Origin of the sequence: Mycobacterium sp. E802, assembly GCF_001666875.1 — a bacterium.
Classification (GTDB): Bacteria; Actinomycetota; Actinomycetes; order Mycobacteriales; family Mycobacteriaceae; genus Mycobacterium.
The window spans coordinates 1-55791 of the sequence record NZ_LZJD01000023.1; the positions used below are offsets into that span (position 1 = coordinate 1).

46 protein-coding genes, 1 tRNA gene, 1 pseudogene and 1 riboswitch are annotated in these 55791 nt (G+C 65.8%); of the genes and pseudogenes, 27 read left to right on the plus strand and 21 right to left on the minus strand.

Annotation, left to right across the window (positions count from 1 at the left end; genetic code table 11):
* The 6 genes and pseudogenes from A5699_RS03525 to A5699_RS03550 form a co-directional block, all read right to left on the minus strand.
* A pseudogene (locus A5699_RS03525) lies at window positions 1–222 on the minus strand (IS1634 family transposase); the annotation flags it as partial.
* A 240-nt stretch (window positions 223–462) separates the two neighbouring features.
* Window positions 463–1341, minus strand: a complete 879-nt coding sequence (locus tag A5699_RS03530) for an alpha/beta fold hydrolase (protein ID WP_067765453.1) — start codon at window positions 1339–1341, stop codon at window positions 463–465.
* Between the two features lies 1 nt (window position 1342).
* Complete coding sequence (locus tag A5699_RS03535; protein ID WP_067765456.1) at window positions 1343–3013, minus strand: acyl-CoA synthetase; 1671 nt, start codon at window positions 3011–3013, stop codon at window positions 1343–1345.
* A complete protein-coding gene (locus A5699_RS03540; protein WP_067765459.1) occupies window positions 3010–4218 on the minus strand; it encodes a cytochrome P450 in 1209 nt (402 codons plus the stop codon). The genes A5699_RS03535 and A5699_RS03540 overlap by 4 nt, the downstream gene beginning before the upstream one ends.
* A 19-nt stretch (window positions 4219–4237) precedes the next feature.
* Window positions 4238–5383, minus strand: coding sequence for a thiolase family protein (locus A5699_RS03545; protein ID WP_067765462.1), 1146 nt, complete (start codon window positions 5381–5383; stop codon window positions 4238–4240).
* 32 nt (window positions 5384–5415) lie between these two features.
* The gene (locus A5699_RS03550) at window positions 5416–6120 is read right to left on the minus strand and encodes an NIPSNAP family protein (protein WP_067765465.1); all 705 of its coding nucleotides are present in this window, start codon (window positions 6118–6120) and stop codon (window positions 5416–5418) included.
* On the opposite strand from A5699_RS03550, the gene A5699_RS28920 reads away from it, so the two are divergent.
* The 7 genes from A5699_RS28920 to A5699_RS03575 all read left to right on the plus strand — a co-directional run bounded on the left by A5699_RS28920 (window position 6119) and on the right by A5699_RS03575 (window position 12059).
* Entirely contained in the window at window positions 6119–6274 is a 156-nt protein-coding gene (locus tag A5699_RS28920; RefSeq protein WP_157561064.1) for a hypothetical protein, read from the plus strand. The two genes, A5699_RS03550 and A5699_RS28920, sit on opposite strands and share 2 nt — an antisense overlap.
* Window positions 6275–6415: 141 nt before the next feature.
* The gene (locus tag A5699_RS03555; RefSeq protein WP_082957553.1) at window positions 6416–7069 is read left to right on the plus strand and encodes a TetR/AcrR family transcriptional regulator; all 654 of its coding nucleotides are present in this window, start codon (window positions 6416–6418) and stop codon (window positions 7067–7069) included.
* Window positions 7070–7158: 89 nt separating this feature from the next.
* Window positions 7159–7803, plus strand: coding sequence for a nitroreductase family protein (locus A5699_RS03560; protein WP_067765472.1), 645 nt, complete (start codon window positions 7159–7161; stop codon window positions 7801–7803).
* On the plus strand, window positions 7797–8237 hold the full coding sequence (locus A5699_RS03565; RefSeq protein WP_067765475.1) for a limonene-1,2-epoxide hydrolase family protein: 441 nt from the start codon (window positions 7797–7799) through the stop codon (window positions 8235–8237). The genes A5699_RS03560 and A5699_RS03565 overlap by 7 nt, the downstream gene beginning before the upstream one ends.
* Window positions 8234–8410: a hypothetical protein gene (locus tag A5699_RS28925; RefSeq protein ID WP_157561065.1), complete on the plus strand. Its 177-nt coding sequence runs from the start codon at window positions 8234–8236 to the stop codon at window positions 8408–8410. The genes A5699_RS03565 and A5699_RS28925 overlap by 4 nt, the downstream gene beginning before the upstream one ends.
* 8 nt (window positions 8411–8418) lie before the next feature.
* Window positions 8419–10623 (plus strand): molybdopterin-dependent oxidoreductase, encoded by a 2205-nt coding sequence (locus A5699_RS03570; RefSeq protein ID WP_067765478.1) that lies wholly within the window; start codon window positions 8419–8421, stop codon window positions 10621–10623.
* Window positions 10620–12059: an aldehyde dehydrogenase gene (locus tag A5699_RS03575; RefSeq protein WP_067765481.1), complete on the plus strand. Its 1440-nt coding sequence runs from the start codon at window positions 10620–10622 to the stop codon at window positions 12057–12059. Before A5699_RS03570 ends, A5699_RS03575 begins: the two co-directional genes overlap by 4 nt.
* A 56-nt stretch (window positions 12060–12115) precedes the next feature.
* Here the strand turns inward: A5699_RS03575 and A5699_RS03580 are convergent, their stop codons facing one another.
* Window positions 12116–13147 (minus strand): LLM class F420-dependent oxidoreductase, encoded by a 1032-nt coding sequence (locus A5699_RS03580; protein ID WP_067765484.1) that lies wholly within the window; start codon window positions 13145–13147, stop codon window positions 12116–12118.
* 114 nt (window positions 13148–13261) lie between these two features.
* On the opposite strand from A5699_RS03580, the gene A5699_RS03585 reads away from it, so the two are divergent.
* The gene (locus A5699_RS03585; protein ID WP_067765486.1) at window positions 13262–14047 is read left to right on the plus strand and encodes a coniferyl-alcohol dehydrogenase; all 786 of its coding nucleotides are present in this window, start codon (window positions 13262–13264) and stop codon (window positions 14045–14047) included.
* Between the two features lie 111 nt (window positions 14048–14158).
* On the opposite strand, the gene A5699_RS03590 is transcribed toward A5699_RS03585, so the two are convergent.
* The 5 genes from A5699_RS03590 to A5699_RS03605 form a co-directional block, all read right to left on the minus strand.
* The gene (locus A5699_RS03590) at window positions 14159–15394 is read right to left on the minus strand and encodes a cytochrome P450 (protein ID WP_067765489.1); all 1236 of its coding nucleotides are present in this window, start codon (window positions 15392–15394) and stop codon (window positions 14159–14161) included.
* Window positions 15395–15412: 18 nt separating this feature from the next.
* Complete coding sequence (locus A5699_RS03595) at window positions 15413–16198, minus strand: PaaI family thioesterase (RefSeq protein ID WP_067765492.1); 786 nt, start codon at window positions 16196–16198, stop codon at window positions 15413–15415.
* Window positions 16195–16350, minus strand: coding sequence for a hypothetical protein (locus A5699_RS28930; RefSeq protein WP_157561066.1), 156 nt, complete (start codon window positions 16348–16350; stop codon window positions 16195–16197). The genes A5699_RS03595 and A5699_RS28930 overlap by 4 nt, the downstream gene beginning before the upstream one ends.
* A 266-nt stretch (window positions 16351–16616) precedes the next feature.
* The gene (locus tag A5699_RS03600) at window positions 16617–17762 is read right to left on the minus strand and encodes a thiolase family protein (RefSeq protein WP_067765495.1); all 1146 of its coding nucleotides are present in this window, start codon (window positions 17760–17762) and stop codon (window positions 16617–16619) included.
* Window positions 17763–17777: 15 nt separating this feature from the next.
* A complete protein-coding gene (locus A5699_RS03605) occupies window positions 17778–18209 on the minus strand; it encodes an OB-fold domain-containing protein (protein WP_157561067.1) in 432 nt (143 codons plus the stop codon).
* Window positions 18210–18275: 66 nt separating this feature from the next.
* Here A5699_RS03605 and A5699_RS03610 point away from each other — a divergent pair, with 66 nt between their 5' ends.
* Window positions 18276–18794, plus strand: a complete 519-nt coding sequence (locus A5699_RS03610; protein WP_067765501.1) for a VOC family protein — start codon at window positions 18276–18278, stop codon at window positions 18792–18794.
* A 3-nt stretch (window positions 18795–18797) separates the two neighbouring features.
* Here A5699_RS03610 and A5699_RS03615 read toward each other — a convergent pair whose 3' ends face one another.
* Window positions 18798–19514, minus strand: a complete 717-nt coding sequence (locus tag A5699_RS03615; RefSeq protein ID WP_067765561.1) for an enoyl-CoA hydratase/isomerase family protein — start codon at window positions 19512–19514, stop codon at window positions 18798–18800.
* Between the two features lie 58 nt (window positions 19515–19572).
* Between A5699_RS03615 and A5699_RS03620 the strand changes: the two genes are divergently transcribed.
* The 5 genes from A5699_RS03620 (at window position 19573) to A5699_RS03640 (ending at window position 25665) form a co-directional block, all read left to right on the plus strand.
* Window positions 19573–21144: an AMP-binding protein gene (locus A5699_RS03620; protein WP_067765505.1), complete on the plus strand. Its 1572-nt coding sequence runs from the start codon at window positions 19573–19575 to the stop codon at window positions 21142–21144.
* 80 nt (window positions 21145–21224) lie between these two features.
* On the plus strand, window positions 21225–22415 hold the full coding sequence (locus tag A5699_RS03625) for an amidohydrolase family protein (RefSeq protein WP_067765508.1): 1191 nt from the start codon (window positions 21225–21227) through the stop codon (window positions 22413–22415).
* A gap of 30 nt (window positions 22416–22445) precedes the next feature.
* Window positions 22446–23978 carry a FadD3 family acyl-CoA ligase gene (locus A5699_RS03630; RefSeq protein WP_369806651.1) on the plus strand — a complete coding sequence of 511 codons (1533 nt, stop codon included), beginning with the start codon at window positions 22446–22448 and terminating at the stop codon, window positions 23976–23978.
* A gap of 143 nt (window positions 23979–24121) precedes the next feature.
* Complete coding sequence (locus A5699_RS03635) at window positions 24122–25006, plus strand: hypothetical protein (RefSeq protein WP_067765511.1); 885 nt, start codon at window positions 24122–24124, stop codon at window positions 25004–25006.
* A gap of 2 nt (window positions 25007–25008) precedes the next feature.
* Entirely contained in the window at window positions 25009–25665 is a 657-nt protein-coding gene (locus A5699_RS03640) for a twin-arginine translocation pathway signal (RefSeq protein ID WP_369806652.1), read from the plus strand.
* Window positions 25666–25783: 118 nt separating this feature from the next.
* Here the strand turns inward: A5699_RS03640 and A5699_RS03645 are convergent, their stop codons facing one another.
* The gene (locus A5699_RS03645) at window positions 25784–26344 is read right to left on the minus strand and encodes a transcriptional regulator (RefSeq protein WP_067765514.1); all 561 of its coding nucleotides are present in this window, start codon (window positions 26342–26344) and stop codon (window positions 25784–25786) included.
* 167 nt (window positions 26345–26511) lie between these two features.
* On the opposite strand from A5699_RS03645, the gene A5699_RS03650 reads away from it, so the two are divergent.
* Complete coding sequence (locus A5699_RS03650; RefSeq protein WP_082957556.1) at window positions 26512–27732, plus strand: low temperature requirement protein A; 1221 nt, start codon at window positions 26512–26514, stop codon at window positions 27730–27732.
* Here A5699_RS03650 and A5699_RS03655 read toward each other — a convergent pair.
* Window positions 27717–28985, minus strand: a complete 1269-nt coding sequence (locus A5699_RS03655) for a nitrate/nitrite transporter (RefSeq protein WP_067765520.1) — start codon at window positions 28983–28985, stop codon at window positions 27717–27719. The genes A5699_RS03650 and A5699_RS03655 overlap by 16 nt on opposite strands.
* Window positions 28986–29302: 317 nt before the next feature.
* Between A5699_RS03655 and A5699_RS03660 the strand changes: the two genes are divergently transcribed.
* The 4 genes from A5699_RS03660 (at window position 29303) to A5699_RS03675 (ending at window position 41586) form a co-directional block, all read left to right on the plus strand.
* Entirely contained in the window at window positions 29303–29914 is a 612-nt protein-coding gene (locus tag A5699_RS03660; protein ID WP_082957555.1) for a MerR family transcriptional regulator, read from the plus strand.
* Between the two features lie 571 nt (window positions 29915–30485).
* Window positions 30486–39740, plus strand: a complete 9255-nt coding sequence (locus A5699_RS03665) for a type I polyketide synthase (RefSeq protein WP_067765527.1) — start codon at window positions 30486–30488, stop codon at window positions 39738–39740.
* Window positions 39741–39749: 9 nt separating this feature from the next.
* Entirely contained in the window at window positions 39750–40142 is a 393-nt protein-coding gene (locus tag A5699_RS03670) for a holo-ACP synthase (protein ID WP_067765530.1), read from the plus strand.
* A gap of 106 nt (window positions 40143–40248) precedes the next feature.
* Window positions 40249–41586: a dipeptidase gene (locus tag A5699_RS03675; RefSeq protein ID WP_067765533.1), complete on the plus strand. Its 1338-nt coding sequence runs from the start codon at window positions 40249–40251 to the stop codon at window positions 41584–41586.
* On the opposite strand, the gene bcp is transcribed toward A5699_RS03675, so the two are convergent.
* Window positions 41575–42048 carry a thioredoxin-dependent thiol peroxidase gene (bcp, locus tag A5699_RS03680; protein WP_067765570.1) on the minus strand — a complete coding sequence of 158 codons (474 nt, stop codon included), beginning with the start codon at window positions 42046–42048 and terminating at the stop codon, window positions 41575–41577. The two genes, A5699_RS03675 and bcp, sit on opposite strands and share 12 nt — an antisense overlap.
* Window positions 42049–42153: 105 nt before the next feature.
* Between bcp and A5699_RS03685 the strand changes: the two genes are divergently transcribed.
* Both A5699_RS03685 and A5699_RS03690 read left to right on the plus strand, forming a co-directional pair.
* A complete protein-coding gene (locus A5699_RS03685; RefSeq protein WP_067765572.1) occupies window positions 42154–42381 on the plus strand; it encodes a DUF3618 domain-containing protein in 228 nt (75 codons plus the stop codon).
* 1087 nt (window positions 42382–43468) lie between these two features.
* Window positions 43469–43651, plus strand: coding sequence for a hypothetical protein (locus A5699_RS03690; protein ID WP_067765536.1), 183 nt, complete (start codon window positions 43469–43471; stop codon window positions 43649–43651).
* 92 nt (window positions 43652–43743) lie between these two features.
* On the opposite strand, the gene A5699_RS03695 is transcribed toward A5699_RS03690, so the two are convergent.
* Window positions 43744–43819, minus strand: a tRNA-Lys gene (locus tag A5699_RS03695).
* A 147-nt stretch (window positions 43820–43966) separates the two neighbouring features.
* Between A5699_RS03695 and A5699_RS03700 the strand changes: the two genes are divergently transcribed.
* Entirely contained in the window at window positions 43967–45187 is a 1221-nt protein-coding gene (locus A5699_RS03700; RefSeq protein ID WP_067765539.1) for an Ig-like domain-containing protein, read from the plus strand.
* A 6-nt stretch (window positions 45188–45193) separates the two neighbouring features.
* Here A5699_RS03700 and A5699_RS03705 read toward each other — a convergent pair whose 3' ends face one another.
* Together A5699_RS03705 and A5699_RS03710 are read right to left on the minus strand one after the other, a co-directional pair.
* Window positions 45194–45676, minus strand: a complete 483-nt coding sequence (locus tag A5699_RS03705) for an ATPase (protein ID WP_067765543.1) — start codon at window positions 45674–45676, stop codon at window positions 45194–45196.
* Window positions 45673–46371 carry a DUF899 family protein gene (locus A5699_RS03710; protein WP_067765546.1) on the minus strand — a complete coding sequence of 233 codons (699 nt, stop codon included), beginning with the start codon at window positions 46369–46371 and terminating at the stop codon, window positions 45673–45675. Before A5699_RS03710 ends, A5699_RS03705 begins: the two co-directional genes overlap by 4 nt.
* A 153-nt stretch (window positions 46372–46524) precedes the next feature.
* Between A5699_RS03710 and A5699_RS03715 the strand changes: the two genes are divergently transcribed.
* Both A5699_RS03715 and A5699_RS03720 read left to right on the plus strand, forming a co-directional pair.
* A complete protein-coding gene (locus A5699_RS03715; RefSeq protein WP_067765549.1) occupies window positions 46525–47298 on the plus strand; it encodes an SDR family oxidoreductase in 774 nt (257 codons plus the stop codon).
* Window positions 47299–47302: 4 nt separating this feature from the next.
* Window positions 47303–47491, plus strand: a riboswitch (cobalamin riboswitch).
* 65 nt (window positions 47492–47556) lie between these two features.
* Window positions 47557–49221 (plus strand): PPE family protein, encoded by a 1665-nt coding sequence (locus A5699_RS03720; protein ID WP_067765552.1) that lies wholly within the window; start codon window positions 47557–47559, stop codon window positions 49219–49221.
* Here A5699_RS03720 and A5699_RS03725 read toward each other — a convergent pair.
* Window positions 49172–52246, minus strand: a complete 3075-nt coding sequence (locus A5699_RS03725; protein WP_082957558.1) for an RND family transporter — start codon at window positions 52244–52246, stop codon at window positions 49172–49174. The two genes, A5699_RS03720 and A5699_RS03725, sit on opposite strands and share 50 nt — an antisense overlap.
* Window positions 52247–52394: 148 nt before the next feature.
* On the opposite strand from A5699_RS03725, the gene A5699_RS03730 reads away from it, so the two are divergent.
* The gene (locus A5699_RS03730; RefSeq protein ID WP_067765575.1) at window positions 52395–53663 is read left to right on the plus strand and encodes a glycosyltransferase; all 1269 of its coding nucleotides are present in this window, start codon (window positions 52395–52397) and stop codon (window positions 53661–53663) included.
* Between the two features lie 58 nt (window positions 53664–53721).
* Complete coding sequence (locus A5699_RS03735) at window positions 53722–54402, plus strand: O-methyltransferase (protein ID WP_067765578.1); 681 nt, start codon at window positions 53722–53724, stop codon at window positions 54400–54402.
* 10 nt (window positions 54403–54412) lie between these two features.
* Here the strand turns inward: A5699_RS03735 and A5699_RS03740 are convergent, their stop codons facing one another.
* Window positions 54413–54988 (minus strand): class I SAM-dependent methyltransferase, encoded by a 576-nt coding sequence (locus A5699_RS03740; RefSeq protein WP_067765558.1) that lies wholly within the window; start codon window positions 54986–54988, stop codon window positions 54413–54415.
* A 243-nt stretch (window positions 54989–55231) separates the two neighbouring features.
* Here A5699_RS03740 and A5699_RS03745 point away from each other — a divergent pair.
* Window positions 55232–55791 (plus strand): polysaccharide pyruvyl transferase family protein (locus tag A5699_RS03745; RefSeq protein WP_231965557.1); only part of this gene is annotated, 560 nt, incomplete at its 3' end.

The following is a 55791-nucleotide window of genomic DNA, read 5'->3' on the forward strand; positions in this document are numbered from 1 at the left end:
AACCATATGGGCCCGAACGGCTTTCGGGGTGATCCCCAGATCTAACTCACCCTGGGTGTCATCGGCCAGCAGCCGGCGGGCCTCCTCGATGAGCAGACCCAACTCGGCGTCATCACGCGCAGAGCCCACATGACGAACAATCCGGCGGCGCCCGTCCACGGATTCGGCGATCTGGACCGCCGTCGCGCCCGAGGCCGTGCGCACTCGCCGAATCCAGACCATCCAGGCAGCCTACTGATCCAAATTAGTGCCTAGCAGGTGCACTAAGCTAAGGCATCACCGCAGGTCAACGCGCCGCCGCTCTCGAAAACAGGCCAAAGTGACCCAACTCGGGTCGGAACCGGACAAACGGGTGCCACCTGTCGCCTGCAGGTAACCTACGATTCGGGTAGCACGGAGTTGCCCGCGGGTTGTCGCTCAAACTGCCCTTGCAGGATTCCGAGGTGCGTCAACGAGCGCCGATCAGCTGTTCCTGGTCGAATCGAGAAAGTCCACAATGGGTGGGGCTGCCAGGTGCCACGGTTCGAACAGCGTGAATTCCGTGCTGCCCGAGGCCAGCATCTTCTCAACGCCGCGTTCCCATGCATCCTCGGGCCACGGGGGCTCGATCAGCACCGAACCCTCGATCAGGCAGTTGACCTCCAGAGACGTGCGCTTGGGGTGATCGTGATCGCCCTTGCCGCCCCGGATGATCAGGGTGGGCACTCGAACAGCGGCGAACATGGTGTCGGGGATTCCGGGCAGTGTTTGGCCGGGCTTGGGAACGAAAGCATTCAGCCAGGTCAGCATCAGCTGAACGAATTCGTCTGCATCCCAAGACAACAGGCGCTGCTCGTTGGCGGGATTGTCGCGCACTCGCTCCTGCCACTCAGGTACCGTGAGGAGTCCCTTGGTGCCGAGTCCGCGTACAGCGTGCAGGCTGGGCAGCACATAGACGGCGGCCAGGTTGATGGTGCCATAGACCCCGCCGACGATGTTCCAGACGGCCAGCTTGCTCACCATCTCGGGATGCAGCATCGCCATCAGGATGGAATCCCGCGCCCCGCCCGATCCACCGGCCAGCACACATGGCCCGATGCCCAGGTGTGACAGGAGATCGTGCAGGGTGGCCACGCGCATGTGTGATTCCGATTCGCCAAAGAACTGGACGTCGGAGGCTCCGCAGTTGGGGCGGTCCCACAGCAGCACCCGGTGCCCGCCGGCCACCAGCTGTTCGGCCAGCGGTCTCAGCCCATATACATCTTTGCCGAACCGGCCACCGGGCGTGAGAACAATGAGTTCGCCTGCGGTTCCCAGTATTTCGTAGACAACGATGCCACCATTGATGACGGCGTGCGGCATGTCAGTTCCCCTCGGCGCTGGCGCTCACCTGTAAACGTGCCCAGCGATAGTCGGGCTTGCCGGCCGGGCTGCGCACGATGGTAGGCACGAAGACGATGGCCTTCGGCAGTTTGTACCGCGCGATGGTCGTCGCGCCGTGCGCGGTCAGCTCCTCGGGGGTGGCCGCAGCGCCGTCGGTCACCGCGACAACCGCAACCACCTCCTGGCCCCATGTGGGACTCGGCCGGCCGACCACCAGCACATCGGACACCGCTGGGTGCGAGGCGATCGCCATCTCGACCTCCTCGGCGAAGATCTTCTCGCCCCCGGAGTTGATGGTCACCGAGTCGCGGCCCAGCAGCTCGATGGTGCCGTCGGCCAGGTGGCGGGCACGGTCGCCGGACACCGAGCACCGTTCGCCCTCGATCACGGGATACACCGCAGCCGTCTTCTCGGCGTCACCCTTGTAACCCAGTGGGACACTGCCCCGTTGGGCCAGCCAGCCGATGCCGTCATGACCGGCGGTGACGAATGCGGTCTTGTCTTCCGCGACCACGCAGGTGCCGGTCCCGGGGACGAAGATGCCCGTGCTGACCGCGCCCAAGGTGGACAGGTGCTGCATCTGCATACCCGTCTCCGAGGAGCCGACGCCGTCAGCAACCAACAACCCGGGATGGGAGTCGATCAACCGTTGTTTGATTGCCGGGGACAGCGGGGCGCCGCCGTTGGCCCAAATCTTCAGTGCCGACAGGTCGTGTTTGCCGGATTGCATGGCGGCCAGGAACGGGCGGGCCATCGCATCACCGACACCGGCGACGACCGGGATCCGCTCGCGTTCGATGGTGGCGGCCACCTCGTCGCCGTCGAGGCCTTCGACCTGCGCGGGAAAGACGAGGGTCTGACCGGTGATCAAAGACAGCATCGAGGCCCATTGGGCGGCGCCGTGCATCAGCGGTGGCAGCACAAGCATCTTGTTCTCCGGCTGCGCCGCGGCATTTTCGGCGATCTGTCGGTACGGCTGCGACGGGTCGTTGTCGGCGAACTGGCGGCCGCCGAAGCCCGCGATGAAAATGTCGTGCTGGCGCCACAGCACGCCCTTCGGCGCACCTGTGGTGCCGCCGGTATAGAGCACGTACAGATCGTCGGGAGAGTGCTCGACGTCGGGGCCCTCGGCGGCGCCGTCGGTCACGATCGACTCATAGTCGACGGCGCCGTCCAAAAGTTCATTGCCCGAGCCGTCGGCGATCTGGATGAGCACCCGCAGCGTGGGCAGATCACCCCGGATCTCGGCCACCCGGGGTGCGAACGCCGCATGGTAAAGCAGCGCCGTGGCGCCAGAATCGTTGAGCAGATAGGTCAATTCGGTATTGACGTACCGATAGTTGACGTTGAACGGGGCAACCCGGGCACGGAACGCGCCGAGCAGGCCCTCCAGGTACTCATTGCCGTTATAGGCGTAAATGCCCATCAGATCCTGACCGGCCTCGTGGCCGGGCAGGTCGCCGCGGTCGGTGTGCATACCGAGGCCCTGCCCGTGCAGGAATCGGGCCAGCCGCCGGGACCGTTCGGACATCTGGCGATGAGTGAACCGGCGCTCGCCCTGGACCACCAGGGTGCGATCTCCGATCGCGTCGGCGACGGCATCCACCACCCCGGTCATATGGAACTGGGCAGTGGCGATGGTACTGCTCATGCGGTCTCCAAGACCCGAACAGGGACACTTTCGTAGCCGGCGACGCTGGTCATCGCGACCCGCCGCAGGCTGTCGTGATCGACTTCGTAGCGCGGCATGAAGTCGAGCAGTCGGTCGATGGCGATCCGGCCTTCCATTCTCGCCAGCGCCGCACCGAGGCAGCTGTGAATGCCGTACCCGAAGCCGAGATTCTGGGCCTGGGACCGGTCACGGGTGATGTCGAAGCGGTCCGGCTCGGTGAAGGCCCGGTCGTCCCGGTTGGCCGAGGCCTCGATGAGCATCACCGCGCTGTCGGCGGGGATGGTGACCCCGTGTAGTTCCACATCGCGAGTGGCCGAACGCACCGCGTACTGTGCAGGGGCGTCATAGCGCAGCAGTTCCTCGACCGCCGCCGGGATCAGTTCGCGGTTGGCCCGCAGGGCTTGCCACTGGTCTGCGTGGCGGGAGAACATCACCGCCGCATTGCCGATCAGCTTGGTCACTGTCTCGGCCCCGGCGCCACCCAAAAGCACGGCGAATCCGGTGATCTCGACATCGTCGAGTTTCGTCTTACTGCCGTCCTCGCGATCGACCTCCACGGTGGTCAGCGCGGTGATCATGTCGTCCTGCGGCTGGGCGCGGCGCTGCTGGATCAGCTCGAAATACAGCATCCCGGTGTCCATCAGGGCTTGGCGACCCGCGTCGCTGATGCCCACCTGGCCGCGTTCCCGCCGCAAGGCGATGTCCTGCCAGATCCGGATCTGCTGGCGCTGTTCCACGGGCACCCCGAGCATGGCAGTGATGACCTCGACCGGGAACAGGGCGGAGAAGTCGCCGACGATGTCAAAGCTGTTCTTGTCGATCCCGGACAGGTAGCCGTCGATCAACTCACGGATGGTCGGCTCCATGGCGCCGATGGCCCGGGGCGTGAAGACCTTGTTCACCAGACTGCGCATCCGGCGGTGTTCCGGGGGATCCATCCAGATCATCGACTGTTCATGGGCGACGTTGCCCTGTTGAACCTCTTCGAGCGTCACACCTCTGGCCGACGAGAATGTTGCGTGATCTTTCAGCGCGGCGGCGACGTCGGCGTGCCGGGTCAGCGCGTAGAAGTCGTATTTTTCGCTGTAGTAGACGGGCGCTTCATCCCGCATGCGTTTGTAGGTCGCGTACGGGTTGTTGAAGTACTCGTCGGAGAACGGGTCGAAGATCAGGGCTGTTGTCATGTTCGGCCACTCCCTTGGTTCAGATCAGTTCCACGATCGTGGCATTCGCCTGGCCGCCGCCTTCGCACATGGTCTGCAGGCCGTATCGAATTCCGTTGTCCCGCATGTGATGGAGCATCGTGGTCATCAGGCGTGCACCCGAGCCGCCCAGCGGGTGGCCCAGTGCGATGGCGCCCCCGTTGGGGTTGAGGCGCTTCTCGTCGGCACCGATGTCCTTCAGCCAGGCCATCGGCACCGGGGCGAAGGCCTCGTTGACCTCGAAGACGCCGATGGCCTCGGGGCGTAGCCCGGCCTTCTTGAGAGCCTTTTCGGTGGCCGGGATCGGACCGGTCAGCATGATGATCGGGTCGACGCCGGCCAGCGTCGCGGTGTGGACGCGGGCCATCGGTTTCAGGCCGAGCGCGGCCGCCTTCTCCGCCGACATCACCAGTAGCGCGGCGGCGCCGTCGGAAATCTGCGACGAGTTCCCGGCGTGGATCACGCCGTCCTCTTTGAAAGCGGGTTTGAGCGATCCCATCTTCTCGATGGTGGTTCCGCGGCGGACTCCCTCATCGGTGGTGACAGCGTGCCCATCCTGGTCCACGATGGGCACGATCTGGTCGTCGAAGGCGCCGGAATCTTGTGCAGCCGAGGCCTTTTCGTGGGAGTTCAAGGAGAACTCGTCGACCATCGTGCGGTTGAACCCCCACTTCTCGGCGATCATCTCCGCGCCGATGCCCTGATTGGGATGGGTGCCGTAGCGGCCCATGAAGCCGGCGAAGAAAGGATTGCCGCCACCGGCCAGCGATGCGCCCATAGGCACCCGCGACATCGCCTCGACACCGCCTGCCACCACCACATCGCAGTGTCCCGCAGCGACACTGGCGGCAGCGAAATGCACCGACTGCTGACTCGACCCGCACTGCCGGTCGATGGTCACCCCGGCCACCGTGTCGGGCCAGCCCGCGCCCAGCAGTGCGGTGCGGGCGATGTCGAGGGCCTGATCGCCGGCCTGCATGACGCAACCCCAGATGACATCGTCGACGATGCCGGGATCCACCCCGGCGCGTTGCACCAGGCCGTTGAGTACCTGCGCGGAGAGTTCGGCCGGGTGGATCCCGGCGAGGGCGCCATTGCGCTTGCCAATGGGCGAGCGGACGGCTTCGACAATTACCGCTTCGGGCATCGGGTTCTCCTCAGTGATCGGACGGTGTGGCGCTAGGGCAGGGGGTGTGGCGGGAGGGCCTGCAGGATGGAGTCCTCCCAGCCGTCACGGAGTGCGGGCGCCACGCTCATCCAGGTGACGATCTCGGCCGGTGGGCTGTCCTTCCAGGACGGGTAGTGGTTCTCGAAGACGCGCCAGTCGCCGTCGAGGGCCCAGTAATGGATCACCTCGTTGAAACGGAATGTTGTGATGAACGAACCCAGCCACCGTTTGCCGGTGGATTCTGACCACGGCACGTAAAGGCGCTCCAGCTCGCGGATGTAGTCGTCCTGGCGGCCCGGCTTGGTCTCCATGATCTCCTGGATCACCATGCCCGCGCCGAAGCTTGCGTCTTTGAGCTGGGCCAGCGTCTTGTTGTACTTGCCGGCGTACATGATTCGGCCCTCGCCGGAGGCGCCTGTGCCAGCCAGGTACCGCTTCCACTGCCCAGCGACCTCTTCGTGGCTGCCGCCGCGTCCTTGCGCTCGCCCGATGCGGGCGTAGTCGGCGAAGGCGTCGATTTCCCAGATCATCGTGACCTGCGGCCAGTGTCCGTTGTAGGTGGTGGTCTCCCACAGCGAGAACAGTCGAGCCCCGAGCTGCTCCATCATCGGCTGGTACACCTCGGCGAACACCTCGGAGAATTCTCCGGCGCTACCGGAGCCCAACGAGATCGTCTCGTGGAGGTAGAGCAGTGTGTGGCCGTAGTACTTCTTCATGCTCATCGAGCAGTCAACTCCTGTGGTGGACGGCGATCTTTGCGGTGCAGGTCAGCCGGAACTCGCGATGAGCGTGACATTTCTTGCGAAAAATGTAAAGTGTCGATCGCGGCTGTCGGACGCCGGTCCCGCGGTCGGCAAACCGCGCAAGTGAACGGTCGAGATCGCTTGTCGCGCTGCACATCACCTCGGCGCGGTTCTCGACGTCGAGGGGCTTGCCGCAGGCTGGATGCGTCGACGGTCTGCCACATGACTCATTGCGGCTTGTTCGCGATTTCGCCGCTACCCTGGCCTGATGGTTGCCAGCCCAGCACGTCGTCGTGGGCCCCGCAGCGATGTCGATGCGCGTGGTCTGATTCTCGACACCGCGGAGCGAATGTTTGCGGAGATGTCGATCGGCGCGGTGTCGCTACGCGGCGTTGCCCGAGAAGCCGGCGTGGCGAACCGGGCGGTGGCCTACCACTTCACGAGCAAGCGCGATCTGGTTGCGGCTGTGGCGCATCGGCGTTCGCGCGAGATTTTCCCGGATACCGCCGAACGGTTACACGTTCTCGCGAAGGAGACGGATATCACGGTGCGCGATGTGGTGGAGGCGTTGGTCGCACCGCATGTCAGGCTCCTTGAGCTGGATCCGGTCGGCGGTCTGCGCTGGCTGAAAGTGATGACCCAACTGGCGCTGGACGACGATCCGATCTGGATACAAGAAATGGCGATGGAGCCGAGCCTGGCTGAGTTGTTCGTCGTTGCGGCACGCCGGGCGGTTCCGGATCTGAAGACGGCGAAGGTACGCCAGCGCACGACTCTGGCGATCTTTTCCATGATTTCGGCGCTCGCGGGATCCGATCTCGCCGCCTACGGGCGCCCGCTGACAGGCGAAGGGCTTGACCCGCAGTGGCTCGACCAGCTGATCGAGTTCACCTGCGGCGGCTTGCGCGGCAACAGTGCGTGAACGCGGTCTCGTACTTGACGCGAGTTTATGCAGCTGCATAATTTGTGATCAGCGACACTGTCGCACCCCCTCGCACGGAGAGATCAGAGATGACGCTGATGCTGTCGGCCGACGAATTGCTGACCACCACGCGGTCGGTGCGTAAACGCCTCGACCCGGATAAACCGGTACCCCGCGAAGTGCTGGTGGAATGCCTGGAACTGGCAGTACAGGCGCCCAGTGGGTCCAACCTGCAGGGCTGGCAGTGGATGTTCGTTGAGGACACGGCCAAGAAGAAGGCTTTGGCCGACATCTACCGCGCCGCATTCGACAACTACCTGCAGTTGCCGCGCCTGGAGTTCGAGCAGGGGGACAACCGTGGCGACCGAATGGATCGGATTGTCGATTCCTCGACCTATCTGGCCGACCACTTCCACGAGGTGCCGGTGATCATGGTCCCCTGTATCCAGGGCCGCGTCGAGACGGCACCCGAGATGGGCGCGTCGTTCTGGGGATCGTTGCTTCCCGCGGTGTGGAGCTATCAGCTGGCTTTGCGGTCTCGCGGCCTGGGCTCGGCATACACCACCATGCACTTATTCGGTGACGGTGAGCGTCAGGCGGCCGAGGTGCTCGGCATCCCGTTTGCCGAGTACAGCCAGGCCGGGATGTTCCCGATCGCCTACACCACCGGCACCGAGTTCCGGCCGGCCAAGCGGCTACCCTTCGAGCAGATCATGCATTGGGACCAATGGTGAACCGGTCCCCCCGCGAGACGGTCGAGCAGTTCCTCACTGCCTGCGAGGCAGAGGATTTCGAGACGATGTCGACCTACCTGGCCGACGACATCGTCTATCAGAACGTCGGGCTGCCAACGATCAATGGAGTCGACCGCACCATGAACTTCATGCGGCTGCTGTTCGGCAAACCCAATTCGCATTTCGGTGTGCGTATTCATCGCATCGCCGCCGACGGGGCCACCGTGCTGACCGAACGCACCGACGCCAGCATCGTCGGCCGCTTCACGTTCATCTTCTGGGTGTGTGGCGTGTTCGAGGTCCATGACGGTCGAATCACCCTGTGGCGGGACTACTTCGACTTCTTCGACATCACCAAGGGATTGGTTCGCGCGGTGATCGGCGCGGTCATCCCGGTGCGCCGTCCAGCGCTTGCCGACCGGGACAACGCATGACGACCGAAGATCGATCGCCACCGGCGGACCTCACCTTGGGTTTCGGCACCCACATCTGCCTGGGCAATCAGCCGGCCCGCCTCGAGCTCGCAGCGACGACCCGCAAGCTCATGGAGCGGTTGCCCGAACTGGCGATCGCCACCGATGACCCGCTGCCGTTGAGCCGGACATAGGAGTTGTCATGACGATCGAACAGCACGTCACGTACTGCCGGATCTGCGAACCGATGTGCGGGATCATCGCCACCGTCGAGAATGGCCGGCTCGAATCGATCCGGCCTGATCCCGACAACCCGCTGTCCCGGGGGCGGGCGTGCCCGCGAGGTATCGCCTTCAGCGAGGTGCAGAACGATCCCGATCGGGTGCTCTATCCCCTGCGCCGGCGGTCGGACGGGGCATTCGAGCAGGTCGACTGGGACACCGCGCTCGACGACATCGCAGCGCGACTTCAGCGCGTGCTCGGACAGCACGGTGGTGGCGCGATCGGTCAGTATTTCGGCAATCCGACCGCGTTCGGGTACGCCACCGGGCTGTGGTCGGGCCTGTTCCTGGCGAGGCTGGGATCGCACCACCAGTACTCGTCGTCCTCGCAGGACATCAACAGCAGGCTGGTGGCCAGCAAGTTCCTCTACGGCGCGGCGAGTCAGATCCCGTTCCCGGATCTGCTGCGCACCGACTTCCTGTTCATGCTCGGCGCCAATCCGCTGGTGTCTCACGGCAGCCTGCTAAGGGCCCCCCGGATCAAGGACGACCTCTCGGCCATCAAGAAGCGCGGCGGCCGAGTGGTCGTGGTCGATCCGCGGCGCACCGAGACCGCCCGCGCCCATGAGCATCTCGCGGTCCGGCCGGACTCGGATTCCTGGCTGCTGCTGTCCATGCTGCACGTGATCTTCGGTGAGAATCTGGCCGACGAGAGTGCACTGGCCGCCCAGACCGACGGATGTGACGACCTGCGCCGGATCGCCGAGAGGTTTCCCCCCGAGGCCACCCAAGAGCGCACCGGCGTGGACCCGACGGTATTGCGAAGCCTGGCGCGTGATTTCGCCGCGGCGCCAACGGCCGCGACGTACGGGCGGACCGGGGCGTGTCTGGGGCGGCACGGCACGCTGGTGTCCTTCCTCCTCGACGCGCTGGCCATCGTCACCGGAAACCTGGACCGCCCAGGCGGATTGCTGTTCGCCAAGGGTGTGGTTCCGCTTGAGGAGCTCGGCGAGCGGACCGGCAAACTCACCTATAACCAGGCCCGCTCCCGGATCGGAGACATGCCCGAGGTGATCAGCACCTTCCCGGCCGCGGTGATGGCGGATGAGATCCGCACCCCGGGCGAGGGGCAGCTGCGGGCGCTGTTCGTCACGGCGGGCAACCCGGTGCTGACCGTCCCGAACGGTCCAGACCTCGAAGCGGCGTTCGCTGAGTTGGATCTGTTTGTCGCACTGGATCTTTACGTCAACGAGACCAACAAGCATGCCGACTACATCCTGCCCAGTACCACGTTCCTGGAACGTGAAGACGTGCCCTTTGGCTTCGCAGCGTGTGCCCCCACCGTATTCATGCAGACCACCGCGGCGGTGCTGGAGCCCTATGGCGAGGCTCGCAACGAGTGGGAGGTCTTCGCCGACCTGGCCCGCCGGATGAAGCTGGCGATCTTTGCCACCGGCCCGCTGGAACGGCTGAACGGCGTGATGTCGTGGCTGGACCGGCGCGGGATCATGCGCCTCACGCCCCGGAAGATGATCGACCTGCTGATCCGCGTCGGGCCGTACGGTGATCGGTTCGGGTTGCGCCGGGGCGGGCTGAATCCGCGTAAGCTGCGCGAGAATCCGCACGGCATCGTTCTGGCTGAACATGCACCGACCGGAATCCTGGCAGAGACTGTCTGCCATCCCGGTGGCCGGGTCATGCTCGACGTGCCGGAGATCAACCAGGAGATCGGCCGGCTCGGTGCCAACCACCCGGATGACCCGAACTACCCGTTGATGGCGATCGGGATGCGCGAAATGCGTTCGCAGAACTCGTGGATGCACAACAGTCCCACGCTGATGAAGGGCGACCGGCGGCATCAGGCACGGATCAATCCCGAGGACGCCGCTGCCGCCGGAGTCACCGACGGCGGCCGGGTGCGGATCAGTTCCAGTGACGGCTCGATCGAGACCGACGTGGTGCTCACTGAAGATGTCAATGCGGGCACGCTGGCGATCCCGCACGGTTGGGGACACCGGGGCGGCTGGCAGTTGGCCAACCGCCTGTCCGGCGCCAATGTCAACGAACTGGCCTCGAGTAGGAGCGCCGACCTGGAGCGGCTTGCCGGTATGTCCGTGCTCAACGGTATCGCCGTGCGCATCGACGCAGTAACCAACGAAGCCACCAGAGGGGGGCGAGAAACTTGACGCGAGCAGACAATGAGATCTTCATCGATGGAGCCTGGCGGGCAGCCGAGGGTTCCGGGCGATTCGAGATCATCTCCGCTTCGACCGAGGAGGTCGTGGGTGCCGCGCCGGAGTGCTCACGCGCCGACGTCGATGCCGCGGTCGGTGCCGCGAAGCGTGCCTTCGACGACCCGACGGGCTGGGCCTACTGGGGTGCCGCTCGGCGGGCCGACGCGCTGGATCGATTCGCCGAAGTGATGGAGCGGCGCGGCGCCGAGATCGCCAACCTGGTCACCATGCAGAACGGCATGCCCACCACGGTGGCGGCCGGCAGCGAAGCTGTCGCACCGGCCGGGCTGCTGCGCTACTACGCCAAACTGATCCGCGAGCAGCCTGAGGTGCAAGAGCGCCAATCGAGCACCGGCGGAACGACTGTCGTGCGCCAGATCCCCCTCGGGGTGGTCGCCGCGATCGTGCCGTGGAACTTCCCGCAGACGCTGATCTTCTTCAAACTGGCCGCCGCACTGGCTGCGGGGAACACTGTTGTACTCAAACCCGCACCTGAGACAGTCCTGGATGCGTTGGCGGTCGCAGAGGCGGTCGACGAGGCAGGTTTGCCGCCGGGCGTGGTGAACGTGGTCACCGGTGGTCCCGCGGTAGGGGAGTACCTGGTCGGCCATCCCGGTGTCGACAAGGTTGCCTTCACCGGCTCGACGCGCGCCGGCCGCGCGATAGGCGAGGTCTGCGGCCGGCTGCTGCGGCCGGTCACCCTCGAACTCGGTGGCAAGTCGGCGACTCTGATCCTCGACGACGCCGATCTGCAGAGCCAGATTTTCGGGATGTTCCCCGCCACGCTGGTCAACAGTGGGCAGACCTGCATGCTCGGGACCAGGGTGCTGGCACCGCTTTCGCGGTACGACGAGGTGATCGATGCCTTCAAGGGCCTGATTTCAGCTCTGCCCCTGGGTGATCCGTACGATCCGTCGACGTTGCTGGGCCCGTTGGTCAGCGAGCGTCAGCGGGAACGGGTGGAGGGCTTCATCGCGAAAGGTAAGGACGAGGCGCGGCTGGTCTGCGGTGGCGACCGTCCCGTCGGCCTGGACAAGGGCTGGTATGTGTCGCCGACCATCTTCGCCGATGTCTCCAACGATGCGACGATCGCCCGCGAGGAGATCTTCGGTCCGGTGCTGTCGGTGATCCCGTACGACCATGAGAACGAGGCGATTCGGATCGCCAACGACTCTGACTACGGGCTCGGTGGCACCGTGTGGAGCGCAGATGCCGAGCGTGCCAAGGACGTGGCGTTCAAGATCCGGACGGGCACGGTCGGAGTGAACTTCTACAACATCGACTACGGCAGCCCGTTCGGAGGCATCAAAAGCAGTGGAATCGGACGGGAACTGGGGCCGGAGGGCCTCGCCGCCTTCCAGGCCCCGCAGTCCGTGTACCTGGGCTGAGTACGGCTGGAGGTGAAACGTCTGTGTGGTGCGGAGTTTCACCCCCAGCAGGTCGGCTAGAACAGCGCGGCGATCTCGCGGATCTGGTCAGCGGTGCGGCAGCCGACCACCATTGTGGTGACCCCGGAGGCCTCCCACATTCCGATCTGCTTGCGCACGTAGTCGGCGTCGCCGACGATGGCAGCTTCGTCGGCGAGCTCGTCGGGAATGATCTCGGCAGCCCTGTCCTTTTCGCCGCTGCGGAACAGCCGGCTCACATCGTCGATAACCTCGCCGTACCCCATCCGGCGGAACACATTGGCGTGAAAGTTGCTGTCTTCGGCGCCCATCCCGCCCAGGTACAGCGCCAGGTGCGGCTTCATCGCGGACAGCACCGCGGTGCGGTAATCGGTGATGACGACGTTGGCGCTGGCGCAGACCTCGAAGTCGGTACGGTTGCGGCGGGCTCCCGGCCGGGCGAACCCCTCATCAAGCCATTCGTTGTAGGTGTCGGAAAGCTTGGGGCTGTAGAAGATCGGCAGCCAGCCGTCACAGATCTCGGCGGCGAGTGCCACATTCTTGGGCCCCTCGGCGCCTAGCAGGATCGGCAGGTCTGCGCGCAGTGGATGGGTGATCGATTTGAGCGTCTTTCCCTTACCGGTGGTGTTCTCCCCGGTGAGCGGCAACGGGTAATGCGGCCCGGAGTTGCTGACCTTGCTTTGGCGTTCGAGCACCTGGCGGACGATGCCGATGTATTCACGGGTGCGAGCCAACGGTTTTGCGAACGGCTGCCCGTACCAGCCCTCGACCACCTGCGGACCGGAGACGCCCAGGCCCAGTACGTGCCGACCGCCGGACAGATGGTCCAGGGTCAGTGCGGCCATCGCGCACGCGGTCGGGGTACGTGCGGACATCTGCACCACCGATGTTCCCAGCCGAACTCGACGTGTCGCCGCACCCCACCAAGCAAGTGGGGTGTAAGCATCCGATCCCCACGCCTCTGCGGTGAAAACCGAATCGTATCCGGCGTTTTCCGCTGCCTGGATGAGCTCGGGAGCATTGGCCAACGGCTCAGCACCCCAGTACCCCAACTGCAGACCGAGTTTCATTTCTTGCCTCCGTGGTCGGTCCCGATTTCGTACGGGCGCAGTTTACAATTTTGCCGAAAAGTGTCACGCTGTGTCTGCTGCTTCGAGCGGTGAAATTCGAGAGGATCTCAAGCAATGGCAACGAAGTTGAAGGTTGTCGTCGTCGGTGCCGGCTCAGGCATCGGTGCGGCGACCGCCGAACTCCTGCACGACCGCGGTCATCATGTGGTGGCGGTCGACCTTCGGCAGGGGGAGGCCAGGGCGGCGGAGCGCCGGGTGTGTGATTTGCGTGATCCGGCCTCGATCCAGGATCTCGTCGAAAGCCTCGGCGATGGGTGGGATGTGCTCGCGCACGTCGCCGGCTTGCCTGGTACGGCACCGGCTTTGGACGTGCTGACGGTGAACTATCTGGGCTTCCGGCTGATGGCCGAGGGTCTGCTGCCCCGGATGTCGCGTGGTGGCGCGATCGTCGGCGTGGCGTCGACCGCGGGGATCGCCTGGCCCAACCGGATCGCTGCGCTCAGCGGGCTGCTCAGCGCCACCGATGCTGACGCCATTGCGGAATGGCAGGCGACCCAGGATCCGGCCTACCCGGTGTACAGCACCTCGAAAGAGGCCGCCATCATCTATGCCCGTCAGCTCGCGGCGACGGCATGGGAAGAGTACGGAGTCCGGGTCAACACCGTCAGTCCCGGCCCGGTGCACACGCCAATCCTCGAAGATTTCGAAGCGACCATGGGCAAGGACACTCTCGACTACGTCCGCAGCACGGTCGGGCGGCACGGCGATGTCAACGACATCGCCCCGGTGATCGCGTTCCTGAGCTCCCCGGAAGCGCGATGGGTCAATGGGCAGGACATCCAGGTGGACGGCGGATTCATCACCGGCGTCGCCGTGCAGATGGCCGCCGCGGGCGCATAGCGGAGCCCGCCGAACCGGCCGGAGAAGCGCAATGCCTGCGGCACTGTGATGATGCGCGAATCATGTTTGTCTCGGCGTGAACTCGGGGTTCAGTTTTCCTGTCCCGTACTACTAGCCCGAACTTCCTCGGGCGCTGAAACGCGCCGGCATGCGCTCGTGCCCGTACATCAATCCGACGTCGGGGTACGTCGGCGCCGCGGTCCTGTCGACCCGATAGTCCGGCATCCGGCGCAGCACCTCCCCGACCACGACGATGAATTCCAGCCGGGCCAGTGGAGCCCCGACGCAGCGATGGATGCCATGGCCGAATGCGATGTGCCGGTTCGGTTTTCGGTCGACCACGAAATCGTCCGGTCGTTCGAACACCGCCTCGTCCCGGTTGGCTGAGGCCCAGGGCAGCAAAATTCGGTCGCCGCGGCGGAAGGTGGTACCGCCAACGGTGACGTCTCCGGAGACGGTCCGGGCCGTGGCCTGAGCTGGGCTGTAATACCGCAGGAACTCCTCGCACGCGACGCCGATCAGCTCGGGATCCTCGATCAGCCGACGCCGGTCTGCGGGGTGCGTATCCAGGTGCAGAAACGCCGCCGACAGCAGCGACGTCGCGGTGTCCACCCCGGCGGCCAGCATGGTGTAGATGAGCTCGAAGACGTCGTCGTCGCTCAGGTACGAGCCGTCCTCCGCGGGCTGCATAAGGTACGAGATCAGGTCCTCGGCACCGGGATCCACGCGCCGGGCACCGATCTCGGTCCGGATCCGATCGAAAATCCAGGCGAAATCGGCCGACAGGGCCTCGAACGCGGGATGACCCGGTGCGCGCGGTGTGTACGTGGAAGCATGGATCGGGGTGGCGTAGCGCAACCAGTCCTCGGTTGGCAGTCCCAGGTACTCCAGCGTGGCGATGGCCGGTACCGGACTGCAGATGTCGAACACCAGATCACAGTGCCCCGCGTCGATCACCCGGTCGATGCAATCGGTGGTAATGGCACGCACCCGCGCCTCGAAGGCCGCCATCGGCTCCGGTTTGAACTTGGGGTTGACCCGCTTGCGCAGTCCGCGCCACTGTGGGTTGTCGGTCTCCGCCATGGACATCCGGGTGGCAGCGGGGTTATGGGGCAACGTAATCCCACCGCCCAGCCCGTCGCCACCGGGGAGCTCCAACGCGCTGGAGAACCGGTCGTGGTCGCCGGCGACCGCGGTGATGTCGGCATGGCGGGCGAGAGCGGTGAACCCGCCGTAGAGCTCGCTGTACACCATGCCGGTGCCGGCACGGATGTCGCGATAGGCCGATACCGGGTCGGCGGCGTGCATAGCGGAATGATGATCGAACTGATTTGGGGCGGTGGCCATGAATTCTCCTGGGCGACTTCAGCGGTACGCGGTGATCCTGGCGGTGATGGCAGGCCGGGCATCGGCGCCGATCGCGGTGCTGTCGGTGCTGCCGCTGCTGCGCCCCAATCGCACCGGACGGGCAGTGTAGTGCGACTCGGCGCCGGCCAGAAACGGGTAGCGGTAGGTGACCTGCATCGTCGCAGTGCGCAGGTTCGCGCCGCCGGTGGTGTGTAGCAACGCCGAGGACGCCAGCTCCAGTCCGGTTGCGGCGACACCGCCGTGCACCACCCCGAGCGGATTGTTGATCTCCGGGTGTGGGTCCTGCCGCAGCAGCGGCGGCCCGTCCGCGGCTGCGATCACGGACAGCGACATGATGGTCGCGAGGTCGCGAGGCTCTTCGTCGCGGGAGTGCAGGTCCAGATCATGGGACAGCTCGCCGTCTGGCGTGAAATGTACAGAACGAACCGTTGCAGTTCCGATAACGTTGTCTCCGTACGTGATCCGGCATTCGCTCAGCGAGGTGGCGGCCCGTCCGCCGATCGGAACCGCAGTGGCAATGGCAGGGATGTCCGGGTTGCCGGCGACGACCGCGTGCGCATCGGGGGTGAACTCGAGATTGAGTTCGCCTGTCACGGTCCACTCGCCGGTGCTGCGGCGGTGGTAGTTGACCAGACCTGCCGCGAAGTCGGCGAGCACGGCAAGGGGGCCGAGGGCGACCGCGTCGGTCACCGGGTTGCGCAGGTGCCCAAGCGGCATGGCGGCGACCACGAGTTCGGCGCTGTCGGTGTGCAGCGCGACACCGAACCGTCCCCACGGGGTCATCCGGGCGGGATGGCGTCGGCGGTCGCACGGACAGCTTGGACGCACACCGGGACTCGGCTGGTGTGCGCGGTGCCGCTGAGTCGCTCGAGTGTTTCTGGCCGGCCCGGATCGAGCGCGTTGACGTTGGCCTCACCGTCCATGATCGCGATCATCCGCACAGTGGTTCGCAGATGCTGCAGAAACTGGCATGCTCCGTCATCGCAGACTCCTCGCGGTCAGGTCGGGGGCTGGCATGTTGAGCCTGACACTTCTTCCAACATCTGTAAAGGCAAAGTCCCTGCGGTTCATCGTCTCCCACAACGGCGACCCGCAGTCACGGGAGGGGGCCGGACCGCGTACCGTTGAAACCAGTCAAGCCGCCACATTGAGTGGCGGCTTGACTGCGCGCTATTGCTTGCGCAGAGGAATCCCCGCGAGTCTAGAGCGACAGGATGGTCGCCGAAGCGGTCCCGGGGGCGCCGTAGACCTGGGCCAGGCCGACGCGCGGGTTGCCCGGCACCTGCCGGTCGCCGGCCTCACCGCGTAGCTGGCGTACCAACTCGTGCATCTGGCGCAGACCCGAGGCTCCGATCGGTTCACCGTTGGCGATCAGTCCGCCGTCGGTATTGATCGGGATCGAGCCGCCGATCTCGGTGGCGCCGTCGGCCAGCAGCTTCTCCTGCTCGCCGTCGGCGCACAGTCCCGTCTCGGCCATATGGATCACCTCGGCCCCGGCATCGGTGTCCTGAAGCTGGGCGACGTCGACGTCCTCCGGGCCGATGCCGGCGATCTCGTAGGCGGCCTTCGCCGCGTACACGGTCGGCGCCACGTCGGCTTCCGGGGGCGCGGAGGTGGCATGCACCTCGTAGGCGCCGAACGTCCGAGTGCGAATCTCGCTGGCGCGCACGAAGACCGGCTTGTCTGCGTACTTGTGGGCGATGTCGGCGCGGCACATGATCACCGCCGCCGCGCCCTCGTCGGGTGCGCAGAACATGTACTGGGTCAACGGATAGTTCAGCGCCGGTGAATTCAGGATCTCCTCGACCGAGATCTCCTTGCGGCGGAACGCATTCGGGTTCTTCGCGCCGTTACGGAAATTCTTGTTGGCCACCCGGGCCAGGGTCTCCTGGCTGATGCCGTGATCGTGGAGGTACTTGTTCGCCTTCATGCCGAAGAACTTGGTGGTGACGAACTGCCCGTTCTGGGCGTACCACTGGGGCAGGGCCAGCTTGGCGGGGTCGTCGGTGAACGCACCACGGGGATGCTTGTCCAGACCCACGGCCACGCCGATGTCGTACTTGCCGAGGCGGATCGTGTCGGCGGTCTGCTGGATCGCGCTGGCCGAGGTGGCGCACGCGTTGAACACGTTGGTGAACGTGATCCCGGTCAGTCCCACCAGACGGGTCACCGAGTCAGGATTCGACACCTCATAGCTTCCGCCGAACCCGAACTGGATGTCCTTCCACTCCACGCCGGCGTCGGCCAGGGCCAACCGGATGGCCTCGGCGCCCATCTGCACCGCGGGCTTGTCGAAGCGGCCGAACGGATGCAGGCCGACGCCGATGATGGCTACGTCGTTGGTCATGTCGTTGGCCTCTCTCTACACCGGCTGGAAGGCGAAGGTGACAACTTGGTTGCCGTCTTCATCGGTGGTGAACGGGATCATGGTCAGCTCGACCTCCTGGCCGAATTGCAGCTTGGCCGGATCGTTTTCGGTCAGCCGGCCTTCGACGCGGATGACCGGGCCGGTTTCGTCGGCGAGTTCGACCAGGCCGACGCCGAAGGGGACGAAGTCCTTGCCCGTCGGGCCGGCATACGGCGCGCCGGGCGGGAAGCCCTGCGTGGTCCACGCGACGACGGTGCCGCGGCGGGGCAGCAGGATGTCGGCCGTATCGGCGCTGCTGCATTTGGGGCAGTGGTCCTGCACCGGGAAGACGGCGGCCCCGCAGTTGCCGCATTTGCTGCCGATCAGCTGCGGGTTCTCGTCAGGCCAGGTGGAGATCTCGGGCGCCAGAGCGATCTGTGTTGACACGTCGCTGACGATAACTGGAAATGCGATTCTCGTCTAGTGAGAACCGGCTCTCGATAGGCTTTCGGGATGGCCCCCGTATTGCCCGGTGAAATTCGTCAGATCGGATATGTCGTCACGGATCTCGACGATGCGATCTCTCGATGGCTGCAGATGGGTGTCGGTCCGTGGTTCGTCATCCGTGACCTGCCTCAGCGCGTCACCTACCGCGGCCAACCGTGCGAGGTGCGGCTGTCGCTGGCACTGTCCAACAACGGCGACCTGCAGATCGAGTTGATCCAACAGCTCGACGACAGCCCGAGCATCTTCACCGAGTTCATCGCCGCCACCGGTGGCGGCTTTCACCAACTCGCCTACTGGGCAGACGATTATGACCAGGCCATGGCCGCCCTCGCCGCGGCCGGGTGGCCGCAGGTGTGGGCTGGGGGCGAGGACGGGGTGCGCTTTTCCTACTTCGAACCACCGATCGGCGCCGCGATCGTCGAGATCATGGAACTCACCGACGCCTCGGGTGGTATGGCCGCCTTCGTGCGCCAGGCGAGCGAGGGCTGGGACGGCAGTGATCCAGTCCGTGAACTGAGCGGTTGAGCCCTACTTCCCTTTGTTCATCACCTTGTCCGCGGCGGTCCAGTGCTCCTCGGAGCACCACAGCCGGGCGAAGGCGGAGACCGCCTCGGTGGTGGACACGCCGTTGACGACCCGCTTGACCTCACCGGCCTGACGCCGCGAGAGCAGCTGTGCCGTCGAGCGCCAGGTCTCGGCGAACTCGGCGCGGGGGACCACCTGGTCGATCAAGCCGACCTGTTCGGCTTCCCGGGCACCGAGGATCCGGCCGGTTCCGGCCAGCAGCAGCGCCCGGCTGCGTCCGACCAGATTGGCGAGCCGCTCGGCACCGCCCCAGGCCGGCATGATGGCCAGCGCCACCTGGTTGAAGCCGATCTTGATGTCGTCGGCGGCGATCCGGATATCGGCGGCCACCGCGACCTCGGCCCCGCCGCCCAGGGCGTGCCCGTTGAGCGCAGCGATGACCGGACCGTCGAAACCGGCGATGCGGTCACAGATCGTGCGCATACGCCAGGCCATCTCGGAGGCCTCGAGTTCGGTGCGCAACGCGGCTAGTTCCTTCAGGTCGCCCCCGGAGACGAACGCGCGATCACCGCCACCGGTGATGGCCAACGCCGACGCGCCGACGGCCCCGTCGAGCGCCTTGTTCAGCGCGTCCATGGTGTCCAGCGAGATGGCGTTGCGCGCCTGTGGCCGGTCGATCGTGATGATCGCCAGTTCGCCGTCGATTTCGAGGTCGACCATCAAACGTTCTCCAGTTTCGGGATTGGCATTCTCGTTTGGTGAGAATAGCATCATCGGTGTGCGCGACATCCCCGTTGAGCTGACCAAACGGTACGTCGAAGAAGGCTGGTGGCGACCCGAAACCCTGGGCCAGATGCTGGCCGACGGGCTCGCGGCCAGCCCCGATGCCGGCTTCTGCGTGCACTCGGCGACCCGTCCGTACGTGGGCACGTTCGCCGAGGTTGAGCACACCGCCCGACGGCTGGCTGCCGGGCTGCACGCCCGTGGCGTCGGCCCCGGCGACGTCCTGGCCATGCAGCTGCCGAACTGGATGGAGGCGGCCGCCACGTTCTGGGCGTCGGCGTTCCTCGGCGCGGTGACCGTGCCGATCGTGCACTTCTACGGGTCACGGGAACTCGGCCACATCCTGGCCACGGCGAAGCCGAAGGTGTTCATCACCACCGAGCAGTTCGGCCGCATGAGGTTTCAGCCGGACCTGTGCGCGGATGTACCGATCGTCGGCCTGGTCGACGAGCGCTCGCGCGAGGAGCGTGACGGGGGTCAGGCTTCCTTCGACGACCTCCTGGCCGACGAGCCGATGAGCGGCACCCTGACCGCCGATCCGGCGGCGCCGGCCCTGATCGCCTTCACGTCCGGGACCACCCGTGAGCCCAAGGGCGTCATCCACAGTCACCAGACGCTGGGCTTCGAAACCCGCCAACTCCTGGAGAACTACCCGCCGGACCGGGGACGACAACTCACCGCCACGCCCGTCGGGCATTTCATCGGCATGGTCGGCGCCTTCCTCATTCCCGTGCTCGAAGGCGCTCCGATCGATCTGTGCGACGTCTGGGATCCCGGCAAGGTGCTCGAGCTGATCGAGCGGGACGAGCTCTCGATCGGCGGCGGACCGCCCTACTTCGTCACCAGCCTGATGGACCACCCGAATTTCAACGACCGGCATCTGGCCCGGTTCACCACCGTCGGTCTGGGCGGCTCGACTGTGCCTGCCGCGGTCACCCGCAGGCTCGCCGATCTGGGCCTGTTCGTGTTCCGGTCCTACGGCAGCACCGAGCATCCCTCGATCACGGGGTCGGGCGCCTCGGCGCCGGAAGCCAAGCGCCTGTTCACCGACGGCAACGTACGGCCGGGCGTCGAGATCCGGCTCGGGCCCGATGGCGAGATCTTCAGCCGCGGACCAGATCTGTGTCTCGGCTATACCGACGATGCCCTGACGGCAAAGCATTTCGACGCCGACGGCTGGTATCGCACCGGCGACATCGGCGTGCTGGACGAGGACGGGTACCTGACCATCACCGACCGCACCACCGACCTGATCATCCGCGGTGGCGAGAACATCAGCGCACTCGAGGTCGAGGAGGTACTGCTCGGCCTACCCGACGTCGTGGAGGCGATCGTGGTCGCCGCGCCGGACGCGCGGCTCGGCGAGCGGGTGGCCGCAGTTCTGCGCCTGCGTGACGGCGGCACGATGCCGACCCTCGATCAGGTGCGGGCATATTTCGAAGCCACCGGGGTGGCGCGCCAGAAGTGGCCGGAAGAGTTACATCTGGCGCAGGACTTTCCCCGAACGGCCAGCGGCAAGGTGCAGAAGTTCGTCATCAGGCAGGAGATCGCCGCGATCGCACGGTGAGCACGCGTTTTGGTGCGCCGGGGCATTGCGGCGGCCAGCAACTGAGAATATGATTCTCTCGAATTGCAAAGGAGTTTTCCATGGGACAACTGTCGCATAGGGTCGACATTCCGTTTCCGCTGTTCGACGCGGACAACCACCTGTACGAGCCGCCGGAGGCGATGACCAAGTACCTCCCCAAGGAGTACAAGGACATCGTCCAGTACGTCGAGGTCAACGGCCGCACCAAGATCGCGATCGACGGACACATCAGCAACTACATCCCGAACCCGACGTTCTCGCATGTCGCCAAGCCGGGCGCGTGGGAGGAATACTTCAAGTTCGGCAACCCGGACGGCAAGAGCAAGCGTGAGCTGTTCGGCGAGCCGATGCGCTCCATCCCGGCCTTCTTCGAGCCGGAGCCGCGCCTGGAGCTGATGAACGAACTGGGCGTCGACCGCTCTTTGATGTTCCCGACGCTGGCCAGCCTCATCGAGGAGCGGCTGCGGGACAATCCGGTCGCAATCCACGTCATCATCCACTCGCTGAACCAGTGGCTGGACGAGGTGTGGGGCTTCAACTACCAGAACCGCATCTTCACCACCCCGGTGATCACCCTGCCGATCGTCGAGAAGGCGATCGAGGAGCTGGAGTGGTGTGTGAAGCGTGGCGCCCGCGCCATCCTGATCCGCCCTGCCCCGGTGCCCGGCTTCCGCGGCCCGCGCTCGTTCGCACTGCCCGAGTTCGACCCGTTCTGGGAGCGCGTCGTGCACCACGACGTGTTCGTCGGCATGCACTCCAGTGACAGTGGCTACTCGCGCTACACCTCGGAATGGGATGGCACGGTACAGGAGATGTTGCCGTTCCAGACCAACGCGATGTCGATCCTCAACGAGTGGCGTCCGATCCAGGATGCGGTGGCCTCGTGGGTGATTCACGGCGCGCTGTTCCGGCACCCCAAGCTGAAGGTCGGCATCGTCGAGGCCGGCTCGAAGTGGATGTTCCCGCTGCTGGATTCGATGGCCGAGGTGTACAAGAAGGCGCCGGAAGCGTTCTTGGGCAATCCGATCGAGGAGATCAAGAACCGCATCTACGTCAGCCCCTTCTACGAGGAGGGCATCGACGACCTGATCAACCTGATCGGCGTCGACCAGGTGCTGTACGGCTCCGACTGGCCGCACCCGGAGGGTCTGGCCGAGCCGACTCACTACGTGACCGCGCTGGAGCACCTGTCGGTCGAGGACCAGGCCAAGATCATGGGTGGCAACCTCGGTCGGCTCGTCACCACGTAACGAGTGACATTCTGGCAGACCATCCCCGAGATGGTCTTGAGTGCAGCGGACCGGTTCGGCGACGCGGAGGCGGTCGTCGACTATGGCGACAGTCCGGTCGGGGTCGACTATGGCGACAGTCCGGTCGGGGTCGACTATGGCGACAGTCCGGTCGGGGTCGACGGTCCGCTGCGCCTCTCATTCGCCGAGCTCGGCGAACGCATCCGGAAAGCCGCGGGTGCGTTCGCCGAGTTGGGCGTCGACAGAGGGGACCGGGTCGCGGTCTGGGCCCCCAACTCGGCCGAGTGGATCATCTCCGCATTCGGGATCATGGCCGCCGGCGGCATCCTGGTCCCGGTCAACACCCGGTTCAAGGCCGATGAGGCCGCCGACGTGGTCGCGCGCAGCGGCGCCAAGGCCGTGCTGGTCCAAAAAGGTTTCCTGGGGCAGGATTTCGCGTTCTCCGGAACGGATCTCGATGTGCCCGTCATCGATCTGAAGTCGGACTTCTTGAGTAGCGGGACGCCGTTCACCCGCGACGTGGCGCCCACCGATATCGCCGATGTCATCTTCACCTCGGGCACCACCGGCCGGCCCAAGGGGGCGATGATGAACCATCGCCAGACGCTGCGGGCCTACGAGGAGTGGGCGACGCTCGCCGACCTGCGCCAGGGCGACCGCTACCTGATGATCAACCCGTACTTCCACACTTTCGGGTTGAAGGCCGGCTTGGTCGCATCGTTCCTGCGGGGTGCGACGATGCTTCCGGTTGCCGTGTTCGACGTCGACCGGGTCGTGGAACTAATTGAGCGCGAACGCATCACGATGCTGCCCGGACCTCCGACGTTGTATCACTCGCTGCTGGCGGTGACCGATCGGGACCGACTGGCGACGCTGCGAGCGGCCGTGACCGGAGCTGCCGACATCCCGGTGGAGTTGGTCCGACGCATCCGCGACGAATTGCCTTTCCAGACGTTGATGACCGGCTACGGCCTCACCGAGGCAGGCAACGTGACGTTGTCCCGGCCCGGCGACAGCGCTGAGGATGTGGCGACCACCGCCGGCGTGCCGTGTGCCGATGTCGAGGTGCGTGTCGCCGACGACCATGAGGTGCTGGTCCGGGGATACAACGTGATGCAGGGCTACCTGGACGATCCGGCCGCCACCGCCGAGGCGATCGACGCCGACGGCTGGCTGCACACCGGGGATCTCGGCGAGTTCACCGATACGGGTCGCCTGCGGATCGTCGGCCGCAAGAAGGACATGTTCATCGTCGGCGGTTTCAATGCCTACCCGGCCGAGATCGAGGGGTTCCTGCTCGAGCACCCGGCAATTGCGCAGGCCGCGGTGATCGGGGTGGCCGACGAGCGGATGGGGCAGGTCGGCAAGGCGTTTGTGGTGCTGCGCGACGAGCCGGGCACCGAGGCGCCCGATGCCGAGGAGCTGATCGCCTGGAGCCGCGAGCGCATGGCCGGCTACAAGGTGCCGCGTTACGTGGAATTCCTCGACGAGCTGCCGCTCAACGCGACCGGCAAGGTGATGAAGAACCTGCTTGAGGTGCGGATCTCAGCCGGTCCGGCTTAATTTCGGGCACAGCCCGTAAACACCATTTCCGCAGCTAAATGGACATTTAAAGGCCCGATGTCAATGATGTACTCTCGGGTCACTACCGCAAACTGATAACGTAATTCTCGTTAAGCAGGCTGCTGAACGGACAGGAGGTCGGCATGCCGTCCCGCAAGCCTTCGTCGCCGGTGATCGATACTAGCGAAGATGACGCATCGCATGGCGATGCCCTCGATCTGGTCGAGCAGGCCGAAGCCGAGGCCGCCGAGGCCGAGGCCGTGGCGGCGGCCGCACGGGCCAGGGCTCGTGCCATTCGGTTGCGCAACGAGGCCGCCGCTCAAAAGAAGGCCGCGGAGCAGAACGGTCCCGATGCCGAGCCTGACGGTAACGATTCTGACGGTAACGAGCCTGACGATGCAGAGCCCGTTGCCACCGATGTCGAGTCCGCCGGCGATGAGGTGGACTCGTCCGAACCGGAGAAGCAGACGGTCGAAGAACCTGAGACGCCGACTGCCGAAGCTTCCGGCGAGAAGGCGCGTCGAGGTGTTTCGTGGCCGAGTGGCCGCTTCTGGAAATTTCTGGCGGCCGGCGTCTCGATCGTGCTCATACTGATGCTGCTGGCGGCCAGCGGCTTCATGTTCTGGCACCATCGCAATGCCTTGGCTGATCAGCGGCGGGCAGCAGAATTCTCGGCGGCGGCCCGGCAAGGGGTGGTCACCCTCATGTCGCTGGATTTCAATCACGCCAAAGAGGATGTCCAACGCATCATCGACAGCTCCACTGGTCAGTTCAAAGAGGACTTCCAGGCGACTGCTGACGATTTCGTCAAGGTGGCCGAATCATCGAAGGCCGTCACCGAAACCACGGTGAACGCCACCGCGATCGATTCGATGACCGATGACTCTGCCGTCGTGCTGGTCGCAGCGACGTCGCGCGTCACCAATGCCGCGGGCGCAAAGCAGGATCCGCGAAACTGGCGCCTCAGCGTGACCCTGAACCGAGATGGTGACCAGATGAAGCTCTCGAAAGTTGAGTTTGTGCCGTGACGTTGGATGAAGACACCCGCGTGACCGATGAGTCGCCGACCGCCAAGTTCGAAGACGAGCGAGACACGGTCGAAGAAGCAGCTCAGTCCGCCGACGAAATCGGTGCCGACGAGGCCGAGACAAAGGGTGAACCGGCCGAGTCGGGCGGCCGGTCCGGTGGTGCACTGCAAGCCTTGAAGCGCAGGACTGTCCCACTTGCCCTCGGCGTGGCACTGATCGCCTCGGCCGCATTGGCGTTGGTTTCCTATTTCACGATGTACAAGCCGGACCAACAAACCGGCACCAAGGCTGCCGACGCAGTGGTGCAGGCCGCGTCCGACGGCACCGTGGCGCTGTTATCCTACGCACCAGACACCCTGGATCAGGACTTCACGAAGGCCAAGACGCACCTCACGGGCGATTTCCGCTCGTACTACACCGACTTCACGACGAAGATCGTCACCCCGGCTGCGCAGCAGAAGAAGGTGACGACAACCGCCAAAGTCGTGCAGGGCGCCGCGATCGAAGTGAAGCCGGAGTCTGCGGTCGTCTTGTTGTTCATCAACCAGACCACGACAAGTCAGGAACTCCCGGATGGCTCTTTCGCGGTGAGCGCCGTCAAGGTCGGGATGAACAAGATCGACGGCAACTGGCTGATCTCGTCGTTCGACCCGGTGTAGGGCTGTCAGTCCTGGGCGTGCCGCTCGTACGCCCAGCGTTCCAGCCAGATCTGCAGGTGATGCACACCCAGGGCGGTGATGATCGCGCAGACCGCGACGAGGCTGAGTAGTAAGCCGCTCATGGCCGGCACCCTGCGCTGTCGTTGTGGTGCCTCCCCCCGTAAGAGCGTCCGGTGCGGTGCGTCAGTGGCCGCGGTGCCTCGGCGCTGCTCGACAACGACCGCCGGATGGCTCGGTAACGGTCGCGTTCGGCGCTGCACCATGGTTCGCTCCAGCCTTCGAGCAGGTCCTTGCTACGCAACAACCGGTGCAGCGTCGGATGGGTGATGGCCGGTACCGGACGTCCCTCGGCCGGCGCCATCGCGTCGTGCAGTGCGATTGCCTCGTGCCAGTCCACCTTCACCTCGGGCGCCAGGCTGACGTACTGGTGTCGTACGACGAGCAGCGCGTCGGCGCCCACCGGACGTAACCGCCACAGTGCCGAGCGCAAGGAGGACACCGCCTTGTTGGGCGGGCTGCCCGGCCACAGCAGGTCGCAGACCCAGCCGCGGTGCAGTTCGCGACGCTTGACCGCGACCAGCGCCACCAACCGGCGACATGAGGGCGGTAACACCAAGGGCTCCATGTCTCGGTATACGGCGAACTCGCCGAGGAGGTTCAAGGTGAATTGCTTGGACACACACTCATGGTCGGGCGTCGCTGCGGCGGTGACATCAGTAGTGCACTACCTGTATTTCGCGGACTTCGACCGTGCTGGTGCGATGGAATGCATCGACGGCGACGAAGGGGAGACTCAGGTTGAACGACGAGAGGCCGCACCAGGTGCAAACCCACCGGTTGAGCCGGATGTCCGGACGTGACCCGCACGAGCACCACCGGGTCGCCACTCCGTTGGAATTGCTCTTCGACCTGACGTTCGTGATCGCTTTCGGGGTGGCCGCCTCACAGCTCGCGCACCTGATGGCCGACGGACACGTCTCGGCCGGGTTGGCGGGTTTCGGGTTCTCCGCGTTCGCGATCTGGTGGGCGTGGATGAACTTCACCTGGTTTGCCTCCGCCTACGACACCGACGACTGGGTCTACCGCGTGACGACCATGGTTCAGATGGTCGGCGTGCTCATCCTGGCGCTCGGAATCCCTCCGGTGTTCAGCTCCATCGAACACGGTGGGCACGTCGACAACGCGGTGATGGTGGCCGGCTATGTGGTGATGCGAATTGCCTTGGTAGGGCAGTGGTTACGCGCCGCCACGCAGGATCCGCCACGTCGACGGGCCTGCCTGACGTATGCCTGCGCGGTCGTCGTCGCCCAGATCGGGTGGGTGGTCCAGATCTTCGTGCAGACCTCGGTCACGGTCTTCTTCTGTACTGCTCTGGTTCTGATGGTCGTAGAGGTGAGTGGGCCGGTGCTGGCCGAGCGGCTGATGGGGGGCACCCCGTGGCACGCCCATCACGTGGCCGAACGGTACGGGTTGCTGGCGATCATCGCGCTGGGTGAAGGGGTTGTCGGTACGGTGGCCTCCCTGACGGCTGCGGTGGCCGAGCATGGTTGGTCCACCGACGCGATCTTGTTGGTGGCCGCGGGAATCGGGCTGACGTTCGGGATGTGGTGGGTGTACTTCCTGGTTCCGGCCGGCGATCTGCTGCATGCGCGGCGCACGCTTTCGTTCTGGTACGGCTACCTGCACCTGGCGGTGTTCGGTGCCATCGTGGCGACCGGTGCCGGATTACACGTGGCGGCCTACTACGTCGACGGCGAATCGCACCTGACTTCCACCGGGACCGTTCTGGCGGTGGCGATCCCGGTCGGCATTTACCTGGTGTCGATGTTCGTCATCTACTCGCTTCTGGTGGGACAGGTCGACATCGTCCACCTGCTGTTGCTGGTGGTGGCCTCGGCCGTGCTGGTGGCGGCGGTGGTGTTGGCCGCTCAGGGCACCTCGATGGCGGTGTGCCTGTTGGTGATCACCGCGGCGCCGGTGGTGGTCGTCGGAGGGTTCGACGCGGTCGGGCACCGGCGTGCCGCGACCCTCGTCGAGCGACGTCTCGAAACTCAGCCCCCCGGGTGAGTTTCGAAGCTTTCCAACAGCATTCGTTCCTGTTCGGCGGCCAGTAGGCGTCGCGTCTTGTGACGGGTGATCAGGATTCCGACCGTGGCCAGGATCCACACCGCGTATTGCACGGACCAGGCCAGCCGGAACGACGCGAACGAGTAGCTGTCCTCGCCCGACAGGATCAGGCCCATGGCCTGCATCACCAACAACGCCGCCAGGAAACCGCCCATGTTGACCATGCCCTGCGCGGTACCCAGGTTGTGGCTGGGATTGAAGGTTCTCGCGAAGTCGAAGCCGACCATGGAGCCGGGACCGCCCACCGAGATGACGACGATGAGCACCACCAACAACCACATCGGCGCCGGACCGGGCAGGGCCAGCACCACGGTCCAGACCAGTGCGTTACTGGCGATGATCCACAGCACCAGGCGTGACCGGCGGTGCGGGTGACGGCCCGTGACGATGCCGATCATGATCCCGGCCGTGATGGCGGCTGCCACCGAGATGGTCAGCAGTGAGCCCGCGGCGGTCGCGGAAAGGCCCTGTGCCTCCGTGAGATACGGGACACCCCACATCAACGCGAACACCGTCACGGAGAACTGGGTGCCCATGTGGGTGAAGAAGCCGAGTCGGGTGCCCGGCCGAAGCCAGACCGTTTTCGTGCGGGCCAAGGTGGCGCGCAGTGAGATCGGTTCGGGTGTCAGGGTCGATCCGTGCGGTGTGTTCCGCACCAGTGCCAGCACCAGCACGATCACCAGCAGTCCGAAGGCCGCGACCGACAGATACGCCGGCGTCCACCCGGCCCCGGTGAGAATCGCGAGGAAGGGGACGGCCGAGAGGACCTGACCGAGCTGACCGCAGATGCCGGTCAGCTGGGCCACCAACGGAACCCGCGCCGGTTCGAACCAGTAGGGCACCAGGCGCAGAACCGAGATGAAGGTGAGCGCGTCGCCCAGGCCGACGACGGCCCGAGCCCCGATGGCCGCGGGTAGTGACTCGCTGAGCGCGAGGACGAGCTGGCCGGTGGTCATCAGGGCGGCGCCGCAGACGATCAGGACGCGGGAACCGAAGCGGTCCAAGAGCAACCCGGCGGGCACTTGGGCGGCGGCATAGACGATGACTTGCAGCACGACGAACGTCGACAACACGCCGGGGCTGGCGGCAAATCTGTCCGCGGCCTGCAGTCCCGAGACACCGAGGGTAGTGCGGTCGAGTACCGCGATGATGTAAGCGAGTAGCCCGGTCGCCCACACGATCCAGGGTCGCACGCGGGCACCTTTCGTCGAATCTCTCTGTCGGGGCAGACGTCCATGCTCCCGTACCGCGAACGCCGAAGCCAACGGACTCCTTTGTCGCCGTTGTGAATTTGAAACCGGGCCCGGCATTCTGCGGTTGGAGTAGTTGGCTGAAACTGCGTGTCGGTGTCCAGTTTCGCCTGACGAGCTCGGCATAACCCCAGTTGGTGGCGTTGTAAGTGGAGTTCGTCGATACCTCGATATTCGAGTTTGAAATTCGCTCGTGATATTGCTCGCGGGGTAGGGTGTCGACATGAATCGCTCTTCGGTCCGATGCGGAGGACGTCGGCTTGGTTGAGTACCGCCTTGAAGACCTGGCCCGCGTATCCGGCGTCAGCGCCCGCAATATCCGGGCGTATCGCGAACGCGGGTTGCTGGACTCGCCGCGTCGTGTCGGGCGTTCGGCGTATTACGACGAGCGGCATCTGGCCCAGTTGACGGCGATCACCCAGCTATTGGCGAAGGGTTTCAATTCGGCCCACATCGCTGAATTTTTCGATAGCCTGCGGCGCGGCGAGGATCTGGCCGACGCACTGGGGCTGCAAGCCTCGGCGTGGCAGCGCCGCGGAATGGCCTTGAGTCTCGATCCCGACGATGACGACGTGCGCACGCTCGTCGTGGGTGGTTTGGCCCGCGTCGTCGACGGTGCCGTGGAGTTGACTGACCCGGCCTTGGCGGCGTTCGTCGGTGCGGCCGAGGATCAGCGTGGCTGTGTCCGGGTCATGGCTCACCTCGTGAGGTTGACGGCGCCGGCAATCGATCACCTCACCGAGTCGACTGCTGCGGTGCTCGCCGAATGTCAGGCCGGTCGGTCCTGTGCTGGCATGGCTGAGTTGGTGCCCGCGGTGGTCTCGGCCAGGGCGCGGCGTGCGATGCGGTCCGGGCTCGCTGTCGCGGAGTAGTCCACCGGCGTGGTCACCGTCGGTTCTCGATAGCCGGCGCAAAAAGTTACCGAGAAGTAAGATAATCCAGCAAACTTTTGGCGCGGCACACTGCGATTCGCTAGACAGAATTGGTTCGAATGTCTGCTGGTTCACAGCTCGTTCGCGGCGCCGGAAGTGGCGAGAAATTTAGATAACGATTCGATAACAATACTGCCTTGATCTGCGCAGTTGTGCCTACTCGACCGTAACCACCTGCCAACAGGACGTTTGTCCCGAATGCCTTGAGCGCCCGCTGAACACCGCGTGACGTTACCGGCGGTTACCCATGCGTAGAACTCGCCAGTAACCAATCTGGACGGAAAACGCTCGTCGGCTCTTATGCCACTCTTAGTAGGGCAGGAATGCGAGAGACGCGGTCACGAGACGACCGACGGAACCGCATTCCTCACCTGATTCGACGCTGAATCGCCGTTGGCCTGTCGCCCGGGCAGCCACACCGCCCGAGACGACACACCTGAGACACCGCACGCGACAGCCAGCCGCGAGAACTTCATTGCAGAACCGCAGCAGCACCGAGGAGATAGCGCCAGTGACGATCTACGAACACGACCGGGTTTCCGCCGGACGCAACGACGACTCCGGATCCGACGATCGGCAGGCCGACTCCACCCACGCGCTCGTCGACCGGCTCAGCGCCGGTGAGCCCTATGCGGTCGCCTTCGGTGGCCAGGGCAGCGCCTGGCTGGAGACCCTCGAAGAACTGGTGTCCTCGGCCGGTATCGAGTCGGAACTCGCCACGCTGGCCGGGGAGGCCGAGCTGCTGCTGGAGCCGGTGGCCGCCGAACTCCTCGTGGTTCGCCCCATCGGTTTCGAGCCGCTGCAGTGGGTGCGCGCGCTGGCTGCCGAAGAGCCGGTGCCGTCCGACAAGCAGCTGACCTCGGCCGCGGTGTCGGTGCCGGGTGTGCTGCTGACCCAGATTGCGGCCATCCGTGCGCTGGCCCGCCAGGGCATGGATCTCGCGGCAACCCCGCCGGTCGCCGTGGCCGGGCACTCGCAGGGCGTGCTCGCCGTCGAGGCGCTGGCCGCCAAGGGCGCCAAGGACGTGGAGCTGCTGGCCCTGGCGCAGCTGATCGGCGCGGCCGGCACGCTGGTGGCCCGTCGCCGCGGCATCACGGTGCTGGGTGACCGGCCGCCGATGGTGTCGGTGACCAACGCCGAACCCGAGCGCATCTACGAGCTGCTCCAGGAGTTCAGCCAGGACGTGCGCACGGTACTGCCCCCGGTGCTGTCGATCCGCAACGGCCGGCGTTCCGTGGTGATCACCGGCACGCCCGAGCAGCTGTCGCGCTTCGAGCTGTACTGCAACCAGATCGCTGAGAAGGAAGAAGCCGAGCGTAAGAGCAAAGTCCGCGGTGGCGCGGTCTTCGCGCCGGTCTTCGACCCGGTGCAGGTCGAGGTCGGTTTCCATACCCCGCGTCTGGCCGACGGCATCGACATTGTCGGCCGGTGGGCGGAGACCGTCGGTATCGACGTCAAGCTCGCCCGCGAGATGACCGAAGCCATCCTGGTCAGCCAGGTGGACTGGGTCGACGAGATCACCGACCTGCACGAGGCGGGTGCCCGCTGGATTCTGGACCTGGGCCCCGGCGACATCCTGACCCGTCTGACCGCTCCGGTGGTCCGTGGCCTCGGTATCGGGATCGTGCCCGCCGCCACCCGCGGTGGCCAGCGCAACCTGTTCACCATCGGCGCGGTGCCCGAGGTGGCCCGGCCCTGGTCCAGCTATGCCCCGAGCGTGGTGAGCCTGCCCGACGGCTCGGTCAAACTCTCGACCAAGTTCACCCGCCTCACCGGACGTTCCCCGATTCTGCTGGCCGGTATGACGCCCACCACAGTGGACGCCAAGATCGTCGCCGCCGCAGCAAACGCCGGCCACTGGGCCGAACTCGCCGGCGGCGGGCAGGTCACCGAGCCGATCTTCAACGATCGCATCGCCGAATTGGGCGAGCTGCTGGAGCCTGGCCGGGCAATCCAGTTCAACTCGCTGTTCCTCGATCCCTACCTGTGGAAGCTGCAGGTCGGCGGCAAGCGGCTGGTGCAGCGGGCCCGTCAGTCCGGGGCTCCCATCGACGGCCTGGTGGTTACCGCGGGCATTCCCGACCTCGAAGAGGCCGTCGAGCTGATCGAGGAACTCAACGACCTCGGCATCAGCCATGTGGTGTTCAAGCCGGGCACCGTCGAGCAGATCCGCTCCGTCATCCGGATCGCCGCCGAGGTGCCCACCAAGCCGGTCATCGCCCACATCGAGGGCGGCCGCGCCGGTGGCCACCACTCCTGGGAGGACCTCGACGACCTGCTGCTCGCGACGTACTCCGAGCTGCGTGGCCAGGCCAACATCACCATCTGCGTCGGCGGCGGCATCGGCACCCCGGAGCGGTCCGCCGAATACCTGTCCGGCCGGTGGTCGGCCGCCCATGGTTACCCGCTGATGCCGGTCGACGGCATCCTGGTCGGCACGGCCGCCATGGCCACGCTCGAGGCCACCACGAGCCCGCAGGTCAAGCAGATGCTGGTGGACACCAAGGGCACCGAGGCCTGGGTGGGCGCCGGTAAGGCCGCCGGGGGCATGGCCTCCGGGCGCAGCCAGCTGGGCGCCGACATCCACGAGATCGACAACACCGCATCGCGTTGCGGCCGGCTGCTCGACGAGGTGGCCGGTGACGCCGAGGCGGTGGCCGCCCGTCGCGACGAGATCATCGCCGCGATGGCCAACACCGCCAAGCCGTACTTCGGTGACGTGGCCGAGATGACCTACCTGCAGTGGCTGCGCCGCTACATCGAGCTGGCCATCGGTGAGGGCAACAGCACCGCCGATTCCAAGCGGGACGACTCGCCGTGGCTGGACATCACCTGGCGTGACCGCTTCGAGCAGATGCTCAAGCGTGCCGAAGCGCGTTTGCACGCAAAGGATTTCGGTCCGATCGAGACATTGTTCGATCCGGCGGGCGACGGTGAGCAGCTCCTCGAGGACCCGAAAGCCGCACTGGCCGCGCTGGTCTCGGCCTACCCGGACGCCGCGTCGGTGCAGCTGCACCCGGCCGACGTCCCGTTCTTCGTCGAGCTGTGCAAGACGCTGGGCAAGCCGGTCAACTTCGTGCCGGTGATCGACAAGGACGTGCGCCGCTGGTGGCGCAGCGACTCGCTGTGGCAGGCCCATGACGCCCGTTACGACGCCGATCAGGTGTGCATCATCCCCGGCACCGCCGCCGTCGCCGGGATCACCCGGGTCGACGAGCCCGTCGGCGAGCTGCTCGACCGGTTCGAGCAGGCCGCCGTCGACGAGGTGCTGGCCGCCGGTGCCCAGCCGCAGGCTGTGCTGTCGCGCCGGCAGGGCCGCGCTGACGTAGCCGGCCCGCTGGCTGTGCTGCTGGACGCCCCGGACGTGTTGTGGGCCGGGCGCACCTCGGTCAACCCGGTGCACCGGATCGCCGCACCGGCGGAGTGGCAGATCCGCGAAGGTTCTGAGAACCGTTCGGCCACACACCCTTCCACCGGTGCTCGGCTTGAGGTTGCCGACGATCGCCACGTGGTGCTGTCGGTGCCGCTGTCGGGAACCTGGATCGAGATCCGGTTCACGTTGACCGATGCCATCCGTAGCGGTGGCGCACCGGTTGTCGAGGTCGACGACGCTGCGACCGCCATGCGTTCGGTGCTCGCCATCGCCGCCGGTGTCGACGGTCCCGACGCGCTGCCCACCGTCGACGGTGACTCCGTGACCGTGACCGTCGATTGGGATCCCGAGCGGGTCGCCGACCACACCGGCGTCACCGCCACGTTCGGAGCCCCGTTGGCCCCGACGCTGACCGTCGTTCCCGACGCCCTGGTCGGCCGGTGCTGGCCGGCGGTGTTCTCCGCAATCGGCAGCGCCGCGACCGAGTCCGGCTTCCCGGTGGTCGAGGGCCTGCTGAGCCTGGTGCACCTGGACCACGCCGCTCATCTGTTGGCCCCGCTGCCGACCGAGCCGGCTCAATTGACCGTCACCGCAACGGCTTCCGCCGCCCACGACACCGAGGTCGGCCGGGTGGTCCCGGTTTCGGTGACCGTGCGCGCCTCGGACGGCACTGAACTCGCCAAGCTGGAGGAGCGGTTCGCGATCCGTGGCCGCACCGGAGCGGCCGAGCTGACCGACCCGGTCCGGGCGGGCGGTGCGATCTCGGACAACGCCACCGACACCCCGCGCCGTCGCCGGCGTGACGTCACGGTCGGCGCGCCCGTGGACATGCGGCCGTTCGCCGTGGTGTCCGGTGACCACAACCCGATCCACACCGATCGGGCCGCGGCGCTGCTGGCCGGTCTGGAAGGCCCGATCGTGCACGGCATGTGGCTGTCGGCTGCCGCGCAGCACGTCGTCACCGCCACCGACGGCAAGCCGATCCCACCGGCCAAGCTGGTCGGCTGGACCGCCCGCTTCCTGGGCATGGTCAAGCCGGGTGACGAGGTCGACTTCCGCGTCGACCGCGTCGGAATCGACGTCGGCGCAGAGGTTGTCGAGGTTCAGGCCCGCATCGGCTCCGAGCTGGTGATGGCGGCGACCGCACGTCTGGCCGCACCCAAGACCGTCTATGCGTTCCCCGGCCAGGGCATCCAGTCCAAGGGCATGGGCATGGAGGTCCGCGCCCGGTCCAAGGCCGCCCGCAAGGTGTGGGACACCGCCGACAAGTTCACCCGTGAGACGCTGGGCTTCTCGGTGCTGCACGTGGTCCGAGACAACCCGACGTCGTTGATCGCCTCCGGCGTGCACTATGAGCATCCCGAGGGCGTGCTGTACCTGACCCAGTTCACCCAGGTCGCGATGGCCACGACGGCAGCCGCGCAGGTCGCCGAGATGCGGGAGCAGGGCGCGTTCGTCGAAGGTGCGATCGCCTGCGGCCACTCCGTCGGTGAGTACACCGCGCTGGCATGCGTTTCCGGCGTGATCGAACTCGAGGGTCTGCTGGAGGCGGTGTTCCACCGCGGCTCCAAGATGCACGACATCGTGCCGCGCGACGAGCGGGGCCGGTCCAACTACCGGCTGGCCGCGATCCGTCCGTCGCAGATCGACCTGGCCGACGAGGATGTCGAGAACTTCGTCGCCGAGATCAGCGCTCGTACTGGAGAATTTCTTCAGATCGTGAACTTCAACCTGCGCGGTTCGCAGTACGCGATCGCCGGCACCGTGCGCGGTCTGGAGGCGCTGGAGGAAGAAGTCGAGCGTCGTCGCGAGATCAGCGGCGGCAAGCGATCGTTCATCCTGGTGCCCGGCATCGACGTGCCGTTCCACTCCAGCGTGCTGCGGGTGGGTGTGGACGACTTCCGGCGCAGCCTGGAACGCGTCCTGCCGCGCGACCGTGACCCGGAACTGGTTGTCGGACGCTACATTCCGAACCTGGTGCCTCGGCCGTTCACACTTGACCGCGATTTCATCCAGGAGATCCGCGATCTGGTGCCGGCCGAGCCGCTCGACGAGATCCTCGCCGACTACGACACTTGGCGTAACGAGCGGCCGATCGAGTTGTGCCGCAAGATCGTCATCGAGTTGCTGGCCTGGCAGTTCGCCAGCCCGGTGCGTTGGATCGAGACCCAGGACCTGCTGTTCATCGAGGAGGCCGCCGGCGGTCTCGGGGTGGAGCGGTTCGTCGAGATCGGCGTGAAGAACGCGCCGACGGTCGCCGGCCTGGCCACCAACACGCTGAAGCTGCCCGAATACGCGCACAGCACGGTCGAGGTGCTCAACGCCGAGCGCGACGCCGCGGTGCTGTTCGCCAGTGACACCGATCCCGAGCCGGAGCCCGAGGTTGAGGAAACTGCCGCTCCCGCAGCCGAAGCCGCTCCGGCCACCGAGGCCGTCCCGGCCCCGGCAGCCGTACCGGCGGCCCCGTCCGGTGGTCCTCGGCCCGACGACATCACCTTCGACGCGGCCGACGCGACGGTGGGTCTCATCGCGCTGAGCGCCAAGATGCGGATCGACCAGATCGAGGCGCTGGATTCCATCGAGTCCATCACCGACGGTGCGTCTTCGCGGCGTAACCAGCTGCTGGTCGACCTCGGTTCGGAGCTGAACCTCGGTGCCATCGACGGTGCTGCCGAGGCCGATCTCGGTGCGCTCAAGGGGCAGGTCAGCAAGCTGGCCCGTACCTACAAGCCGTTCGGCCCGGTGCTGTCGGATGCCATCAACGACCAGCTGCGCACGGTCTTCGGGCCGTCGGGCAAGCGGCCGGCCTACATCACCGAGCGGGTCACCAAGACCTGGGAGCTGGGTCCGGGCTGGGCCAAGCACGTCACCGTCGAGGTGGCGCTGGGTACCCGTGAGGGCAGCAGCGTGCGCGGTGGTGATCTGGGCAGCCTGCATCCCGGTGCCCTGGCCGATGCCGCCGGCGTGGACAAGGTCATCGACGCGGCCGTTGCCGCGGTCGCGGCCCGCCAGGGTGTGGCGGTGTCACTGCCCTCTGCCGGTGGAGCCGGTGGGGGAGTGGTGGATTCGGCCGCGCTCGGCGAGTTCGCCGAGAAGGTCACCGGTCCCGACGGTGTGCTGGCCTCGGCCGCGCGCCTGGTGCTGGGCCAGCTCGGCCTCGATGCCCCGGTCGGCGCCCCCGAGGCCGCGACCGATGCTGAGCTGATCGACCTGGTCACCACCGAACTCGGTTCGGACTGGCCGCGATTGGTCGCCCCGGCGTTCGACGCGAAGAAGGCCGTCGTGTTCGACGACCGGTGGGCCAGTGCCCGTGAAGACCTGGTCAAGCTGTGGCTGGCCGACGAGGGTGAGATCGACGCCGATTGGCCGCGGCTGTCCGAACGCTTCGAGGGCGCCGGGCATGTCGTTGCCACCCAGGCGAATTGGTGGCAAGGCAAGGCTTTGGCCGCCGGTCGCACCATCCACGCCTCGCTGTTCGGCCGCATCGCGGCCGGTGCCGAGAATCCCGGAACCGGTCGGTATTCCGACGAGGTCGCCGTGGTGACCGGCGCGTCGAAGGGCTCCATCGCCTCGTCGGTCGTCGGGCAGCTGCTCGACGGTGGCGCCACCGTCATCGCCACGACCTCGCGTCTGGACGACGACCGTTTGGCGTTCTACAAGGAGCTCTACCGCGACAACGCCCGCTTCGGCGCCACCCTGTGGGTGGTCCCGGCCAACATGGCGTCCTACTCCGACATCGACAAGCTGGTCGAGTGGGTGGGTAGCGAGCAGATCGAAAGCCTTGGGCCCCAATCGATCCACCTCAAGGACGCGCAGACCCCGACCCTGCTGTTCCCGTTCGCCGCGCCGCGCGTGGCCGGGGATCTGTCCGAGGCCGGTTCGCGTTCCGAGATGGAGATGAAGGTGCTGCTGTGGGCCGTGCAGCGGCTCATCGGCGGGTTGTCGACGATCGGTGCCGAGCGCGACATCGCCTCGCGGCTGCACGTGGTGCTGCCGGGCTCGCCCAACCGCGGCATGTTCGGCGGCGACGGCGCCTACGGCGAATCCAAGTCCGCGCTCGACGCGTTGGTGAACCGCTGGAGTGCCGAATCATCGTGGGCCGAGCGGGTCAGCCTGGCGCACGCGCTGATCGGCTGGACCAAGGGCACCGGGTTGATGGGGCACAACGACGCCATCGTCAGTGCGGTCGAAGAGGCCGGCGTCACCACCTACAGCACCGCGGAGATGGCAGCCATGCTGCTGAACCTGTGCACGGTGGAGTCCAAGGTGGCCGCGGCCAACGCGCCGATCAAGGTGGACCTGACCGGCGGTCTGGGCGACATCACGCTCGACATGGCCGAGCTGGCCGCCAAGGCGCGCGAGGACATGGCAAGCGCCGCATCAGAAGACGAGGAGGAGGACGGCGGCAGCAACACCGTTGCAGCGCTGCCCGCCCCGCCACGTGGGTACGACCCCGCACCGGCACCGGAGTGGGACGATCTCGACGTCGACCCGGCCGATCTGGTGGTCATCGTCGGCGGTGCCGAACTCGGACCGTACGGCTCGTCGCGGACCCGCTTCGAGATGGAGGTCTCCGGCGAGCTGTCGGCGGCCGGCGTGCTGGAACTGGCGTGGACCACCGGACTGGTCAAGTGGGAAGACGATCCCAAGGCCGGCTGGTACGACACCGAAACCGGTGAGCTGGTGCCCGAATCGGAGATCGTGGAGCGGTACCACGATGCGGTGGTGGAGCGTTGCGGTATTAGGGAATTCGTCGACGACGGTGCGATCGATCCCGATCACGCCTCGCCGCTGTTGGTCAGTGTGTTCCTGGACAAGGACTTCAGCTTCGTGGTGTCCAGCGAGGCCGATGCCCGGGCGTTCGTGTCCTTCGACCCCGAGCACACCGTGGCGCGGCCGGTGCCGGACTCCAGTGACTGGCAGGTGATCCGCAAGGCGGGCACCGAGATTCGGGTTCCGCGCAAGACCAAGCTGTCGCGCACGGTCGGTGCCCAGATCCCGACGGGCTTCGACCCGACGGTGTGGGGGATCACCCCGGACATGGCGAACTCCATCGACCGGGTGGCGCTGTGGAACATCGTCGCCACGGTGGATGCGTTCCTGTCCTCAGGATTCACCCCGACCGAGCTGATGCGCTGGGTGCACCCGAGCCAGGTGGCCTCTACTCAGGGCACCGGCATGGGCGGCATGACCTCGATGCAGACCATGTACCACGGCAACCTGCTGGGCCGGGCCAAGCCGAACGACATCCTGCAGGAGGTGCTGCCGAACGTTGTTGCGGCACATGTCATGCAGAGCTACGTCGGCGGCTACGGCGCCATGGTGCACCCGGTCGGCGCCTGCGCCACCGCGGCCGTCTCGGTCGAGGAGGGTGTGGACAAGATCCGCCTCGGCAAGGCCGACCTGGTGATCGCCGGTGGCTTCGACGATCTGACCCTGGAAGCGATCATCGGCTTCGGTGACATGGCGGCCACCGCCGATACCGAGATGATGCGCGCCAAGGGAATCAGCGACTCGAAGTTCTCCCGCGCCAACGACCGTCGTCGTCTCGGCTTCCTGGAAGCCCAGGGCGGTGGCACCATCCTGCTGGCCCGCGGCGACCTCGCCGCGAAGATGGGTCTGCCGGTGCTGGCGGTTGTCGGTTACGCGCAGAGCTTCGCCGACGGTGTGCACACCTCGATTCCGGCTCCGGGGCTGGGTGCCCTGGGCGCCGGGCGCGGCGGCAAGGATTCGCAGCTGGCCCGCTCGCTGGCCAAGCTGGGTGTCGGCGCCGACGACATCGCGGTGATCTCCAAGCACGACACCTCGACGCTGGCCAACGATCCCAACGAGACCGAGCTGCACGAGCGGCTGGCCGACTCGATGGGGCGCTCGGCGGGCAACCCGCTGTTCATCGTCAGCCAGAAGACGCTGACCGGGCACGCCAAGGGCGGCGCGGCGGTGTTCCAGATGATGGGTCTGTGCCAGATCCTGCGCGACGGCGTCATCCCGCCGAACCGCAGCCTGGACTGCGTCGACGATGAGCTGGCCACCTCCGGCCACTTCGTCTGGGTGCGCGAAACCCTTGACCTGCGTGGGAAGTTCCCGCTCAAGGCCGGTCTGGTCACCAGCCTCGGATTCGGTCACGTGTCGGGTCTGGTCGCCCTGGTGCACCCGGAAGCGTTCATCGCGGCACTGGATCCGGCCGAGCGCGACGAGTACCGCAAGCGGGCCGAGCAGCGCACACTGGCCGGTCAGCGCCGGTTGGCCGGGGCGATCGCCGGTGGCCGGCCGATGTACGAGAAGCCTGCCGACCGCCGGTTCGACCATGACGTGCCGGAGAAGCGTCAGGAAGCGGCGATGTTGCTGAACGCGGACGCCCGGCTCGGCGATGACGATCTCTACGTCCGCTAAGGTCGCGGCGTGGCGATTGTGGGCGTAGGCATCGATCTGGTTTCCATTCCGGATTTCGCCGAGCAGGTAGACCGGCCGGGAACGGTGTTCGCCGAGACGTTCACGCCAGGGGAGCGCCGGGACGCCGCCGACAAGAGTTCGTCGGCGGCCCGGCACCTGGCGGCCCGTTGGGCGGCAAAGGAGGCCGTGATCAAGGCCTGGTCGAGTTCCCGATTCTCCAAGCGTCCGGCCCTGCCGGAGGGAATCCACCGCGACATCGAGGTGGTCACCGACATGTGGGGCCGGCCCAAGGTGCGGCTGTCCGGCGATATCGCCAAGCACCTGGAGAGCGTGAACATCCACGTCTCGCTCACCCACGAGGCCGATACCGCGGCGGCGGTGGCCATTATCGAGGAGCTTTAACGCGGACTTCTCTGCGCGAGCAGACACAGATGTACCGTTCGCCACGGCGTGTCGGGTACATCTGCGTCTGCTCGCGGGGGATGCGGGACCTACTACGCTCGTCACCATGAGTGATGTGGTGGCGCGGGTGCAGCGGGTGTTGCCGTCGGTGCGGTCCGACCTCGAGGATCTGGTCCGCATCCAATCGGTATGGGCCGACCCGGCCCGCCGCGACGAGGTGCACCGTAGCGCCGAGGCAGTCGCAAAGCTGTTGTCCGAAGCGGGTTTTCCCGAGGTCCGGATCGTCAGCGAAGGGGGCGCCCCGGCCGTCATCGCGCACTATCCACCGCCGGCCGGAGCGCCCACCGTGCTGCTGTATGCCCACCATGACGTACAGCCCGAAGGCAATCCAGCCCAGTGGGACTCCGCGCCGTTCGAGCCCACCGAACGTGACGGACGGCTCTACGGTCGCGGCACCGCCGACGACAAGGCCGGTATCGCAACACATCTGGCCGCGATCCGGGCCTTCGACGGCAAGCCCCCGGTGGGCATCACGGTCTTCGTCGAAGGTGAAGAGGAATCCGGATCGCCGTCCTTGGGTGCCCTGCTGTCCGCACACAAAGAGGCCCTGGCCGCCGACGTCATCGTCATCGCCGACTCGGACAACTGGAGCACCGAGATCCCGTCGCTCACGGTGACCCTGCGGGGCCTGGCCGACTGTGTGGTCGAGGTGGCCACCCTGGACCACGGTCTGCACTCGGGCCTGTGGGGCGGGGTGGTGCCCGACGCGCTGAGCGTGCTGGTGCGGCTGTTGGCCAGCCTGCACGACGACGACGGCAACGTCGCAGTCGCCGGTCTGCACGAAGCGTCCGCGGCTGACGTCGACCGCGGGCCCGACTGGGTCCGGCAAGAGTCCGGGCTGTTGGACGGCGTATCCGAAATCGGTTCGGGCTCAGTGGTGCAACGCATGTGGGCCAAACCGGCGATCACCGTCATCGGGATCGACACCACGCCCATCGACAAGTCGTCGAACACCCTGATCCCGCGGGCGCGCGCCAAGATCAGCATGCGCGTGGCGCCCGGCGGCGACGCTCACGCCCATCTGGCGGCACTGACCCGTCACCTCGAGGCGCATGCGCCCTGGGGTGCCCAGGTCACCGTCACCCCGGGCGACGTCGGTCAGCCCTATGCCATCGACGCCACCGGGCCGGTCTACGACGCCGCGCGTGCGGCGTTCCGTACTGCCTGGGGCACCGATCCGGTCGACATGGGCATGGGGGGATCGATTCCGTTCATCGCCGAATTCGCCGAGGCGTTCCCGGCCGCGACGATCCTGGTGACCGGGGTCGAGGACCCCGCCACCCAGGCGCACAGCGTGAACGAAAGCCTGCACCTGGGTGTGCTGGAGAAGGCGGCGACGGCCGAGGCGTTACTGCTGGAGAAGCTGGGGCAGTCAGACCGATAGGTCGCGGCGCAACTTGGCGACGTGGCCAGTGGCCCGCACGTTGTACTGCGCGACGGCGATCTTGCCCTTTTCGTCGACGAGGAACGTCGAGCGGATCACACCCTGAACGGTCTTGCCGTACATGGTTTTTTCACCGAATGCGCCCCAGGCCGTGAGCACCTCACGGTCAGGGTCCGACAGCAACGGGAAGGTCAGCCCTTCCTTGTCGCGGAACTTGGCCAACTTTTCCGGCTTGTCCGGAGAGATGCCCACGACATCGAGGCCGGCACCGTTGAGTTCGGCGAGGTTGTCGCGGAAGTCGCACGCCTGCTTGGTGCAACCGGGGGTCGACGCGGCCGGGTAGAAGTAGACGATGACCTTGCGGCCCTTGTAGTCGGAGAGCTTGACGACGTTGCCGTCGGCGTCGGGCAGGCTGAAAGCCGGGGCGGTGTCTCCCACCTCCAGGCGCGGGGTTGGCGGCATGCGTGGGTATCCCTTCTTGTCGACCGGTTCCGTCGTCACGGGACCGGCTGATCTAGGGTAGTGCGGCAGGGCAGCACGACATGGAGCGGCTTGGAGGAGCACACAGTGGCGAACCGGGACCCGGAGAGCATCAAGCGGGACATCGATCAGGCTCGCGATCAACTGGCGTTGACTGTCGACTCCCTGGCCGAGCGGGCCAACCCGCAGCGGCTGGCCGACGATCTCAAGTCGGCGGTGATCGGTTTCGTCAAGAAGCCCGCCGTCACCGCCTCATTGGCCGGCGCGGGAGTGCTGGTGGTGGTCATCGTCATCCGGCGGATCAAGCGCCACTGAGCCTGACGAGCCGCTCAGCGGCTCAAGCCGATACGCCGCTCAGCGGCTCAAGCCGATACGCCGCTCAGCGGCTCAAGCCGATACGCCGCTCAGCGGCTCAGGCCGATACGCCGCTCAGCGGCTCAGGCCGATACGCCGCTCAGCGGCGGCGGAACAACAGGAAATCCGCCAACGAAAAACTCGGCGGATTGGCGACACGTCCGAGCCGGTTGCAGCTGTGCACCATGACCGGTTGGTGTGCCGCAACAAAAGCGGAGGTTGATCTAGCCGTAGGTTCGATGCCACCTGCGGTAGCCATCAGCTAACACCTCTCATCTTGGCGTATTCGCCCAGCGATGCCGAGTCGCAACGAATCAGCTAACGCGAGGCTAACACAGGTTCCAGCGTCTGACCAGCGAAACTACAGGTTCACAATGCTTGACAGTAACTTGCATAGGCGTCAACATTCGGTCGATTGTCGCTCCCGCCCATTCCTGCCCCGATTGTCAGCACATAAACTCAAGCCGTTTGGCATTGTTTTGTCCGGCGGCGACGGCCCGTCTGTCGCAAAGCTCGTGGGCCTGCGTCGACCTGTCGAACGGGCCGCGCGAGCCTGCTCGGGGCGGGGTGCGGCCGGCGGCAATGTTTGCTGAGGCAATCGCATGAGGTGCCGTGTCGGGATCGTCGCGCCGCAGATCTGACGCGGCAAATGATTGGCAAACGCGTTTCGCTCTGGTACACCCAGCCGCTCGGCGCAACGGGCGCATGAAGTACCGCGAAACCCGAAAACCGCTGAATTGCAGGGTCGGATCGGCTCTTTCTCGTGGAATCGGTTGCTAGCGTATAGGTGTCCAGCTAAGGTCGTCCTCGGGTCAGGATCGGGGTGGCGGACCCGCATCGCGATCCCGGCCGCAACACGGAACGATCGTGTGACAAGGGGGTATTGCGTTGCAGCTAACATTTATGCCGTTTGCCAGGACCGCTGCATGTGCTGTCGCCGGTGCAGTCGATCGCGACGGATCCGTCGCCATTCGCTGATAGACCCCATGGCTCATGTCGAACCTGTATGGCGACGTGAGCCGTGGTCACACCGACTGGAGGTAGCCATATGGCGCACGTGAGCGATGAAACCCTCGGCGACCTACGCCGGGAGCTCGATCGCTTCAAGAGCGAGCAGTACCGGGATCACGGCTACGCAGCCGCGCATCTGGCCGGGGCGGTAGAGATGCTGTTGGAAGAAGCCGAACCGAGTGTCGGCGACAGGCTTGCCGACGGGTCTCGAGCCAGATAGGCCAGCCAGATAGATCTCGGACAGTTGCGGCAACCCCGCACCGATCCTGCGCAGACCAAACACAAAAACCCTGCCGAGGCAGGGTTTTTGGTTGGTGCGCCGTCAGGGTTTCGAACCCCGGACCCGCTGATTAAGAGTCAGCTGCTCTACCAACTGAGCTAACGGCGCGCGTGAGAGACAATAACAGGACATTCCGCCAACCGTGAAATCCGCTGGTAGCGGCCTTCTGCCGCCCGCAGGATGCGCATCCGCGGCCGGTAGCCCTTAGACTATTGCCAAGAATTTGCTATCGACCGTACGAGGGGTGCGATCAACATGGGGCAGGTCCAGACAGTGACCCGTCCGTATCGGGATATCTTCCGGCGGACGGTTGTTGCCATGGTGCCCGCGATGATGCTGGCCTTGAGCGCCTGTGGCGGGTCGGAACCGCCGGACCCGCCGCCCGTGATCACCGACAAGGGCACGCCCTACGGTGATTTGTTGGTGCCCAGGGTCAAGGCCTCGGTGACCGATGGCGCGGTCGGGGTGAAAGTCGAAGCGCCGGTCACGGTGAGCGCCGAGAACGGTGTGCTCGGTGGCGTGACGATGACCAACGAAGACGGCGTCAGCGTCGCCGGCAAGTTCAGTCCCGACGGGCTGACGTGGTCGACCACCGATCCACTCGACTACAACGAGCAGTACACCCTCAACGCCCAGTCGCTGGGTCTGGGCGGCGTCACCAATCGCCGGATGCGGTTCGAGACACATTCGCCGGCGAACCTGACGATGCCCTACCTGCTGCCGAACGACGGGGAAGTGGTGGGCGTGGGTCAACCCATCGCCGTCCGCTTCGACGAGAACATCAGCGACCGGGTCGCGGCCCAGCGCGCCATCACGGTCAAGACCAATCCACCGGTCGAGGGTGCCTTCTACTGGCTCAACAATCGCGAAGTCCGTTGGCGCCCAGCCAAATACTGGAAGCCCGGAACCTCGGTGGACGTCACCGTCAACACCTACGGTGTCGAGTTGGGTGACGGATTGTTCGGTCAGGGCAATGTCACGACCCATTTCACGATCGGCGACGAGGTGATCGCCAGCGCCGATGACAACACCAAGACGTTGACCGTGCGGCGCAACGGTCAGGTGGTCAAGAGCATGCCGATCTCGATGGGCAAGAACAGTTCTCCGACCAACAATGGGATCTACATCGTCGGCGACCGCTTCGATCACATGGTGATGGATTCGTCGACCTACGGGGTGCCGGTCAACTCACCCAACGGTTATCGCACCGAGGTCGACTTCGCGACCCAGATGTCCTACAGCGGCATCTATGTGCACGGCGCACCGTGGTCGGTCGGCAGCCAGGGCTACAGCAATGTCAGCCACGGCTGCCTCAATGTCAGCACGGCCAATGCCCGCTGGTTCTACGAGAACACCAAACGCGGTGACATCGTCGAGGTCGTCAACACCGTCGGCCCGGTGTTGCCGGGCACCGAGGGCCTGGGGGACTGGAACATCCCCTGGGAGCAATGGCGCGCCGGCAACGCCAGCACCTGATCGAGGCTATCTGAGCGAGCGTTCCAGTGCGCCAAGCGATTCGGCGAGGAAATCGGTGCCGAACGGCGGCATCCCGCCGATCTGCTCGCGGAAGCTGGCCGGAGTGTCGGTCCAGTCGTAGGTCAGCGTGACGTCGGTCTGGTCGCCATTCGGCGTCAGCTCGTAGTGCCAGGACCATCCACCCGGGTCATGCCGGCCTTGTGCGTCGAGCTGACCGGGCAGCCACGCGATGCTGCGATTCTCGTCGAACTCGCTCACCAGGTTGTGCATGACGTAGTGGCCGCCGGCCTGTGGCAGGAACATGTTGATCGCGAAGATCTGGCCGGTCGCGGTGATCGGCGCGGGATCGACTGCGTCCCGCACCCAGTCACCAGGCTCTGTGTCACAGTGGCGGGCCGGGTCGGCCAGGACGGCGAACACCTGGGCCGGGGAGGCCGGGACGGTGCGGGTGACGACGTAGCGCTCACGGGTGTCTGATGACGCGGTCATACGTGGTCCTTTCCGTAGATTCGGGCGATGTCGGGGCTGTCCAGCCAGCCCGAGTATGTGGGCTGCGACGGCCATCCTTCCGGTGAATCCAGCCATTCCTCCTGACGGCCGTAGGGCAGCAGGTCGATCAGGGCGAAGGTGTGGCTGAGTTGTTCGGTGCCGCGGCCGTTGGTGTGCCAGGTGCGGTAGACGGTGCTGCCGTCGCGCAGGAAGACGTTGACGGCAAAGCCGCCGTTGGGTGGGGCGTCGACGTCGGTACCGAAAGAACTCTCCGACGACGAGTACCAATCCATGCGGTTGCCGACCTTGTCGCGGTAGGCCAGCGCTTCCTCGATCGGGCCGTTGGTGACGATGACGAAACGGGCGTCGTAGTTGTCCAGGAAGTCCAGGCGGGTGAACTGCGAGGTGAAACCGGTACAGCCGCCGCACTGCCATTCGGCACCGTCGGTCCACATGTGGTGGTAGGTGATCAGCTGGGAGTGGCCATCGAACACGTCGGCCAGGCGTATCGGGCCGTCTGCGCCGATCAGCGTGTAGTCGGGCAACTCGACCATCGGTAACCGCCGCCGTGCGGCGGCGATCGCGTCCAACTCGCGGGTGGCTGCTTTCTCCCGTCGCCGTAGCTCGTCGAGTGCATTGCGCCAGGTCTGTTGGTCGACGATCGGAGGCTTTCCGCGCGTCGTCTCTGTCGTCATGGGGACTCCTAACTGCCGTCGGGTGAAACTCGGTCTTCCAAAGTGGACCCACCGCGCGACCGAAACTCATCGCACGCGGTACTGTCCGACGAGCGAAGGGTGACCTAAGACCTTGAGACACGTCTTGAGATGGACCATGGAGGTTGATCCAGAATGAGCAGCCAACGAGCCGACGCAGCCGGACTGCGTCTCCTCGTCGTCGGTGCCTCGTCGGGCATCGGCCACGCGGTTGCGATCAGTGCCACTGAACGCGGCGCCAAGGTCGCCGTGGCGGCGCGACGCATCGATCTGCTGAATTCCCTGGCCGAGGCCACTGGCGGAGACGCGTTCGAGCTCGACGTCGAGGACTCCGCGGCCATCAACCGCGTCGTCAACGAGGCCGCCGACGCACTGGGCGGTCTGGATGCCGTGGTGTTCACCAGCACAGTGATCCCGTTCGCCTACATCGAGGACACCGACGTGGCCACGTGGTTGCACGCGTTCAGCGTCAACACCGTCGGGGCCAACAACGTGTTGCGGGCCGCGGCGCCCCGGCTGTCGGAAAACGGTGTGGTCCTGGTGGCCTCCAGCTATGACGTCGGGCGTCCGCGCGCGGGTGTGGCAGCGTACAGCGCAAGCAAGGCCGCCCTCGACGAGATTCTGCATTCGTGGCGTATCGAGCACCCGGAGCTGTCGCTGCTGCGGGTCGGCATCGGCCCCACCGAGGACACCGAGATCCTGCGCGGCGCCGACCGCGACCTGTTGGACCAGTTGCTCAGGACGTGGGTGGCCCAAGGGGCGCTGCCCGCCCGGATGTCGGCCCTGGGCGATGTCGCCAACACCCTGGTGTCACTCGTGACGACCGCCTACGAAAACCCGACCGTGGTGCCCGAGATCGTGCAGTTGGCCCCGCGGATCAAGAAGGGCGCCGGGCGCGCGCAGAAGTAGCCCGAATCGGGACCGGCTGTGATGTGCCATAATTCGCCGGTTAGGTGATGACGACGTAGGAAGCCGGTGTGAATCCGGCGCGGTCCCGCCACTGTCATCGGGGAGCGACCCTCAACTGCCACGGCGCAAGCTGGAAGGCGAGGCGAGCTGTGATCCGAGAGCCAGGACACTCGCGTCATCGCATCCTGCTACCCGGGGCGGAGTACCCCGAGAGAGCTGACGACGACCCGTGTCCTTCGAAGCATGGGGCGGTCAGTGATGGCCGCCGCGATCTATCTGGCCTCGCCGCCCGAAGTCTGGTCCAGCCTGTTGTCCGCCGGACCGGGGCCGGGATCGCTGCTCGCAGCCGCGGGTGCGTGGACCGCCCTGAGCACCGAATATGCCGAGGTGGCCGCTGAGTTGACGGCGGTGCTGGCCGACGTGGGGGCGGGCGCGTGGGAAGGGCCAAGTGCGACAGCATATGTGGCGGCCCACGGGCCCTACCTGGCCTGGCTGACGCAACAAAGCGCCGAAAGCGCAACGCGTGCAGCGCAACACGAAACCGCGGCCGCCGCCTACGCCACGGCATTGGCCGCGATGCCGACACTGGGCGAACTGGCCGCCAACCACGCCACCCACGCGGTGTTGCTGGGCACCAACTTCTTCGGCGTAAACACCATCCCGATCGCCCTGAACGAAGCGGACTACGTGCGGATGTGGATCCAGGCCGCCACCGCGATGCAGGTGTACGACGCTGTCGCCACCTCGGCGGTGGCGGCATCGCCGGAAAGCGTTGCGGCACCAGAGATTCTGAAGCCGTTCTCCCTGACGTCGGCCTCCGAGGCGCCGCCGGACCGGCAGGACGACTATCTGAACTGGCTCGATCAGATCGGCTACACCGACTTTTACGACCAGGTCCTGGATCCACTGATCCAGGCGTTGAACAACGATCCGTTCTTCTCGGAACTATTCGCCGGGATCGATCCGTATCTGCCGTGGACCGGCAACCCGTTGAGCTTCTTCCATCCGCTCAACCTGGCCTTCGCGCTCGGCTATCCGATGGACATCTCGCAGTATGTCGCCTACCTGTCACAGACCGCCGCGTTCGTCGCGGCGGATATCGGGTTGGCGTTTGCCTCGGGCAATCCGGTGGCCATCGCCTACACGTTGCTCTTCGGCGCCGGCGCGATGTTCGTGGCGTTCACCACCGACACGATCGCCCTGGTGAAGACGTTGCTGGAGTCGGTGCTCGTCGCGGCCCTGCCCGCGCTGCTACCGATGTTGGCCGCAGCGGTTGCCGCCGCGCCGGTGTTGACGGCCGGAGGTGTCATCGGCGCGGCCGGACTTGCGGGACTGCACAACGCGCTTCCGGTGGTGCCGATGGCTCCGCCCGCACCGCCGCCCGTCGGGCTCGCCCTCACGCCCAGCCCGGCGCCCCCGACTGCGCCGTCGCCCGCCCCCACGTCGTCGGTGGCCTCGGCACCCGCAGCCCCGTCGGCTCCGCCGGCCTCTCCGCCGACGCCGACGGCACCACCGACGTTGGGCAACCTTGATGCGTTGGGCTACATGGCCGCCGCACTGTCTGCCGAAGCCCGGCAGTCGGCGCGCAGCCGGGCCCGCCGGACGGCGTCCGCACCGCAGGACGCCGAGATGCCGGCCGCGGTGCGCGCCGTGGAACCCAAGAAAGAACGGACGGCGCGACGCCGCCGGGCCAAGGCCCAGCAGCTTGGTCGACGCTACGAGTATCTGGACTCCGGGTCCGAAGAGTTGGCGGATGTGACGCCGTCGGATCAGGGTGCCGGGCAGATCGGTTTCGCTGATACCGACTCGAAGAGCACCGCCGGGCGGCCGGCCGGTTTGGCTGCCCTGGATGGTGATTCGTTCGGCGGCGCCGTCAAGGCTCCGATGCTGCCGAGCTCGTGGCAGGACGATCGCTCGGGTTGAACTCGTTCGGCCCCGACTTCGTCGTGGGCGGCTTGGTCGGCCACCAACTTGCCTTACCGATCAACACCGCGGTGGCCGGCACGGTGATGGTGCGTACCAGGAAGGTGTCCAGGAGCAGGCCGACGCCGATGATGAAGCCGATCTGCATGGCGGCCGTGAGGCTGCTGAAGGTCAGGCCGAACATCGATGCGGCGAAGATCAATCCGGCCGACGTGATGACTCCGCCGGTTGCGCCGATCGTGCGGATGACCGCTGTGCGCATCCCGCGTTCGGACTCGTCGCGGATTCGTGAGATGAGCAGCAGGTTGTAGTCGGCACCGACGGCGACCAGCACCAGGAACGCCATTCCCGGGACCGTCCAGACGATCTCCTTACCGAGCAGGAACTGGAAGAAGATCACCCCGATCCCCAGTGCCGACATGTAGGACAGGACGACCGACAGGACCAGGTAGATGGGCGCGATCAGCGAACGTAGCAGTGCGGCGAGGATGAGGAAGACGACGACGAGGGTGACGATGATGATGAACCGGATGTCGCCGTCGTAGTAGTTGCGCATTTCGTTCTGTATCGACGAGAAGCCGACCAGGGAGATCTTGGCATCCTCCAATGTCGTGTTGGGGCGGGCACTTTCGGCGGTCTTGACGATCTCCTTGACCTGGTCCATGGCCTCGGTCCCGAACGGATCGAGTGAAGTCTGCACGAGGTAACGGACGGTGTGTCCGTCGGCGGAGACGAAAAGCGCTGCCGCCTTGTTGAATTCCTCCTGGGTCAATATCTGTGGAGGAATGTAGAAGCCAGACATCTGGGGGTCGGCTGCGTCCCGCTTCATCGCCAACAGGAACTCCGAGGCCTGATCCAGGCCCTGACCCATGTTCCTGGTCTGATCGACGAGAAGTTGTACGCCGTCGGCGAGTTGACGGCTGGAATCGGCCAGCAGATCCGCACCCTGCTGCAACTTGCCGAGCTGCTGCTGGATGCCGGTGTCGGTGTCGAGACCGAGTTCGCGTGCCGACTCCGTGGCTTCGGTGATGGTTCGGCCCAGCCCCTCGACGGCCTCGTCGAGGGTCTCGCTGCCCTCTGTGGACTCCAACTGCCGGCCGAGTTCGGCGAACTTGTCGAGGGTTCCGTTGTTCTTGGCATCCACGATGTGCTGGAGGTCGGCCCGCGCCGCGACACACGCCGGATCGGCGCTGCAGGCCGGACCGGCGTCGAGCGCGGCCACCACCGGTGCGGCCCACTTGTAGACGTCGGTGATCTGAGCCAGGTTGACGCCCAACGCACGGCCCAGCGAGCGCATGTTGGCCACAAGTTTGGCGGTCTGATCGATCTCGTCGAGGGTTTTGGCGCCGCCGTACTTGCGTTGCATGTCCGCCAACGCCCCGGCGAGCGGACGTACCGACAGGATCGCATTGCTCACCTGATTGCGCACCTCGCCCAGGGCGTCGGCGAGTTTGTGTGCGCCCCCGCTCAACAGCGAGAGCCTGGGATCGTTGTCGGCGATGAGAGTGGACGCGTCGTTGAGCTTGCCGCCCACTTCGCCGGCCTGGTACGTCGCGCGGGCTTCCTTGAGCATCTCACCGGTCGGGCGGGTCACCCCGCGCACCATCTCGATGTCGGGCAGTTGGCTGACCCGGTGAGCCATCTGCTCCATGTCGGCCAATGCCTTTGGGCTGCGCAGGTCCCGCGGCGATTGGATCAGGATGAACTGCTGGACGGTACTGCTGACCGGGAAGTGCTTGTCCAGTGCCGCGTATCCGAGGTTGCTGTGTGCGTCGTCGGGCAGGTTCTTGCGGTCGTCGTAGTTGAAGTTCACCAGCAGCGCGCAGCCGGCCAGGGCGAGCAGTACGGCGAGGCTGGTGGCCAGGTGGACGACGGGCCTGCGCACGATGTGCACACCGGACCGTCGCCACCAGCGCCCGGTCAGATCCTTGCGGGGCTTCACCCAGCCGCGCCGCCCCACGAGCACGATGAGCGCGGGCAGCAGCGTGACCGAGGCCAGAAATCCGAAGCCGATCGTGACCGACAGGGCCGGACCGACCGTCGAGAAGACGCCCAGTTTGGTGAAAGCCAGCCCGAGAAAGGTGATGGCGACGGTGCCCGCCGAGCCGGCGATCACCCGTCCGATCGACTCGAGGGCCGCGACGACGGCGTCGTCGGAACTGAGCCCGGATCGGACACATTCGTGATAGCGGCTGAACAGGAAGATGGCGTAGTCGGTCCCGGCGCCCATCATCATCGCGGTCATCAACATCAGCGTCTGGGGACCCAGACCGATCAGATGAATCGCACCGAGACCCGCGACGGCCTGTTCGGCGACCACCAGTGCCACCGCCATCATCGCCAGCGGAAGCAGCATGGCCACCACGTTCCGATAGACGATGATCAAGATCGTCAGCACAATCAGGACGGTGGCGGCCTCGATGATGTGTTGATCTCGTTCACCCAGCTTGACGACGTCTTCGAACGTGGCGGCCGGACCGATCACCTCGGCCGACAACGAGGTGCCCGCGGTCGCCTTCCGGACCACGTCGACGACATGTCGGTAAGCCGTCTGGCCTTCAGCGGTTCCCATTGCCCCGCCCAGGCTGATCGGCAACTGCCAGGCTTTGTTGTCCTCGCTGGTCATTACCTGGCGAAGTTCGGGAATGCTCACGAAGTCCTGAGTCGAGAGCACATTGGCGGTGTCCGACCGCAGTGTGTCCACCAGTGAGCGGTAGGTCTGCTCATCCGCTGGAGTCAAGCCGTTCTCGTTGCTCAGGATCGCAATTGCGACATTTCCGCCGCCAGTTTCGTTGAACGCCTTCTGCATATCGTTGCCGGCAGCGAAGACTGCGGAGTCAGCGGGCAAGAAGCCGGGCGGATTTCGCTCCGCCACGGCATTGAGTTGGGGCACCGTCATCAACAGCACGCCGGCGAGCGCCAGCCACGCCGCGATGACCAGCAATGGGTGGCGGACGATGTACTTGCCCAAACCGGAGAATCCCACCCGCGAGAACGCATTCCGTGGCAAGCCGCACCGGAACATCTGCGTCATGCTACACGCGCGGAATGTCGGGCCGTGGGCCAAACCTGTCTCGGCCAACGGCTTTCATGATCAGGTCAGGGGGCGGTTGAGAACCCAGGTCAGCCCTTATAGCGTTCGAGTGTCCACGAATTCGCGAGCGGGGCAGATGATGAGATTTGCGGTGGCGGCCCACGGAACCCGTGGCGACATCGAACCGTGTGCTGCGGTGAGCTTGGAGCTTCGGCGTCGCGGACACGATGTGCGCCTTGCCGTCCCGCCCAACCTCGTCCCCTTCGTCGAGGGTGTCGGGCTCTCGCCGGTTGCTGTGTATGGGGTGGATTCGCAAAAACAGCTGGAAGCCGACGCTTTTCGGGATGCCTGGAAAATTCGCAATCCGCTCCGGGTGCTTCGTGAGAGCCGTGAGTACATGGTCCAGGGCTGGGCGCAGATGAGTGCCACCGCAGCCGAGTTGACCCACGGTGCCGACCTGGTCCTCACCGGCACCACATATCAGGAGGTGGTCGCCAACATCGCCGAGTACCAACGGATTCCGCTGGCCACACTGCATTTTTTCCCCCACCGGGCAAATAGCCAGGTTTTCCCCGTGCCGCTTCCCAGGCATCTCATCGGGCCGGCCTGGGGCGTCGCCGAGTGGGTCTATTGGCGGTTGTTGAAACAGGCCGAGGATACGCAGCGGCGGGAATTGGGTATGCCCGCAGCCAGGACCCCGTCGGTGCGGCGCATCGTCGAGCGTGGCGCGCTCGAGATACAGGCCTATGACGACGTGTTCTTTCCGGGCCTGCGCGAGGAGTGGCAAGACGATCGCCCGTTCGTCGGCGCGATGACGTTGGAGCTCGCCACGGCCCGCGACGACGAGGTGACGGCGTGGGCAACGGCGGGAAAATCTCCGATCTACTTCGGTTTTGGCAGTATGCCGGTGCGCTCGGCGGCCGAGGCCGTCAAGATGATCGCCTCGGTCTGTGCCGAACTGGGGGAGCGGGCATTGATCAGCTCGGGCGCCTGGGATCTCGACGATGTGTCCGTCGCCGACCATGTCAAGGTCGTCGGCGCGGTCAACCACGCCGCGGTGTTTCCGCTGTGCCGCGCGGTGGTCCACCACGGCGGGGCGGGCACCACGGCGGCCGGTCTACGGGCCGGAAAACCGACGTTGGTCCTGTGGGTGGGAGCCGATCAACCGGTGTGGGCCGCCCAGGTCAAACGCATGCAAGTCGGCACCGCCGAACGCTTTTCGAAAACCACACCGGCTTCACTGCTGGCCGGGCTGCAAACCGTGCTGGCCCCGCGGGCCGCCCGGCGCGCCCGTGAGGTGGCAGCCGGCATGACCAGACCGACCGACAGTGTCGTGGCGACAGCCGATCTCCTTGAGGCGGCGGTGCGCAAACACCGTGCGCTGAAAGCCCATACATCTTCGCGATGAGGGTGTGGTGGTCGAGCGCAGCACGCCGCCTGCGCGAAATCGTGGTTACACTGCGGAGGTGTTCAAGCGTGGCCTGAAATGGATTTCTCGCGGCGGCTGGATCGCCGATCTGCCCGGCCGCTTTCCCGCTGCGCCGCAGAAAGAACGGATCGAAGCCATCGCGGCGGCCAATCACGATCGGCTCGGGCCTCAGCATCTGGCCCCGGAATATGAGTTGCCAGAGGTGAAGTACACCCCGCGTGATGTCAGCTCACCGGGGTTCCAAGGTGATCTCTACGCCTGGCTGGTCATGCAACGTAAGCCACAGACGGTGGTGGAGTTCGGATCGGGTTTCGGGGTGTCCGGCATGTATTTCGCCGCAGGTCTGGAGGCCAACCGGTCCGGGCACCTGTACAGCTTCGAAATCAACGACTCCTGGGCGGACGTCGCGGAGCGGTCGATCTCAGAGTTGTCGAGCCGATTCACGTTGACCCGCGGGGCTTTTGAGGATCACGTCGGTACCGTCCCGGGACCGATCGATCTGGCTTTCGTCGACGGTATCCACACGTATGACTTCGCGCTCGAGCAGTGGAAGATCTTGCAGCCGCTGATGTCCCCGGGTGGTCTGGTGCTGTTCGACGACATCACCTACGGCCAGGGCATGCACGAGGCGTGGCTGGAGATCGGTAAATCCGACGCCGTCGCGGGGGCGGTGGAATTTCGGCGCAACAGCCGGCTGGGGCTGGTGGAGTGCCGGTGACGCGCGCTCTTCAGGACACGGCGTGTTGCGAAAAGACGAACAGCCGCTGATCTTCCCAGAGCTCCTCGTGCGGCGCCGCGTAGCCGCGGTCGGAGAACAGGCGCCGTAACTGCTCTGCGCTGTAGCTGTTCATCCAGCCGTGCTGCAGGCGCACGACGGCACCGCGTAGCGCCCGCAACGAGTGGGCGTCGGCCGGAGCGCAGGCATAGGACACCACGCAGGTCGCGACGCGGTCGGCCAGCCAATCCACCACCGCCGGCAAGTCGCGGATGTACTCGAGCACACCCATGAACACTGCGGCGTCGTAGACTCCGGCACCGATTTCGGGCAATGGCCGATTGTTGAGATCGGCGACGAGCGTTCCCGGACCACGGTCGACGATGTCGGACGGCACGTAGGTGCAGGACGGATTCAAATGGCGCTCCAAAACCCGCTTGGCTGCGCCGAACTCGATGACGCGGCTGCCGTGTGGGATCAGTTCCGCCGCCCGCTGGGTGCGGCTTTCCCACGACGCGTAAATGTTGCGGGGTTCTGCCCATCGGCGGTAATCGGTCTTTTGACGAAGGGCGCCAAGCGCTCTCAACATTTGCTGAAACTCCTCGAAACTGTGAAATTATGTGACAGAAGATTTCTTCGCCCTTGAGTGGCCGGTTTCCCTCCGAACTATGCGCCGCGCCTTTTGTTTTCGAAGGCTAACATCGACTCAGCCGTCCCGCGGCGGGTAGCCGATGGTTATCCAGTGCAGCCGCTGCGCAATTGCAGAGAAAGTCCTCTCATGAGTCTTAGCCGGGAAATCGATAGAGCCGCAATACCGCACGTAGCGGAACCGGTGGTGGGTTATCTGGGTTGGCACGGGCGGGGCAATCTGGGTGATGACGCGATTTATGAGGCGGTGCGTGCGCAGTTTTGCGGGGCGCGGTTTGTCGATCTTCCGGTGTTGTCGCGGGAGCGGTTGCAGGCGGTGGCTACGGGGCGGAGTCGGTTGTTGCGGCGCGCCACCCAGGTGGTCGGCGGCGGAACACTCGTGGGAACCCGCTACTTCCGGCGGCTGGTCCGACGGGGGATGTCCTCGACCAGCGGTGGCAGTTACGCCATCGGGGTGGGCGTCGACGACCCGGCCTTCCCACGACGGCAGAACGCCTCCGGCAGCGATGAGCTCAAGCGGTGGGTGCCGTTGCTGTCCCGGTTTCGGGTGGTGTCGGTGCGTGGGCCGCGTAGTGCTGAGTTGCTTGGCGGGGTGGGGCTGGATGTGGATGTGGTGGGGGATCCGGCGTTGTTGTTGCCTCGGCCGCAGGTGGTGGCGCGGGAGGGGCTGATCGGGCTGAATCTGGGCTTCGGCGATGACCTGTGGGGCCGCGATCCGGGGGCGGTGGCGGCGGTGCCTGCGCG

Bases quoted from the DNA above. Each gene is read 5' to 3' on its own strand.
- A5699_RS03530 (WP_067765453.1), bottom strand. From the start codon at position 1,341: ATGCCGCACGCCGTCATCAATGGTGGCATCGTTGTCTACGAAATACTG.
- A5699_RS03535 (WP_067765456.1), bottom strand. From the start codon at position 3,013: ATGAGCAGTACCATCGCCACTGCCCAGTTCCATATGACCGGGGTGGTG.
- A5699_RS03540 (WP_067765459.1), bottom strand. From the start codon at position 4,218: ATGACAACAGCCCTGATCTTCGACCCGTTCTCCGACGAGTACTTCAAC.
- A5699_RS03545 (WP_067765462.1), bottom strand. From the start codon at position 5,383: ATGCCCGAAGCGGTAATTGTCGAAGCCGTCCGCTCGCCCATTGGCAAG.
- A5699_RS28920 (WP_157561064.1), top strand. From the start codon at position 6,119: ATGCTCATCGAGCAGTCAACTCCTGTGGTGGACGGCGATCTTTGCGGT.
- A5699_RS03550 (WP_067765465.1), bottom strand. From the start codon at position 6,120: ATGAAGAAGTACTACGGCCACACACTGCTCTACCTCCACGAGACGATC.
- A5699_RS03555 (WP_082957553.1), top strand. From the start codon at position 6,416: ATGGTTGCCAGCCCAGCACGTCGTCGTGGGCCCCGCAGCGATGTCGAT.
- A5699_RS03560 (WP_067765472.1), top strand. From the start codon at position 7,159: ATGACGCTGATGCTGTCGGCCGACGAATTGCTGACCACCACGCGGTCG.
- A5699_RS03565 (WP_067765475.1), top strand. From the start codon at position 7,797: ATGGTGAACCGGTCCCCCCGCGAGACGGTCGAGCAGTTCCTCACTGCC.
- A5699_RS28925 (WP_157561065.1), top strand. From the start codon at position 8,234: ATGACGACCGAAGATCGATCGCCACCGGCGGACCTCACCTTGGGTTTC.
- A5699_RS03570 (WP_067765478.1), top strand. From the start codon at position 8,419: ATGACGATCGAACAGCACGTCACGTACTGCCGGATCTGCGAACCGATG.
- A5699_RS03580 (WP_067765484.1), bottom strand. From the start codon at position 13,147: ATGAAACTCGGTCTGCAGTTGGGGTACTGGGGTGCTGAGCCGTTGGCC.
- A5699_RS03585 (WP_067765486.1), top strand. From the start codon at position 13,262: ATGGCAACGAAGTTGAAGGTTGTCGTCGTCGGTGCCGGCTCAGGCATC.
- A5699_RS03590 (WP_067765489.1), bottom strand. From the start codon at position 15,394: ATGGCCACCGCCCCAAATCAGTTCGATCATCATTCCGCTATGCACGCC.
- A5699_RS03595 (WP_067765492.1), bottom strand. From the start codon at position 16,198: ATGACCCCGTGGGGACGGTTCGGTGTCGCGCTGCACACCGACAGCGCC.
- A5699_RS28930 (WP_157561066.1), bottom strand. From the start codon at position 16,350: ATGATCGCGATCATGGACGGTGAGGCCAACGTCAACGCGCTCGATCCG.
- A5699_RS03600 (WP_067765495.1), bottom strand. From the start codon at position 17,762: ATGACCAACGACGTAGCCATCATCGGCGTCGGCCTGCATCCGTTCGGC.
- A5699_RS03610 (WP_067765501.1), top strand. From the start codon at position 18,276: ATGGCCCCCGTATTGCCCGGTGAAATTCGTCAGATCGGATATGTCGTC.
- A5699_RS03615 (WP_067765561.1), bottom strand. From the start codon at position 19,514: ATGGTCGACCTCGAAATCGACGGCGAACTGGCGATCATCACGATCGAC.
- A5699_RS03625 (WP_067765508.1), top strand. From the start codon at position 21,225: ATGGGACAACTGTCGCATAGGGTCGACATTCCGTTTCCGCTGTTCGAC.
- A5699_RS03630 (WP_369806651.1), top strand. From the start codon at position 22,446: ATGGTCTTGAGTGCAGCGGACCGGTTCGGCGACGCGGAGGCGGTCGTC.
- A5699_RS03635 (WP_067765511.1), top strand. From the start codon at position 24,122: ATGCCGTCCCGCAAGCCTTCGTCGCCGGTGATCGATACTAGCGAAGAT.
- A5699_RS03650 (WP_082957556.1), top strand. From the start codon at position 26,512: ATGTCCGGACGTGACCCGCACGAGCACCACCGGGTCGCCACTCCGTTG.
- A5699_RS03675 (WP_067765533.1), top strand. From the start codon at position 40,249: ATGAGTGATGTGGTGGCGCGGGTGCAGCGGGTGTTGCCGTCGGTGCGG.
- bcp (WP_067765570.1), bottom strand. From the start codon at position 42,048: ATGCCGCCAACCCCGCGCCTGGAGGTGGGAGACACCGCCCCGGCTTTC.
- A5699_RS03690 (WP_067765536.1), top strand. From the start codon at position 43,469: ATGGCGCACGTGAGCGATGAAACCCTCGGCGACCTACGCCGGGAGCTC.
- A5699_RS03700 (WP_067765539.1), top strand. From the start codon at position 43,967: ATGGGGCAGGTCCAGACAGTGACCCGTCCGTATCGGGATATCTTCCGG.
- A5699_RS03705 (WP_067765543.1), bottom strand. From the start codon at position 45,676: ATGACCGCGTCATCAGACACCCGTGAGCGCTACGTCGTCACCCGCACC.
- A5699_RS03710 (WP_067765546.1), bottom strand. From the start codon at position 46,371: ATGACGACAGAGACGACGCGCGGAAAGCCTCCGATCGTCGACCAACAG.
- A5699_RS03715 (WP_067765549.1), top strand. From the start codon at position 46,525: ATGAGCAGCCAACGAGCCGACGCAGCCGGACTGCGTCTCCTCGTCGTC.
- A5699_RS03720 (WP_067765552.1), top strand. From the start codon at position 47,557: ATGGCCGCCGCGATCTATCTGGCCTCGCCGCCCGAAGTCTGGTCCAGC.
- A5699_RS03725 (WP_082957558.1), bottom strand. From the start codon at position 52,246: ATGTTCCGGTGCGGCTTGCCACGGAATGCGTTCTCGCGGGTGGGATTC.
- A5699_RS03730 (WP_067765575.1), top strand. From the start codon at position 52,395: ATGAGATTTGCGGTGGCGGCCCACGGAACCCGTGGCGACATCGAACCG.
- A5699_RS03740 (WP_067765558.1), bottom strand. From the start codon at position 54,988: ATGTTGAGAGCGCTTGGCGCCCTTCGTCAAAAGACCGATTACCGCCGA.